The organism is Corallococcus interemptor, from assembly GCF_003668875.1.
Taxonomy (GTDB): Bacteria; Myxococcota; Myxococcia; order Myxococcales; family Myxococcaceae; genus Corallococcus; species Corallococcus interemptor.
In genome coordinates, this window is record NZ_RAWM01000050.1 from 1 (window position 1) to 57,432 (window position 57,432).

General features: G+C 70.2%; 40 protein-coding genes and 1 other RNA gene. 22 read left to right on the top strand and 19 right to left on the bottom strand.

The genetic code is table 11. The annotated features are described in order from the left end of the window. Positions 1-126: 126 nt before the first annotated feature. The 12 genes from infB to purB all read left to right on the top strand — a co-directional run bounded on the left by infB (position 127) and on the right by purB (position 15,733). Positions 127-3,330 (top strand): translation initiation factor IF-2, encoded by a 3,204-nt coding sequence (gene infB / locus D7X96_RS19375; protein ID WP_121770400.1) that lies wholly within the window; start codon positions 127-129, stop codon positions 3,328-3,330. 121 nt (positions 3,331-3,451) lie between these two features. Then, the gene (locus D7X96_RS19380; RefSeq protein ID WP_120549646.1) at positions 3,452-4,060 is read left to right on the top strand and encodes a DUF503 domain-containing protein; all 609 of its coding nucleotides are present in this window, start codon (positions 3,452-3,454) and stop codon (positions 4,058-4,060) included. Then, entirely contained in the window at positions 4,057-4,416 is a 360-nt protein-coding gene (gene rbfA / locus D7X96_RS19385) for a 30S ribosome-binding factor RbfA (protein WP_120523869.1), read from the top strand. The genes D7X96_RS19380 and rbfA overlap by 4 nt, the downstream gene beginning before the upstream one ends. A gap of 10 nt (positions 4,417-4,426) precedes the next feature. Continuing rightward, entirely contained in the window at positions 4,427-5,290 is an 864-nt protein-coding gene (truB, locus tag D7X96_RS19390) for a tRNA pseudouridine(55) synthase TruB (protein ID WP_120549645.1), read from the top strand. Between the two features lies 1 nt (position 5,291). Further along, positions 5,292-5,621, top strand: coding sequence for a MoaD/ThiS family protein (locus D7X96_RS19395; protein WP_120549644.1), 330 nt, complete (start codon positions 5,292-5,294; stop codon positions 5,619-5,621). A gap of 125 nt (positions 5,622-5,746) precedes the next feature. Beyond that, positions 5,747-6,016, top strand: coding sequence for a 30S ribosomal protein S15 (gene rpsO / locus D7X96_RS19400; RefSeq protein ID WP_014398807.1), 270 nt, complete (start codon positions 5,747-5,749; stop codon positions 6,014-6,016). 401 nt (positions 6,017-6,417) lie between these two features. Next, complete coding sequence (gene pnp, locus D7X96_RS19405; protein WP_120549643.1) at positions 6,418-8,571, top strand: polyribonucleotide nucleotidyltransferase; 2,154 nt, start codon at positions 6,418-6,420, stop codon at positions 8,569-8,571. A gap of 220 nt (positions 8,572-8,791) precedes the next feature. Further along, entirely contained in the window at positions 8,792-9,589 is a 798-nt protein-coding gene (locus tag D7X96_RS19410; RefSeq protein WP_121770401.1) for a hypothetical protein, read from the top strand. A gap of 12 nt (positions 9,590-9,601) precedes the next feature. Next, on the top strand, positions 9,602-10,612 hold the full coding sequence (locus D7X96_RS19415; protein ID WP_120549641.1) for a M23 family metallopeptidase: 1,011 nt from the start codon (positions 9,602-9,604) through the stop codon (positions 10,610-10,612). A 76-nt stretch (positions 10,613-10,688) separates the two neighbouring features. Continuing rightward, the gene (dut, locus tag D7X96_RS19420) at positions 10,689-11,144 is read left to right on the top strand and encodes a dUTP diphosphatase (RefSeq protein WP_120549640.1); all 456 of its coding nucleotides are present in this window, start codon (positions 10,689-10,691) and stop codon (positions 11,142-11,144) included. Between the two features lie 123 nt (positions 11,145-11,267). After that, complete coding sequence (locus D7X96_RS19425; RefSeq protein ID WP_121770402.1) at positions 11,268-14,108, top strand: protein kinase domain-containing protein; 2,841 nt, start codon at positions 11,268-11,270, stop codon at positions 14,106-14,108. Between the two features lie 311 nt (positions 14,109-14,419). After that, complete coding sequence (gene purB, locus D7X96_RS19435; protein ID WP_121770403.1) at positions 14,420-15,733, top strand: adenylosuccinate lyase; 1,314 nt, start codon at positions 14,420-14,422, stop codon at positions 15,731-15,733. A 30-nt stretch (positions 15,734-15,763) separates the two neighbouring features. Here purB and D7X96_RS19440 read toward each other — a convergent pair whose 3' ends face one another. Beyond that, positions 15,764-16,720, bottom strand: coding sequence for a phosphoribosylaminoimidazolesuccinocarboxamide synthase (locus D7X96_RS19440; RefSeq protein WP_120549637.1), 957 nt, complete (start codon positions 16,718-16,720; stop codon positions 15,764-15,766). Positions 16,721-16,771: 51 nt separating this feature from the next. Further along, positions 16,772-17,362 (bottom strand): hypothetical protein, encoded by a 591-nt coding sequence (locus D7X96_RS19445; RefSeq protein ID WP_120549636.1) that lies wholly within the window; start codon positions 17,360-17,362, stop codon positions 16,772-16,774. 51 nt (positions 17,363-17,413) lie between these two features. Here D7X96_RS19445 and D7X96_RS19450 point away from each other — a divergent pair, with 51 nt between their 5' ends. Further along, on the top strand, positions 17,414-18,154 hold the full coding sequence (locus D7X96_RS19450; RefSeq protein WP_120549635.1) for an RNA methyltransferase: 741 nt from the start codon (positions 17,414-17,416) through the stop codon (positions 18,152-18,154). Positions 18,155-18,191: 37 nt separating this feature from the next. On the opposite strand, the gene D7X96_RS19455 is transcribed toward D7X96_RS19450, so the two are convergent. The 3 genes from D7X96_RS19455 to D7X96_RS19465 form a co-directional block, all read right to left on the bottom strand. After that, on the bottom strand, positions 18,192-18,464 hold the full coding sequence (locus D7X96_RS19455) for a vegetative protein (protein ID WP_120549634.1): 273 nt from the start codon (positions 18,462-18,464) through the stop codon (positions 18,192-18,194). Between the two features lie 151 nt (positions 18,465-18,615). After that, positions 18,616-19,851 (bottom strand): S1C family serine protease, encoded by a 1,236-nt coding sequence (locus tag D7X96_RS19460; protein ID WP_121770404.1) that lies wholly within the window; start codon positions 19,849-19,851, stop codon positions 18,616-18,618. A 126-nt stretch (positions 19,852-19,977) separates the two neighbouring features. Further along, positions 19,978-20,265: a hypothetical protein gene (locus D7X96_RS19465; RefSeq protein WP_120549632.1), complete on the bottom strand. Its 288-nt coding sequence runs from the start codon at positions 20,263-20,265 to the stop codon at positions 19,978-19,980. Between the two features lie 113 nt (positions 20,266-20,378). On the opposite strand from D7X96_RS19465, the gene D7X96_RS41510 reads away from it, so the two are divergent. Genes D7X96_RS41510 through D7X96_RS19480 form a run of 3 tightly spaced genes read left to right on the top strand, consistent with a single transcriptional unit; the run spans position 20,379 to position 23,858 of the window. Beyond that, positions 20,379-21,443, top strand: a complete 1,065-nt coding sequence (locus D7X96_RS41510; protein WP_121770405.1) for a CFI-box-CTERM domain-containing protein — start codon at positions 20,379-20,381, stop codon at positions 21,441-21,443. Beyond that, positions 21,440-22,021 (top strand): redoxin domain-containing protein, encoded by a 582-nt coding sequence (locus D7X96_RS19475; RefSeq protein ID WP_199747278.1) that lies wholly within the window; start codon positions 21,440-21,442, stop codon positions 22,019-22,021. Before D7X96_RS41510 ends, D7X96_RS19475 begins: the two co-directional genes overlap by 4 nt. A gap of 10 nt (positions 22,022-22,031) precedes the next feature. Continuing rightward, the gene (locus tag D7X96_RS19480) at positions 22,032-23,858 is read left to right on the top strand and encodes a GNAT family N-acetyltransferase (RefSeq protein ID WP_121770406.1); all 1,827 of its coding nucleotides are present in this window, start codon (positions 22,032-22,034) and stop codon (positions 23,856-23,858) included. A 3-nt stretch (positions 23,859-23,861) separates the two neighbouring features. Here the strand turns inward: D7X96_RS19480 and trxA are convergent, their stop codons facing one another. The 3 genes from trxA to D7X96_RS19495 form a co-directional block, all read right to left on the bottom strand. Beyond that, entirely contained in the window at positions 23,862-24,188 is a 327-nt protein-coding gene (gene trxA, locus D7X96_RS19485; protein ID WP_120549629.1) for a thioredoxin, read from the bottom strand. A gap of 106 nt (positions 24,189-24,294) precedes the next feature. Beyond that, positions 24,295-25,209 (bottom strand): LysR family transcriptional regulator, encoded by a 915-nt coding sequence (locus tag D7X96_RS19490; RefSeq protein ID WP_121770407.1) that lies wholly within the window; start codon positions 25,207-25,209, stop codon positions 24,295-24,297. 45 nt (positions 25,210-25,254) lie between these two features. Further along, positions 25,255-26,247: an Ig-like domain-containing protein gene (locus D7X96_RS19495; RefSeq protein WP_147468348.1), complete on the bottom strand. Its 993-nt coding sequence runs from the start codon at positions 26,245-26,247 to the stop codon at positions 25,255-25,257. A gap of 137 nt (positions 26,248-26,384) precedes the next feature. On the opposite strand from D7X96_RS19495, the gene D7X96_RS19500 reads away from it, so the two are divergent. Next, the gene (locus D7X96_RS19500) at positions 26,385-26,855 is read left to right on the top strand and encodes an FBP domain-containing protein (protein ID WP_120551326.1); all 471 of its coding nucleotides are present in this window, start codon (positions 26,385-26,387) and stop codon (positions 26,853-26,855) included. 37 nt (positions 26,856-26,892) lie between these two features. On the opposite strand, the gene D7X96_RS19505 is transcribed toward D7X96_RS19500, so the two are convergent. Together D7X96_RS19505 and D7X96_RS19510 are read right to left on the bottom strand one after the other, a co-directional pair. Continuing rightward, positions 26,893-40,827, bottom strand: coding sequence for a non-ribosomal peptide synthetase (locus D7X96_RS19505; protein ID WP_158626602.1), 13,935 nt, complete (start codon positions 40,825-40,827; stop codon positions 26,893-26,895). A 222-nt stretch (positions 40,828-41,049) separates the two neighbouring features. Next, complete coding sequence (locus D7X96_RS19510; RefSeq protein WP_121723888.1) at positions 41,050-42,903, bottom strand: OmpA family protein; 1,854 nt, start codon at positions 42,901-42,903, stop codon at positions 41,050-41,052. Positions 42,904-43,094: 191 nt separating this feature from the next. Between D7X96_RS19510 and D7X96_RS19515 the strand changes: the two genes are divergently transcribed. Next, entirely contained in the window at positions 43,095-44,108 is a 1,014-nt protein-coding gene (locus tag D7X96_RS19515; protein WP_121770410.1) for a DUF3616 domain-containing protein, read from the top strand. Between the two features lie 22 nt (positions 44,109-44,130). On the opposite strand, the gene D7X96_RS19520 is transcribed toward D7X96_RS19515, so the two are convergent. From D7X96_RS19520 to D7X96_RS19530, 3 genes are all read right to left on the bottom strand, one after another. Next, positions 44,131-45,714: a M16 family metallopeptidase gene (locus D7X96_RS19520; RefSeq protein ID WP_121770411.1), complete on the bottom strand. Its 1,584-nt coding sequence runs from the start codon at positions 45,712-45,714 to the stop codon at positions 44,131-44,133. Beyond that, positions 45,714-47,081: a M16 family metallopeptidase gene (locus D7X96_RS19525; protein WP_120551321.1), complete on the bottom strand. Its 1,368-nt coding sequence runs from the start codon at positions 47,079-47,081 to the stop codon at positions 45,714-45,716. Before D7X96_RS19525 ends, D7X96_RS19520 begins: the two co-directional genes overlap by 1 nt. A 107-nt stretch (positions 47,082-47,188) precedes the next feature. Continuing rightward, positions 47,189-48,196, bottom strand: a complete 1,008-nt coding sequence (locus D7X96_RS19530; protein ID WP_121770412.1) for a zinc-dependent alcohol dehydrogenase family protein — start codon at positions 48,194-48,196, stop codon at positions 47,189-47,191. A 109-nt stretch (positions 48,197-48,305) separates the two neighbouring features. On the opposite strand from D7X96_RS19530, the gene ssrA reads away from it, so the two are divergent. Continuing rightward, positions 48,306-48,669, top strand: a transfer-messenger RNA (tmRNA) gene (gene ssrA, locus D7X96_RS19535). Positions 48,670-48,725: 56 nt separating this feature from the next. On the opposite strand, the gene D7X96_RS19540 is transcribed toward ssrA, so the two are convergent. Together D7X96_RS19540 and D7X96_RS19545 are read right to left on the bottom strand one after the other, a co-directional pair. Continuing rightward, positions 48,726-49,190: a hypothetical protein gene (locus D7X96_RS19540; protein WP_147468349.1), complete on the bottom strand. Its 465-nt coding sequence runs from the start codon at positions 49,188-49,190 to the stop codon at positions 48,726-48,728. 79 nt (positions 49,191-49,269) lie between these two features. Next, positions 49,270-51,081, bottom strand: a complete 1,812-nt coding sequence (locus D7X96_RS19545) for an eCIS core domain-containing protein (RefSeq protein WP_121770414.1) — start codon at positions 51,079-51,081, stop codon at positions 49,270-49,272. Between the two features lie 404 nt (positions 51,082-51,485). Between D7X96_RS19545 and D7X96_RS19550 the strand changes: the two genes are divergently transcribed. Further along, complete coding sequence (locus D7X96_RS19550) at positions 51,486-51,992, top strand: SgcJ/EcaC family oxidoreductase (RefSeq protein WP_121724062.1); 507 nt, start codon at positions 51,486-51,488, stop codon at positions 51,990-51,992. Between the two features lie 89 nt (positions 51,993-52,081). After that, a complete protein-coding gene (locus D7X96_RS19555; RefSeq protein WP_121724061.1) occupies positions 52,082-52,519 on the top strand; it encodes a hypothetical protein in 438 nt (145 codons plus the stop codon). A 650-nt stretch (positions 52,520-53,169) separates the two neighbouring features. Here the strand turns inward: D7X96_RS19555 and D7X96_RS19565 are convergent. Both D7X96_RS19565 and D7X96_RS19570 read right to left on the bottom strand, forming a co-directional pair. After that, the gene (locus D7X96_RS19565) at positions 53,170-54,387 is read right to left on the bottom strand and encodes a tyrosine-type recombinase/integrase (protein ID WP_121770415.1); all 1,218 of its coding nucleotides are present in this window, start codon (positions 54,385-54,387) and stop codon (positions 53,170-53,172) included. Next, positions 54,384-54,617, bottom strand: a complete 234-nt coding sequence (locus tag D7X96_RS19570) for a helix-turn-helix domain-containing protein (protein WP_121770416.1) — start codon at positions 54,615-54,617, stop codon at positions 54,384-54,386. Before D7X96_RS19570 ends, D7X96_RS19565 begins: the two co-directional genes overlap by 4 nt. A gap of 186 nt (positions 54,618-54,803) precedes the next feature. On the opposite strand from D7X96_RS19570, the gene D7X96_RS19575 reads away from it, so the two are divergent. After that, a complete protein-coding gene (locus D7X96_RS19575) occupies positions 54,804-55,364 on the top strand; it encodes a transposase (protein ID WP_121770417.1) in 561 nt (186 codons plus the stop codon). Positions 55,365-55,659: 295 nt separating this feature from the next. Here D7X96_RS19575 and istB read toward each other — a convergent pair whose 3' ends face one another. Further along, on the bottom strand, positions 55,660-56,418 hold the full coding sequence (istB, locus tag D7X96_RS19580; RefSeq protein WP_121770418.1) for an IS21-like element helper ATPase IstB: 759 nt from the start codon (positions 56,416-56,418) through the stop codon (positions 55,660-55,662). A gap of 136 nt (positions 56,419-56,554) precedes the next feature. After that, a complete protein-coding gene (locus D7X96_RS19585) occupies positions 56,555-57,250 on the bottom strand; it encodes a Mu transposase domain-containing protein (protein WP_121770419.1) in 696 nt (231 codons plus the stop codon). Positions 57,251-57,432: the final 182 nt, after the last annotated feature.

Sequence of the window (57,432 nt, forward strand, 5' to 3'; positions counted from 1 at the left end):
GAGTGAGGGCGGGTGGGTGGAGAGGTTGCGGGGAGAGGTGGCTGTTAAGCACCACTCGCACACAATTTCGGCTTTGGACTAGGGTGCTCGGCCTCGTCGTCGGCGGAGCAGAAGGCCAATCAAGGTATGTCGAAGAAGCGCGTTCACGAAATCGCCAAGGAGCTCAAGAGCCACGGGATTGAGCTCGACAACAAGGAGGTCGTGACCGAGCTCGCCGGGCTGGGTTACGACGTCAAGAGCCACTCGTCCTCCCTGGACGATGACCAGGCCACCGCCGCGGTCCAGAAGATCCTGGACAAGCGCAAGCCCAAGCAGGCCGCGGCTCCCGTCGCCGCCAAGGGCTTCGTGGTGCGCCGCAAGGTCGGTCCTCCGGCGGGCACGTCCGCCCAGGAGAGCCAGGACGCCTACGCCCAGTCGGCCGAGCAGGCCTACGAGCAGCCGGAGGCTCCGCCCGAGTCGCAGGCCGCCGGGCCCGAGGCCCCGGAGCTCCCGCAGGCGCCCTCCGCGCCCGTGGAGCCGCCGCCCACCGCCGTGGAGTCGGCCCGCGCTCCGGAGGCCCCGGCCGTAACGGCCACGCCGCCGGAGGCGACCGTCGCCACCATCGCCGCTGCCCCGGAGGCGCCTGCCGCGCCCGAGGCCCCGGCCACCTCGCCTGTTGCCGCATCCGCCACCCCGCCCGTGACGCCGCCCTCCACTCCGCCTCCCGCGGCCGTGGTGGAGACGCCCCGGGCCGCCGAGCCGACCCCGGCCACGGCGACACCGCGCAGTCCTACGCAGGAGAGTCCCCGCTTGCCCAACCCCCCTACGCGCTCGCCGGTCCCGCCTACCGCACGGACGCCTTCTTCCACGTCGACGTCCGCGACGGTCATCTCCCGAGGTCCCGGTTACGTGCAGCGTCCGGGCTCCACGGGTGGGCGCCCTGGTGGGCCGCCGGGCAGCCGTCCGGGGGGGCCGGGTGGTCCCGGGAGCCGTCCGGGTGGTCCGGGTGGGCCTGGCAGCCGTCCTGGCGCGCCCATGCAGGGCCGTCCGGGTGGGCCGCCCATGAACCGTCCGGGTGTGCCTGTCCAGGCGCGTCCGGGCCAGACGGGGCCGGTGCGTCCGTCCTCGCCCCCCACGGCCGCTGGCGGCGCCACGCCGGTGCAGCCGACCGGCCCGACCATCATGGTCGGCGGCGTCCCGCACGCCCAGGTCGCGCCCACGCCGGGCGCCCAGGCGCGCCCCACGGCCACCCAGGCCGTGGTGATTTCGCGTCCGCTCATCCAGGTCCGCCGCGTCACGCCCACCACGACCCAGGCCAAGCAGTACCCCATGGCCCCGGGCCGCACGGCGCTGGGCACGGAGAAGCGCGAGTACAAGGTCGTCCCGGATCACCTGGGCCGCGGCCGCGAGCTGGTGGACGTCTCCAAGAACAAGGAGCGTGGCCAGCGCAAGCGCACGGGTCCTGAGACCACCAGCGTGTCCAAGCAGGAGCTGTCGGACATGGTCTGGGGCCGCATCCAGATCCCCGTCCGCGGCAAGAAGCGCAAGCCCACGAAGAAGGGCGCCAAGACGCAGATCACCCAGATGGCCGAGGAGAAGAAGGTCATCAAGCTCCAGGAGGGCATCAGCGTCTCCGACCTGGGTCAGCGCATGGGTATCCGCACCGCGGAGCTCATCAAGAAGCTGATGGGCATGCAGAAGATGGCCACGGCGAACCAGATTCTGGACGCCGACACCGCGGAGCTCATCGCCACCGAGTACCACTGGAAGGTGGAGCGCGTCGGCTTCGAGGTGGAGGACTACCTGCCGGAGGTCGCGGCCAAGGCCGAGGACGAGCGTCCCCGTCCGCCGGTGGTCACCATCATGGGCCACGTCGACCACGGCAAGACGAGCCTCCTGGACGCCATCCGCCAGGCCAGCGTGGCCTCGGGCGAGGCGGGCGGCATCACCCAGCACATCGGCGCGTACAGCGTGTCCACCGCGCGCGGCGACGTCACGTTCCTGGACACCCCGGGTCACGAGGCCTTCACGTCCATGCGCGCCCGTGGCGCCAACGTGACGGACATCGTGGTGCTGGTGGTGGCCGCGGACGACGGCGTGATGCCCCAGACCATCGAGGCCATCAAGCACGCGAAGCAGGCGGAAGTGCCCATCGTCGTCGCCATCAACAAGATGGACGTCCCGGGCGCCAACCCCGACCGCGTGAAGAAGGACCTCGCGAGCCAGGAGCTGGTGCCGGAAGAGTGGGGCGGCGACACCATCATGGTGCCCGTCTCCGCGAAGACGAAGATGAACCTGGATCTCCTCCTGGAGAACCTGGCGCTGCAGGCGGAAGTCCTCGAGCTGACGGCGAATCCCTCCCGTCCGTCCGTGGGCGCCGTCGTGGAGGCGAAGCTGGAGCGTGGCCGCGGTCCCGTGGCCACGGTGCTGGTGCAGGAGGGCACGCTCAAGCTGGGCGACGCCATCGTCACCGGCACGCACTACGGCCGCGTCCGCGCCATGAACAACAGCCGCGGCGAGGCGGTGAAGGAAGTGAAGCCGGGCTACTGCGCGGAGGTCGTGGGCCTCTCCGGCGTGCCCACCGCGGGTGACGCCATCAACGTCGTCTCCGACGAGAAGGCGGCCAAGCAGATCGCCGACCACCGCGGCATGAAGGAGCGGCAGACCGAGCTCAGCAAGGTCAGCCGCGAGTCCCTGGACCAGCTCTTCGCCAAGACGAAGGCGGGCGGCGGACCCAAGGAACTGCGCGTCATCATCAAGGCGGACGTGCAGGGCTCCGCGGAGGCGGTGCGCCAGGCGGTCGAGAAGCTCACCACGCACAAGGTGCGGGTGGTCATCATCGACGCGGGCGTGGGCGCCATCACGGAGACCGACGTCATGCGCGCCGCCGCTTCCAAGGGCGTCGTGCTGGGCTTCAACGTGAAGCCGGAGTCGGGCTCCGAGGCCGCGGCCAAGGCGCAGCAGGTGACGCTGCAGAGCTACTCCATCATCTACGAACTCATTGATGGGGTTCGCTTGGAGATGGAGAACCTCCTGGAGCCCATCCGCACCGAGCGCAAGCTGGGCCGTGCGGAGGTGCGCAACACCTTCAACGTTCCGAAGCTGGGCACCATCGCCGGCGCGGCCGTCCTGGACGGCGTGATGAAGCGCGGCTCGTTCGTGCGCCTCATGCGCGAGAACAAGCAGCTCTTCTCCGGGAAGATGGCGTCGCTGCGCCGCTTCAAGGACGACGTGAAGGAAGTCGCGCAGGGCTTCGAGTGCGGTATCGGCATCGAGAACTTCAACGACCTCAAGGCCGGCGACATCATCGAGGCCTACGAGATCGAGGAGACCCGGCAGAGCCTCTCGTAGTCCTTGAGAGGCGCACTCGACGGACCCCGGGGAAGGCCCCACCTTTCCCGGGGGATGGACGACGCGGCGGCGCCTGGGCGTGGATGACGCGCCCCGGTGGCCGCTGGCCTGGGGGACCTCTATGTTCGTGGGAGTCGCACGCCTCACCCTCCAGATTCCGGAGAGCGCCTCGCTGAAGTCCAAGCGCCAGGTGCTGCGCCGGGTGACGGACCGGGTGAAGGCCCGCTTCAACGTGGCCGTCGCGGAAGTGGACGACCAGGACCTCTGGCAGAAGGCCTCGCTGGCCCTGGCCGTGGTGGGCAACGAGCGCCCTCACGTGGATGAGCAGCTGGGGAAGATCATCCACTTCATCGAAGAGATGTACGTCGCGCCGCTGATGGCCCGGGAGACGGAGATCGTCGCCTTCGGGGACACGCTCTACTCGGACAAGGGGCCCGTGGCGCATGCCTTCCGCGCCCCGGCGAAGGTGCCGGAGCCGGAGGCCGAGGGCGCCCACCTGTCGCCCGAGGACGCGAACGCGCACTCGGAGGCGGCCATTGCGCGCTTCCTGCGCAGCGACCGTTCACTGGCGGAGGCGGAGGGGCTGGGTTCGTGGGAGCAGCGGCACGAGGGCGCGGGCCCCGGGCCCGGGACTTCCAGGCCCACGGGTGACGGTGGAACGCTGACGCTGGACGACGCTCGGGCCAAGGCCCGGGCGCTGCGCAACCCGCGAGATTGGGAGAAGAAATGACGACGCATGCACGACCCGAGCGCGTGGGGCAGGAGATCCAGGCGGCCATCGGAGCCCTGCTGACACGGGGGGAATTGCGCGACCCGCGCATTGGCTTCATCACCATCACCGGCGTGAAGGTGTCGCCGGACCTGCGGGTGGCGAAGGTCTTCTATTCGATGCTGGGCACGGACCAGGAGAAGGCGGACACGCAGAAGGGGCTGGAGGCGGCCAAGGGCTTCGTGCGCCGCGAGGTGACCTCCGCGGTCAACCTGCGCGTGTCGCCGGAAATCTTCTTCGCCTTCGACGCGTCCGTGGGCGAGGGCGATAAGATCGACCGGCTCCTGCGCGAGGTGCGCGGCAAGGAAGGCTGGTAGGCCCCGCTTCATGGACGGCGTTCTCGTCATCGACAAGCCCCTGGGCCCCACGTCCTTCGACGTGGTCCGCCAGGTGCGCGGCCTGCTGAAGGTGAAGAAGGCGGGCCACACGGGCACGCTGGACCCCATGGCCACCGGCGTGCTGCCGGTGTGCCTGGGCGAGGCCACCAAGGTCGCCGGCGTCATCACGGAAGGCGACAAGGCCTACGACGCCGTGGTGCGGCTGGGCATCGAGACGGACACCCAGGACGCCCAGGGCAAGCCCACGGCACAGGCCCCGGTGCCCCCGCTGACGGCGCCGCTGCTGGAGGCCGTCCTGGCCCGCTTCCGGGGCACGTTCGAGCAGGTGCCGCCCATGTACTCGGCGGTGAAGGTGGCCGGGAAGCGGCTGTACGAGCTGGCGCGTGCCGGGGAAGAGGTGGAGCGGGCCAGCCGCACCGTCACCGTGCACGAGCTGGTGCTGCGCGACTTCTCCGCGGACCGGCTGACCCTGTCCGTGCGGTGCACCAAGGGCTTCTACGTGCGCACGCTGGCGTACGACCTGGGCCGCGCGCTGGGCTGCGGGGCGCACCTGGAGGCGCTGCGGCGCACCATGAGCGGCCCGTTCACCCTGGCGCGTGCGCTGCCCCTGGGGGACCTGGCGTCCCTGTCGCGGGAGGCCGTGGCCGGGCGGCTGGTGTCGCTGGCGGATTCGCTGACGGACCTGCCGGCGGTCCGGGTGAACGCGGACGAAGCCCGGCGGGTCTTGCACGGCGTTCCCGTGGAGGTCGCCCCCGTGCCGGGCCGGGTGCGGGTGCTGGGCCCGGATGACGCGCTGCTCGCCATGGCGGAAGTGGTGGGCGGGCGGCTGCGCTACCAGCGGGTGTTCAACTGAAGTGGCCACCCGGACCCATGACATCTCCGTGAGCGTGGCCCCGGCCCTTCGCGGCGCCTTCGACGGGCGGCGCGAGCTGACCCTGGGCGTGCCCGCGACGGCGGGCATTGGCGACGTGGTGGAGGCCCTGCTGCGGCTGTACCCCCGGACCCGCCAGCTGCTGGCCGGGGACGGCGGCGAGGCCGGGGGGCCGTACCTGCACGTGGCCATGGACGAGGCCTCGGCCCGGGAGCTCTCCCCGGACGGGGGCGGAATGCCCGGCGGCTGCCGGTTGTACGTCTTCGCACTGTCCCGGCCCTCCAAGGGCGGACGGACAGGCGGCGAAGGTTGACCCCCCAGGGGGTGAAGCTTATAAGCGGCCCGCTCGTTAGTAGGACCATGTGGCCGGGTCTGTACCCCTCCGCGGACCCAGGCGGCACGAGCAGTCACCCCGGAGCGGGATTCAGGAAGAAGCCCATGTCGTTGCATCAGGAACGCAAGAGCGAGCTGGTCACGAAGTTCCGCACCCACGAGTCCGACACCGGCTCGCCCGAGGTGCAGGTGGCGCTGCTGTCCGAGCGCATCAACATGCTCACCGAGCACTTCAAGACCCACAAGAAGGACCACCACTCCCGCCGCGGTCTGCTGAAGCTGGTCGGTCAGCGCCGCCGCATGCTGGACTACCTCAAGTCCAAGGACGTGGCCCGCTACAAGAAGCTCATCGAGGGCCTCGGCATCCGCAAGTAGTCCTCGAGCAGCATCCGGGGCGCTGGCACATCACCAGCGCCCCGCGCATTTGGGCAGCACGCAGCACGGTTTCAGAACAGAAGCGCGGACGTGGGCGAAGGAGTGGGCGAGGGAGAGGTGGAGGCGGGCTCTTTTGGTTTCCGTTCAGACCGGCCGACCTGAAGTCACGGGTGGGCGGGTGTGATCAGGGATCAAGAGGTCTGGTCCATCCCTCCGGCGCTCCGCAACGGAGCCCGTTTCCGCAGTACAGGCAGCGTTCGTCTGGCATGTGCCTGCTTCAGGCCCTGGCGATCGCTCAATCCCAGAGGGCCCTTTTCCGGGCGGCTCCTGCCCCACGCACGTGGGCGGGCCGCGGCTGGCAAGGGTCCTCGCACGCGAAGCAGGCACAGAGGCCACACGACATGTTGAAGAAGAGCGTCAAGATTGGTGAGAACGAGCTGAGCATCGAGACGGGCCGCCTGGCCAAGCAGGCCGACGGTTCCGTGGTGGTCCGCTACGGCGACACCATGCTGCTCGTCACCGCGGTGAGCGCGCGGGAGAAGAAGGACATCGACTTCCTGCCCCTCACGGTGGAGTACCAGGAGAAGCTGTACTCGGCGGGCCGCATCCCGGGCAGCTACTTCAAGCGCGAGGGCCGCCTGACGGAGAAGGAGACGCTGGCCTCCCGCGTGGTGGACCGCTCCCTCCGTCCGCTGTTCCCGGAAGGCTACGCCTACGAGACGCAGGTCATCGCGTCCGTCATCTCCGCGGACTCGGAGAACGAGGGTGACATCCACGGCATCACCGGCGCCTCCGCGGCGCTGTGGGTGTCGGACATCCCGTTCAACGGCCCCATCGCGGGCATCCGCGTGGGCCGCGTGGGCGGCCAGTTCGTGGCGAACCCCACCGCCAAGCAGCGCGAGCAGAGCGACCTGGACCTCGTCATGGCGGTGAGCCGCGAGGCCATCGTGATGGTGGAGGGTGGCGCGGAGGAGGTCAGCGAGGCGGACATGGTGGCGGCGCTGGACTTCGGCCGTCAGCAGGCCCAGCCCGTGCTGGACATGCAGGACCAGATGCGCGCGGAGCTGAAGAAGCAGGTCCGTGCGTACGACAAGCCGGCCACCATCGACGAGGGGCTGCGCGCCCAGGTGCGTGAGCTGGCGCTGGAGGGCGTGAAGGCCGGCTACGCCATCAAGGAGAAGGCGGCCCGCTACGAGTCGCTCTCCAAGACGAAGAAGGCGGCGGTGGCGGCGCTCAAGGAGAAGCTGGGCGCGGAGTTCACCCCGCAGGTGGAGAAGCACGCCAAGCAGGTCATCGAGGACCTGAAGTACGACCACATGCGTGAAATCACCGTCAACGGTGGCCGCATCGGTGACCGTGGCCACGACGTGGTGCGCACCATCACCAACGAGGTCGGCGTGCTGCCCCGCACGCACGGCAGCGCGGTGTTCACCCGCGGCGAGACGCAGGCCCTGGTGGTCGTCACGCTGGGCACCAGCGAGGACGAGCAGCGGCTGGAGCTGCTCAGCGGCCAGGCCTTCAAGCGCTTCATGCTGCACTACAACTTCCCGCCGTTCAGCGTGAACGAGACCAAGCCCCTGCGCGGCCCCGGCCGTCGCGAGGTGGGGCACGGCGCCCTGGCGGAGCGCGCGCTGCGCAACATGATTCCGGCCAGCGACTCGTTCCCCTACACGGTGCGTCTGGTGTCGGAGATCCTCGAGTCCAACGGTTCGTCCTCCATGGCGTCCGTGTGCGGTGGCACGCTGGCGCTGATGGACGCGGGCGTGCCCATCAAGGCGCCGGTGGCGGGCATCGCCATGGGCCTGGTGAAGGAGGGCGACAAGATCGCCATCCTGTCCGACATCCTGGGTGACGAGGACCACCTGGGCGACATGGACTTCAAGGTCTGCGGCACGTCCAAGGGCATCACGTCCATCCAGATGGACATCAAGATCACCGGCCTCACCACGGAGATCATGAGCCGCGCGCTGGAGCAGGCGCGTCAGGGCCGCGTGCACATCCTGGCGGAGATGGCGAAGACGCTGAACGCGCCGCGCAAGGAGATCAGCCAGTTCGCGCCGCGCATCACGACCATCCAGATCCGTCCGGAGTTCATCAAGAACGTCATCGGGCCGGGCGGCAAGGTGATCAAGGACATCATCGCCCGCACGGGTGCCGCGATTAACATCGAGGACACCGGCCGCGTGGACATCGCCAGCGCGAACGGCGATGCGGTGAAGGCGGCCATCGCGATGATCCAGGCGCTCACGCGCGAGGCGGAGATCGGGAAGATCTACACCGGCACCGTCCGGAAGATCGCCGAGTTCGGCGCCTTCGTGGAGCTGTTCCCGGGCACCGACGGCCTCATCCACATCTCCGAGCTGTCCGACAAGCGCGTGAAGACCGTGTCGGACGTGCTGAGCGAGGGCGACGAGGTGCTGGTGAAGGTCGTCAGCATCGACAAGACGGGCAAGATCCGTCTGTCGCGCAAGGAGGCCATGGCCGAGCGCGCCACCGCGCAGGGCACGCCCCCCGCGGCCGCCGCCCCGGCGACCACGCCGGACGCGAAGGCCTGAGTCCGGCCTCCGGGTAGCGGCCCTCCGTGAGGAAGGCCGCGACTGGAAACGCCCCGTCTCCTCCCGCCTCCGGGCGCGAAGGGGCGGGGCGTTGTCATTGCGGGGGAGGGGGCTCGGCCCACACCGGCTCGCGGCGGTGTTTTCGTCCTGGGGCGCTCGAGGCTTAAAACCCCGGGAGGGCTTCCCGCGTTGATGGGGGACCGCCCGGAGGAGGCGCTGCATGCCGGTCCACCCATCCAGCTCCTCGGAGCCCTCGAGCAGCTTCCTCACGGACGTGTCCCGCTTCCTGGGGGCGTTCCGCTGGGCGTTCATGCCGCTGGGGTTGCTCGCGCTGGTCGCGGTGGGCGTGCACGCGGCGGCGGACACGCTGGATGACCGGCTGCTCACGGCGGTGGACCGGTTGGACTCCGCGTTCGATGCGTGGGTGGGCCAGTTCCCCGCGCTCGCGTCGATGGTGGATTGGGTCTCCCTGGAGACGCGCACCCGGTTGGCTCGGGGACTGGCTCTGATTTGGGAACTGGCGGCGGACCTGCTCCTGGCGCTGCCCACGCTGGGCTACCGCGAGACCGCTGCCAACCGGCCCGTGGAGCGCTGGCGGCCGGTGACGGCCGCTGCTTCGGAGTCCTCTTCGTGGAGGGCGCTGCTGCGGCGCTGTCTGCGGCGGCCCACGCCGATGCGATGGATTCGGCCCCTGGCGACCGCGGGCGTGGTGCTCGCGGGCGCTTGCACGGTGGCGCGGCTCGTCCAGGGCACGGTGTACCTGTCGTGGCGGCCCCTGTTCGGCGACGTCGCCTCGGACTGGGCGGCCCGGGGACTGGCGGTGGCGGCGCTGGGCGGTGTCAGCGTGTCGCTGGGGTGGCGCGCGGTGCTGCGCAACCTCCAGCACGCGGACGCGGCGTGTGAGGCGGTGGGCTCTCGGCGGGCGTGGACCCGGGGGCTGTTGGGGTGCCTCGTCGTGGCGCCCCTGGGGCTCGCGGCGGCCTGGGACGCGGCACCCGTGCTGTCCTTCTTTCGCTGAGGGCCCTGACGCATGTTCGCTCGCCGCGCTCGGGGACTGCTGGACTTCACCTTCGCGCTCTTGTGCGTGTGGTGCGCGTACCACCACACGCCCGCGGGCGCGCTGCTGCGGCGCGCGGGAGCCTGGGCCTTCCACACGCGCACCACCGCCCGGCCGCTGCTCGCGTACTACGACGGCGTGAGTGGGACCTCGGTGCCGGTTCCGGCCGCGCTGCCCGCCGCGCTGCTCACGCGGGTTCCCACGAGCGCGGAGGCGCTGGCGTGGGGGACGCACTCGGCGCTGATGGTCCTGGACGCGAAGGCCCGCGAGCCCGCGTTCGCGCTGGCGCGTGAGCTGGCCATCGCTCCGGAGGCGCTGGTGGATCCGGTGAAGGGCCCGGCGGCGACGCGGCGGCTGCTGGATTCGCTCGCGAAGGACTTCCCCTCGGAGGAGGCCCGGGTGACGGCGGTGTTCGCCGGGCGGGTGCCCGCGCGCTTCGCGCTGGAGCGGGTGGACGCCGAGGGTGGGGCGCTCAGCCTGGAGCGCCTGGCGAAGCAGCTGCCCCCGGGCTTCGAGGGCTCCTCCGTGGGCGCGGCGCAGGCGCTGGCCCTGTCCACGGCGTTGATGCTCGGGTGGCCGGTGTCGGAGAGCGCTCCGGTGACGAGCCCCTTCGGCATCCGCGTCCACCCCACGCTGCGTACGCGCCGGATGCACACCGGCGTGGACCTGGCGGTGCGCACGGGCACCACCGTGACGGCGGTGGCCGCGGGCGTGGTGCGCCGCTCGAGCGAGGACTCCGTCAACGGCCGCGTGCTGGTGCTGGACCACGGGCGGGGCGTGACGACGGCGTACTGTCACAACTCCGAGCTGCTGGTGAAGGCGGGCACGCGCGTGGAGAAGGGGCAGGCCATCGCGCTGTCGGGCAGCACCGGCCGCTCCACCGGGCCCCACCTGCACTACCAGCTGGAGCTGGCCGCTCGGCCGGTGGACCCGTTCGGCTTCCGCTCCGCCCTGCGCATGGCGGACGGCGCGACCGAGTTGTGAGGCCGCGTGCCACACGACCCGTGACGTCGGGGCCAGGAAGTAGAGGGGCGCCGGGGTGCGTGTTACGGCGGAGGGCATGGACCCCACGCTGACCGTCCCCGTGCGCCGGGTGCGCTCGCATCCGGACCCGCTGCCCCTGCCGCGCTACGAGACGGAGCTCGCCGCCGGGATGGACCTGCGGGCCGACATCGACGGGGAGCAGGTGCTCCAGCCGCTGGAGCGGATGGCGGTCCCCACGGGGCTGGCCTTCGCGCTCCCTCCGGGCTTCGAGGGGCAGGTGCGCCCCCGTTCGGGGCTGGCGCTGCGGCACGGGGTGACGTGCCTCAACTCCCCCGGGACGGTGGACGCGGACTACCGGGGGGAGGTGCAGGTGCTGCTCGTCAACCTGTCCAACACGCCCTTCACGCTGCGTCGGGGCGACCGGGTGGCCCAGCTGGTGGTGGCGCCCGTGACGGCCACGGCCCTGCGCGAGGTGGAGGTGCTGGAGGTGACTTCCCGGGGTGACGGAGGTTTCGGGTCCACGGGGCGTTAGGGCCCATCAGGGCCCGGCGCGCAACGTCGTTCCTCAATGGCTCCGGAGCGGGCAGAATGGAGCCCCCCGGCCGTCCGCCGGGGAGGCCGCCCCCCCGCGGCCCTGTTCCGGAGTTTCACAGCTTTGCTCTGCTACCGCTGCGGCAGCCATGTCCCCGATACGAGTGAAACCTGCGCCACGTGTGGCCAGAAGTTCGACGCGGCCGCGCGTCAGGCGGTGGGGGCGGCGCGCCGGAAGGGAGCCGAGGGCGCGCCGTACAAGCCGGGCGACGTCGTCGCGGACCGCTACGCCATCCAGGAAGTCGTCGGCGCCGGGCCGCTGGGCTTCGTCTTCCGCGCGCAGGACCAGGCCATCGACGTGGAGGTGGCGCTGAAGGTCATCCAGCCCCGGCTGGTGCAGCAGCCCGAGGAGCGCACGCAGTTCGCGCTGTCCATGCGGGTGGGCAAGAAGCTCAACCACCCCAACCTGGTGCGCGTGTACGAGGAGGGCGTGGACGGGGACCGGCCCTTCTTCACGATGCAGCTGCTGGAAGGGCTCACGCTGCGCCGGATGATGGAGCAGCGCGCGGCGAAGGGGCAGCTGTTCTCGCTGAAGGAAGTGGAGCCGCTGCTGGCGCAGATGGCGGCGGCGCTGGACGGGGCGCACCGCTTCGGGCCGCACTCGGACGTGAAGCCGGAGAACGTCTTCGTCCTGCCGGACATGCTGAAGGTGTCGGACTACGGGCTGGGGCTCGCGGTGCCGCACCTGCCCTTCGTGCAGGCGCAGAAGGGCCACCGGGCGGCGGCGTACATCGCTCCCGAGTACGTGAATGGCGCGGAGCTGGACACGCGCATGGACGTGTACTCGCTGGGCGTGTTGATGGGCGAGATGGTGACGGGCCTGCTGCCGGAGGACGGCGGAGTGCCCGAGGTGTCGGTGCGGCATCCGGACCTGCCGCCCGCGTTCGAATCGCTCTACCGCCGCGCGCTCAACCAGAACCCGCTGGCCCGTCCGAAGTCCTGCGGTGAGCTGCACGCGGAGTTCGCGGCGCTGGTGCAGCGCCACCCGGCCGCTGCGTCGAGGCAGCGCGCGATGCCCGCATCGGGAGCGTTGCCTCCGTCCGCAGTGGCCGCGCGCGCGGCGAACAAGCCGCTGCCGCCGGTGCCCACGGGCATGCTGCCGGTGGCGAGCGCGCCCACGCCGGCCGCGCCCGTTCCCGTGGTGGAGGACGATCCGCCTCCGGATGCGACGCAGCCGCTGGACGCGGCGACGCTGGCGGCCATCCTGGGGTCGAACGCGCAGGCGCTGGACTACATCACGGGGCCGGAAGCGCGCTCCGTGTCCGACGCGGCGACGCAGCAGGAGATGCGCGCGGTGGCCCCTGCGGGCCGCAAGGGCGCGGAGCCGGCGTCGCAGGACCCGCGTGCCCTGGGACAGGGCTCCGAGGCGGCGACGCAGCAGGAGCCCCGTGTGGCCCAGGCCAAGGCCGCCGAGCCGGTGATGCGCATCTTCGCCAAGGCGGAGGAGCCGTCGTTCACGGCGGAGCCGCGGTCCTCGGCCCGTGGCGGAGGTGACGCCTCCAGCGATGGGCGCGCGAGCAGCCGTGGCGAGCTGTCGTCGGGCGGCGATGTCCGGTCCAACGGCCGGGGTGAAGCCGCCGTGGGCGAAGGGCGCTCCAGCCGTGGCGAGAGCAGCCGGGGTGAATCCTCCGGACGCGGTGAATCTTCGTCCACTGATGCGCGCGCCAGTGGGCGGGGCGAGTCCTCCAGCGACGGGCGCTCGAACGGGCGCGGTGAAGCCGCACTGAGCGAAGGGCGCTCCGGTCGCGGCGAGGCGTCCTCCGACGGTCGCTCCAGCAATCGCAACGCGGATGCATCCGCAACGGAGTCACGGTCCAGCCGGAGTTCCGACGACGACGAGCCCTCGGAGTCCCGTTCCTCCAGCCGTGGTGGCCGCTCCTCGCGAGCCTCCGGGGTGGCGGCGTCGGTGAACTCTCGCGGCTCGGAGCCGTCCGGTGCTCGCGCGCCTCGGGCTTCAGCGCCCCAGGGCGCGGTCCGCGGCTCCGGCGTCCAAGGTGAGAACTCCTCGGGCGGCCGCTCGCGCAAGGGCGAACCTCCTCCGGATGTGTCGGGTGTCCGCTCCTCGGCGCGCAGGCTGCCGCCGTCGGCCTCGGGCCTGCACACGCTCCCCACGACGCGCGCCACGCAGGCGAAGCCGGCCCGCTCCGGCCTCAGCTCGATGGCGTGGATGATCATCCTCGCGGTGGCGGGCGTCGTGCTGGGCGCGGGCGGTGGCTACCTCTACCTGCGCCTGCGTCAGGCCCAGGCCGCGAAGAACAGCCCCTCGCCCGCCACGACCGGTTCGGCCGCCGCGACGGGCGGCATCATGGCCTCGGACTCGTGTCCGGCCGGCATGAAGCTGGTGAGCGGGGGCAGCTTCAAGAAGGGCTCCTCTCCGGAGGACCTGCAGGCGTCCGGCTCCACCGACGAGATGCGCATGGACAGCGTCATGGTGGACTCGTTCTGCGTCGACGAACACGAGTTCCCCAACCAGCCGGGCCGCAAGCCTCGCGTCTCCGTGACGTGGCTCGACGCGAAGTCCTCGTGCGAAGCCATCGGCAAGCGGCTGTGCTCCGAGGACGAGTGGGAGAAGGCCTGCAAGGGCCCCGGCAACGCGCGCTTCTCCGCCGGCGACGAGCAGGCCCAGACGGCCTGCAACACCGGGACGACGGAAGGCGCCGCGCGCGCCCTGGCCCCCTCCGGTTCCTTCGCGTCGTGCCGCTCCGCCTATGGCGTCATGGACCTGTCCGGCAACGTCGCCGAGTGGACCGCCTCCAACTTCCCCGGCAGCGAGGAGCGGCTCATCAAGGGCGGCGCCTTCGACACGCCCGGCGACACCGCCCGGTGCTCCGCGCGCCGCCGGGGTGCCGCGTCGCTGAAGGTCGCGGACGTGGGCTTCCGCTGCTGCCAGAACGTGCTGCGATGACGCCCGCCCGGCCCCGCGTCGTGGCCGTGAAGTCCTCGAGCCTGGCGCCGGACGCCTCCTTCCTCGCCGGCTTCGCGTCCGAGGCCCGCGCGGACGTCACCGGGCTGACCCTGGAAGAGAGCCCCATGGAGGGCACGGCAGGGAAGGTCGGTGGCCTCTGGAGGGTTGCGGACAGGGCCGCGGGCAACGCTTGCGTCATCCAGGGTCTCGTTCAATCTCACCGTCGCGAAGAAGTCAGGTCCGTCCTGTGACGTCGCGCTGGAAGTGCTCCGGTTCGCGGCGCGCCGGGACTTTGCCGTGAAGGTCTACGAGTGATTCCACGCTACAGCCGTCCCGAAATGGCCTCCCTCTGGTCCGACGTCGCCCGTTACCGCCGCTGGCGCGACGTGGAGCTCGCCGCGCTGGAGGGCATGGTCGCGCAAGGCCTCGCCCCCAAGGAGGCGCTGGCGGACTGCACCGCCCGCGCCGGTGACTTCACGGAAGCGGACGCCGCGCGCATTGAAGAGATTGAGCGCACCACCAAGCACGACGTCATCGCGTTCCTCACGTTCGTGGAGGAGCGCGTGGGCCCCAGCGCCCGCTGGCTGCACCTGGGCATGACGTCCTCGGACGTGCTGGACACGTCGCTGGGGCTCACCCTGCGCGACTCCCTGGACCTGCTCCTGAAGGGCATGGACCGCGTGATGGCCGCGGTGGAGAAGCGCGCCTTCGAGCACAAGCACACGCTGCAGATGGGCCGCAGCCACGGCATCCACGCGGAGCCCATCACCTTCGGGCACAAGCTGGCCATCTGGTACGACGAGCTGCGCCGGGGCCGCACGCGCCTGGTGCACGCGCGCGACACCATCGCCGTGGGGAAGATTTCCGGCGCGGTGGGCACGTTCGCGCACCTGCCGCCGTCGGTGGAGGAGCACGTCTGCCAGAAGCTGGGCCTCACGCCCGCGCCCGCCTCCAGCCAGGTGGTGCAGCGCGACCGGCACGCGGAGTTCTTCACCGCCATCGCCCTGGTGGGCGCGAGCCTGGAGAAGTTCGCCGTGGAAATCCGCCACCTCCAGCGCACGGAGGTGCGCGAGGCGGAGGAGCCCTTCACGCCGGGACAGAAGGGCTCCAGCGCCATGCCGCACAAGCGCAACCCCATCCTGTCGGAGAACCTCACGGGCCTCGCGCGCCTGTTGCGCGGCTACGCGGTGAGCGCCATGGAGGACGTGGCGCTGTGGCATGAGCGGGACATCTCGCACTCGTCCGTGGAGCGCGTGATTGGTCCGGACGCCACCATCCTGCTGGACTTCATGCTCCACCGCTTCGCGGGCCTGGTGGAGAACATGCGCGTCTACCCGGAGCAGATGAAGAAGAACCTGGAGCTGCTGGGCGGCGTGGTGAACTCGCAGCGCCTCTTGCTGGAGCTCGCGCGCAAGGGCATGGACCGGCAGGCCGCGTATGTCGTCGTCCAGCGCAACGCGATGAAGATGTTCGAGGAGGGCGTGGACTTCCGGCAGGCCCTGCTCAACGACGCGGACCTGCTCAAGATGATGACGCCCGAGGAGATCGCCGACTGCTTCTCCCCGGGCTACCACACGCGCCAGATGGACGCGGTGTTCCAGCGCGTCTTCGGCCGCGCCAGCTGAAGCGCGCGGCCTTCCGGCGGGCGGCAGGGCCTAGAGGTAGCCCTTCGCCCGCAGGTGCTCTTCGATGCGCGAGTGCACGTCGCCGGGCGTCAGCGCCAGCGACGTGCCGGTGATGCGCTCGTAGGCGGCCACGTACTTGGTGGCCAGGTCCACGCGCACGTCATCCGGGATGGCGGGCACGGCCCCATGGCCGGAGAAGTTCCGCTCGCGGATGAGCCACTGGCGGATGTTCTCCTTGTCCAACATCTTCTGGTCCTCGCCCTTGGCGAAGCGCGACTCGTACTCGTCCGCCACCCAGTAGCGGCTGGAGTCCGGGGTGTGCATCTCGTCGATGACGTACAGGTCGTCACCGACCTTGCCGAACTCGTACTTCGTATCCACCAGGATGAGGCCGCGCGTGCGCGCCCACTTCTGGCCCTCCTGGAACAGGCCCCGGGCGGCCTCCGTGATGCGGGCCCAGTCGCGCGGCGTGGCCAGCCCGCGGGACAGGATTTCCGCCTCGGAGATGGGCTCGTCGTGCTGGCCGTACTCCGCCTTGGTGGACGGCGTGAGGATGGGGGCTTCGAACGCGCTGTCCTTGCGCAGGCCCTCCGCGAAGGGGACGCCGTAGGCGGTGTGCGTGCCCTTCTGGTAGTCGCGCCACAGGCTGCCCGTGAGGTAGCCGCGCACCACCACCTCCACGGAGTAGGGCTGGCAGGCGCGCGCCACGGTGACGTTCGCGTCCGGCACGTCCAGCACGTGGTTGGGGACGATGTGCTTCGTGCGGTCGAACCAGAAGGCCGCCAGGCGGTTGAGCACCTCGCCCTTGAAGGGGATGGTGGTCAGCACGTGGTCGAACGCGGAGAGGCGGTCGCTCGTCACGAGGATGAGCGTGTCGCCCTTGCGGTACGTGTCGCGAACCTTGCCCTTGTAGGGCGTGCCGAGCGACGGCAGGTCCGTCTGGCGAAGCGTGTGGGTGAGTTGCGCGTGGAGGGCGGTGGTGTTCACGTCGGAAGCGCCTCGAGGCCCGAGCGGGGCCAGCTCATGAGGCGCGCGACTCTACTGGAGGCCCGCCGCCATGGAAGCAGGACCGTAGGCCGTTGCCAGATAGAGGAACGCCGGGTTGATCCGCAGGATGCCGTCCACGTAGGCGACCGCGTACGGCGCGCCCGCGGCCCGGTCCACCCGCACCGCGCCCTCCGGCTGGATGCCCCACAGCGCCAGGAGCGTGCGCGCCACCAGCTCCGCGGCCTCGCGCTCCGACAGGCCCTGCAGGCTCTCCCTGCGGTCTTCCGGCCAACGGTCACCCGTGCGCGCGTCGAAGACGAACTGGAGGCCGCTGCCCGCGTCCGGCGGCTGGAGCAGGTCCGCGCGGGGCTCGAAGCCCGGCGCCGCGACGAACTCGTTGCCCTGGATGATGGGGAAGAGCGCCACGCCCTGCGCGGACTGCCCGGCCTGGAGCTCCGACTGGCGGGCAATCTCCCGGAAGAGCTCCAGGCGGACGGCCGGGGCCTCGAACTCCACCACCTCCGGCGAGCTGCTCAGCGCCTGCCGCGCCGTGAGCGAGGAGCGCACGGGCGCACCCGTGCCGTCGCACGCGGTGGTGAGCAGGGACAGCGACAGGAGCAGGCCAGGGACCCAGCGACGCATCAACGGGAATATACCGATCACGCGGACGCACCACCAGCTAAACTCCGGTGCATGCGTCCTGGCGCGGAGCTGACCGTCGTCCTTCATCAGACCCGTTCACCCGACAACCTGGGTGCTGTCTGCCGGGTCATGGCGAACTTCGGTTTTGAACGGCTCGTCGTCTCGGAACCCTTCGTCGAGGACTTCAGCCTGGCGGAGAAGATGGCCGTGAAGGGCGGCCACATCCTCGCGGGCATGCGCGTGGCACCCACCCTCCAGGAGGCCCTGGAGGACTGCGTGTACGTGGTGGGCACCACGTCTCGCACCCAGGTGGAGAAGCGCACCCCGCTGACGCCGGAGGACGCGGCGCGGCGGCTGGCGGAGGAGAGCACGCGGGGGAGGGTGGCGCTGTTGTTCGGCGGCGAGCAGCGCGGGCTGTCCGACGAGGACCTTACCCACTGCCAGGACCTGCTCGTCATCCCCACGTCGGACGTGCAGCCGTCCATGAACCTGGCGCAGTCCTCCGCGGTGCTCCTGTACCTCTGCCACCGGCAGGGGCTCACGTCAGCGCCCGCGCTGCCTCAGGAGGAGGAGGCCGGCGCTCGGCTGGGGACGCTCAACGCGCTGAGCGGGCGCATGCGCGCGGCGATGCTGGCGGCGGACTTCCTCAACCCGCAGGCGCCGGAGCACGTGCTGCATGAGCTGGAGCGGACGTTGATGCGTGCGCGGCTGACCCAGCGCGAGGCGGAGCTGTGGCTCAACGCCTTCAAGCACCTGGGCCGCGCGGTGGCGCCGGGGACCTCCCGCGGTTGAGGCGGGGGGCCGGCGCCACGCGGACCCGCGGGGCGACTTAAGCCGCCGCGTCCTTCTTGTAGGTCTCGGCGAAGTGCTTCTCGCACAGGCCGGCCTTGGGGCCCACCTTGGCGCGGCACTCCGGCTTGGAGCACACGCGGTAGCGCGTGTGGGGCAGCTCGCCCTGGCGCCACTTCTTGAAGTGGAAGAAGCAGTAGTTCTTGGCGCGGTAGGGGCGCTTGCAGCCCTCCACCGTGCAGGTCTTCTTGCCGCCGCCCTTGGCGGTGCGCGGCCAATGGGTGAGCTTCGTCGTCTGGGTGGCCTCGGCCATGGTACGGACTCTCCTGCGAAACGATGCTTGAGAAACCCGCGGCGTCACCTGTGGGTGGATCCGCCACGATGTGAAGGCGCACGGTGTATCGCCGGGTTTCGCGGAACGCAAGGAGGCTGGAAGCCCGCTTGGGCCCTGGAGGCCCCTTCCGTCAGGGGGCGCCCAGGCCCTCATCCGCCTTGGGAATACCTCCGGACCGGCTGGACTGGGTGCGCGGTACCGGGGAGAGCAGCTCCTCCAGGACGGAGCGGGCCCCGGCCGTCTGCTCGCCTGGCGTCCCACCCGAGGCCAGCGTGGACGGCGGTGACTCCACCGGGGGCAGGTCCTCCAGCTTCACCTTCAGGGTCATGGGGCGGCCCAGCCGGCGCAGGTGGAGCCGGACGCGCTGACCCACGCCGCGCGCGGCCACCTGCCAGCGCAGCGTGTGCGCCCGCTCCACGGACAGCCGGTCCATGTTCAGGATGACGTCCCCGGTGCGCAGGCCCGCGCGGGCCGCCGGGCCGTCCTCCACCACGTCCGTCACCACCACGCCCTTCCCACGGGGGTTCAGGTTGAAGGCCTGCGCCACCTCCGGGGAGAAGTCCTGCACGCTGATGCCCATCCACCCCCGGCGCATGCGGCCGTGCGTCTTCAACTGCGGAATCACCGTCTTCGCGATGTCGATGGGGATGGCGAACCCGATGCCCTGGCCGGACACGTTGACGGCGTTGGCCACCGCCACCACGTCGCCGTGCAAATCCAGCACGGGCCCGCCGGAGTTGCCCGGGTTGATGGAGGCGTCCATCTGCAGGTAGTCGAAGTCGCCGTCGCGGCCGTTGGGCGTCACGTCCGTGCGGCCCACGTAGCTCACCACGCCCACCGTCACGGAGTGCGCCAGCCCGAACGGGTTGCCGATGACGACCACCCAGTCCGCGATGCCCACGTGGGACGCGGACGCGAGCTTGAGCACCGGCAGCTTCCGGGGCGCGTCCACCTTGAGGAGCGCGCAGTCGGTGCGCTCGTCCTCGCCCACGACGGTGGCGGGGAACTCCTCCACGTAGCCGTTGGCGCTGCGGATGGAGATGGTGACCTCCGAGGCCCCGTCCACCACGTGCGCGCTGGTGAGGATGTAGCCGTCCGGATGGATGATGAACCCGGAGCCGATGCCGCGCTGGGGCTCCTCGCCGGGGGCCACCTCCGCGAGGTCCTGGCGCGTGGTGATGGACACCACGGCGGGCATGGCCTTGCGGGCCACTTCACTGATGTTCGAGTGCTGCCGGGAGATGGCGCGGTTCTGCGCCTCCATCCACAGCTTGCTGGGCGTCCGGGCCTCGGCGCTCGCCGCTGTTCCCAGCGCGCACGCCAGCATTGCCCCCGTGATGCCGCCCCCGAACCACTTCCAACCCATGGGCCCCGCCTTCCCACCACCGTCCAACCCAATGCCCCGGCGCAACCTAGGCACGGGGTGGGGCGGGCGGAAGGGGCAGGCCGGCGATCAGCAACCGGCCCCGCGGGCAGCCACCTGACGCGCCGCCTAACGCTTCTTGGAGATGATGTCGTTCACCGCCGCCCGGTCCTCGGCGGTGATGCGCTCGCGCGGGCCCGCCGCGTTGGCGGACTTCTGGGACACGGCGCCCTTCGCGCTGTCCACCACGTCCTCCACGCCGCCCTTCACCTTGTCCAGGGTGGAAGGGTTCACGGTGCGCTTCCAGGTGCGCTCCATGTGGTCCAGCGGGGTCCGGCCGTTCACGTTGCCCCGCGCCAGGAAGACGCCCAGACCCACCGCGCAGGTCGTCCAGACCAGGAACTTCAACACGCCCATGATTCACATCCTCCTACGTCGTCTTACATCGCCCCGGAGCCGATGGCGAGTTTCCTGACTGTCGCTTCCGGAGTCGCTGACAGGGGGCGTTGGGGCCCTTAAGGTCCACGGGCTTGCAGCCCGAAGAACTCATCAGGGCCGCCCAGACGCGGGCGGCGGGATTGGACGTGGGGCGGGGGGACGCGGCGCTGGAGCGCGTGCGGGCCTCCGCCTCGGCGTTGTTCGCGAAACTGCCGGAGCCCCCGGTGTACCGGCGGGCGGAGGACCCGTCCCGCAAGGCGGCCCAGGCCCTCTTGCCGGAGATGGAGCGGGTGCTGGCGGAGGCCTTCGCGGTGGCGCGGGAGCCGGCGGTGTCTCCGCTGGTGGACCGGCTGGTGGCGGCCCTGCGCGCGCACGCGGAGGCGCTGGTGCACACCGCGGACGGCCGGCTGGAGGCGGCGGAGCTGGCGTGGCGCAAGGCCCAGGAGCTGGAGCGCGCCGCGCACCCCACGCGTCAGATGGTGGGGCAGCCCTCGCGGCCGCCGCCGGTGTTCGACAAGGGCACGGGCCTGTCGCGCTACGACCCTCGCAACGCGGCCCAGGCGACGGTGAAGCTCGTGTGCCCCAACACGGGCTGCAAGCGCATGGGGGACTACGCGTTCATCCCGACGCACGCCTACCACCGCTTCGTCTGCCCGGCGTGCCGGGTGCCCTTCCTGGCCTACTTCGGAGAGCTGAAGGGGCTGGAGGTGGAGCACCGGCGCAGCTCCAAGCGCTACCGCTTCACGGTGGACGAAGTGGGCGGCGCCGTCACCACGCGCATCGACTTCGAGGAGGCCGGCGGGCAGGAGTTCCCGGCGGCCCGGCGCGACCTGTTGGCCTTCCTCTACACGGAGCAGCGCGAGCTGAAGGTCGTGGTGAACCTCACCAACGGCAAGCTGATGTGGGTGAGCCCCGCGTCGACGTGCTTCGTGGCGACGGCGGCGTTTGGCGAGGGCGCGCCGGAGCTGGTGGCCTTCCGGGCCTTCCGTGACGACGTGCTCAGGAAGAGCCGGCTCGGTCAGGGGTTCATCGACGGCTACTATCATTGGGGCCCTCCGCTGGCGGCCTGGGTGGTGCGCCGGCCTCGAGTGCGGGCCGGAGTGCGCTGGGCCCTGACGCGGGTGCACGGCCGCCTGACACGGAAGGAACGCGGATGACACAGCAGGCTGCTGGGACGGAAGGGACGCCGCCGCCGGGCGCGCGCGGGGACAAGGCCAAGACGGCGCTGGCGGTGGTGGCGGTGCTGGGGCTGGCCGCGCTGGCGTTCCTGGGCGTGCGCGAGGCGCAGCGGGCGCGGCTGGTGCCTGACGGAGTGTCGCCGCCGACCTTCCAGCTGACGAAGCACGAGGGTGGCTCGCTGGCGCTGTCGGACCTGAAGGGTCGGGTGGTGATGCTCGACTTCTGGGCGACGTGGTGCCCGCCCTGCCGCGAGGAGATGCCCTCCCTGGTGAAGCTGGCCAAGGAGTACGAGTCCCAGGGGCTCGTCTTCGTGGCGGCCAGCCGGGACGACGGCCCGACGGCGCCGCAGGAGGTGGACTACTTCCTCCAGCGCTTCCAGCCGGAGCTGCGCCCCTACGTGGTGTACGCGGACGACGACGTGGCGCGCGCCTTCCAGGTGAATGCGCTGCCCACGCTCTACTTCCTGGATCGGGACGGGAAGGTCATCGACGCGCAGCGCGGCATGCTGTCCGAGGACGGCCTTCGCCGCCGCATCGAGCGCGCGCTCAAGCGTTAGACTGGAGGGCATGACCCTCTACGACGCGGACACGGTCGACGCGTGCTCCTGGCCGGAGACGCCGCAGGCGCGGCTCGCACGCGACTACTTCGTCCCGGTGATGAAGCGCGGCAGCACCGCCTTCCTCTCCGACCGCACCACCCTGCGCCTGGTCGCGATGGACGACCTGCGCATCCCGCTGGCCATCAACGAAGCGGAGTACGGTAACTCGCCGCTGCACTCGCTGTGGGTGCGCTACATCGGCCTGCCGGTGCAGGCGGTGACGGCGGAGGCGTACGGCGCGGCGCGCGCGGTGGTGATGCGCGGGGCCATGCGCACGCTGGGGTCCATGCTGAAGGCGGCGCGCATCGACAAGGCCGTCTACGTGGACCACTGGCTGGTGCTGCGCAACCTGAGCGTGAGCCTGGATGAAGCGCAGGTGGAGCGCCTTACGGCCTTCCTGGTGGAGCGGTTCCCCGGCCACGCCATCGTGTTCCCCGCCATCAACCCGGCGAACGCGTCGCCCCTGCTCAACACGCTGGCCGCGCGGGACTACGGCTTTCTGTACGGCTCTCACACGCGCATGACGTTGCCCACGCAGGACGTCAGCCGGCAGGTGCGTGAGAACCGGCGCCGCGACGGGCGGCTCCTGGAGGCCGCGGGCTACCGCATCGTGGACGGACGGGAGCTGCCGGACTGCGCGCCCCGGCTGCGGGAGCTGTACCGGTCACTCAACGCGGACAAGTACCACTCCACGCTCGACTTCACGGAGGAGTTCTTCGCGTGGACGCTGCGCGAGGGCATCTTCCAGTACTGGCTCGCGGTGAAGGATGGACGCGTGGACGGCTTCTACGCCACGCACGTCAGCGACGACACGGTCTGGTCCCCGCTGTTCGGCTACGACCTGTCGCTGCCGCAGGACCTGGGCCTGTACCGGGGGCTCGTGCACCGGCTGATGCAGGACGCGCTGGAGGTGGGGCTCACCATCGAGCTGGGGCCGGGCGCGGATCCGTTCAAGAGCCTGCGCGGCTCGCAGCCGGTGCCCCGCTGGACGGCCTATTACGTGAAGCACCTGTCCGGCTTCCGGCAGTACGCGTGGCGCACGCTGCAGCGCTACGTGAACGGCGGGGTGCGGCCGGCCGCGAACGCCATGCTGAAGAAGATTGATGGCGACGCCGCCGTCGGCTTCGGTCCGCTGACGCTGCCCTTCACACCGCCCACGGGCCAGACACCGCGCGAAGCGGCCCGGGCAATGCGTGAGCAGGTGGACGCGCTGGAGGCGCAACTGGAGTCCGCGGCCCGGCTGGAGGGTGAGGCCCGGCTGCGCGCGCTGTCGCCGCTGTCGCAGACCCTGCACAACTGGCCGCAGCCCATGCCGCGCGTGGTGGCCCTTCGCGAGCGGCTGACGCGGCTGGAGCGGGAGGCGCGCCGCAAGCCCGAGCAGGCCGTGTCCCCCGAGGTCCAGGCCCGTCAGCTGCTCCAGGACGCGACGCGCTGGGGTTACACGACGCTCATCGCCGCGAACCTGGGCGAGGTCGCGGCCCCTCACCTCAAGGCGCTGGTGGAGGCGCTGCGGCGGGAGCTGGCCGGAATCGTGGGCGTGGTTCTCCTCGCCACGCGCGGCGACAAGGTGGTGCTGGCCACCATCGCGAGCGACGCGCTTCGCAGCGTGGGCATGGACGCGGGCGAACTCATGGCCCAGGCAGCGCCTTGCGTCGAGGGCAAGGGCGGCGGCTCACCGGAGGTGGCGTGGGGCGGCGGCTCGCGCGCGGACGGCATCGAAGCGGCGCTCAGCGCGACCCGGCGCTTCATGGAGTCGCGCCTGGGCAACTGGACGCCGTCCGGTGGCGTGGGCTGAGCGTCAGAGCACCTGGCGCACGGCCTCCTCCAGCTTCGCTCTCGGCACGGCGCCCACGACCTGCTTCACCACCTTCCCACCCTTGAAGAAGAGCAGGGTGGGCATGGCGCGGATGCCGTACTGCTCGGGCGTGGCCGGGTGGTCGTCCACGTTGAGCTTGGCCATCTTCATCCGGCCTTTGTATTCGGTGGCCAGCGCGTCGATGACCGGGGCGATGACCCGGCACGGCGGGCACCAGGTGGCGGTGAAGTCCACCAGCACCGGCTCCTTCGACTCCAGCACCTCGCGTTGGAACTCCGCGTCTCCCAGCTCGATGACGTCGCCAGCCATGGGCCCATCCCCTGTGTGAAGGGCGCGAAGTCCGCGCCTCGTGCCCAGGGGATGTAACCGCGTGCGGCGGCGGGGACGAGCGCCCCGGGCGGGACGCATTGTTCCGTCAGGAGCCCTCTTCCCACGGGAGCGCGGCGCCGCGCGCGGACAGCAGCTGGAGGAAGGTCCGCACCTTGAGGGGCAGCTGCCGGCTGCTGGGGTAGACGGCGTAGATGGGCAGGCCCGGGGGCGTGTCCGCCTCCAGCACGGGGAGGAGCAACCCCGCGCGCACGTCGTCCGCCACCAGCGAGGCCGCGAGCCGCACGATGCCCAGCCCCGCGCGCGCCGCCGCCTGTCCCGCGCGCTCGCTCGGCACGCGCAGGCGGCCCGTCACCGGCACGGTGCGCGCGCTGCGTCCCTCGCCGAAGAACCACACCTCGTCGGTGCCGGACTCGGCCAGGAGGATGCACTCGTGGGCCGTCAGCGCTTCGGGCGTGCGGGGCGTGCCGTGGCGGCTGAGGTAGTGGGGGCTGGCGTAGTAGCCCGTGCGCACGCGCCCCAGCCTGCGCGCCACCAGCGATGAATCCGCGAGCGGCCCGGTGCGCAGCGCCAGGTCGTAGTCCTCCGCGATGAGGTCCACGTGCGTCTGCGCGAGTGACACCTCCACGCGCAGCCGGGGCTCGTGCAAGAGCAGCTCCGCGATGACGGGCGTGAGCAGCTCGCCCAACAGCGACAGGGTGGCGATGCGCAGCGTGCCCTGGGGCGTGCCGCGCGACTCGCTCAGCGCCGCGTTCACCTCGCGGGCCTCGGCGACCAGCCGCGCGCAGTGCGCGTGGTACTCGCGGCCCGCTTCCGTGAGGCGCAAGCGGCGCGTGTTGCGCTCGAGCAGCCGGATGCCCAGGCGCTCCTCCAGGGCGGCCAGCCTGCGGCTCACCGTGGACTTGCGCAGGCCCAGGCGCTCCGCCGCGGAGGTGATGCTGGCGGTCGCCACCACCTCCGCGAAGAGGACCATGTCGTCCAAGAGGGGCGGGTTCGCGGCCACGGACGGGGAGCCTATGCCCCGGCCGGAGCGCGCGCGAGCCCGCCGTCAGTCGTTGGCCGCGCCCGCGAGGATCCACGAGCGGACCAGGACGTTCAGGCCCGGATGCTGGTCGAAATACTCCGGCTTGTCCGCGGGCATCCGGTCCCCACAGTCCTTGCCCTCCATCTTCCGGATGAGCGCCGAGTGGTCCGGGTCTCCGGGAGTGACGCGCTGGAGCGTGCCGCCGCACGCCTTGGCGGTGACGTTGACCAGGCTCGCGTGGCTGGTGGCCGCCGCGAGGCTCAGGTTGCCGGCCTTGCCGTGGCAGCCCGTGCACTGCGCGGAGCTCCACAGGGTCTGGATGTCCGCGCCGTAGCGGGGCACCGACACGGGCAGGGTGAGGGTCCGCACCACGGGCGGGCCCACGCCGTCCGTGACGCTCACGGAGAAGGTGAAGTCGGTCTGCGCGGCCACGGCGGGCGAGTACCACTGCGCGCTCGCGCCATTCGTACCGCCCACCCAGGTGCCCCGGGCGCCGGGAGTGACCTGCGTCCACGCGTAGGTCAGCGGATCCCCGTCCGGGTCGCTCGCGGTGAGGGTGAAGGTGCCCGTCGCTCCGGCCACCAGCGACGTGGGCGCGGAGACGGTCGCGCTCACGATGGGAGGCTGGTTGGTCTTGCGCACGGAGACGTCGATGGCGCCCTCGGCGGTGCCACCCCTGCCGTCACTCACCGTCACCTTCAGCGTGAAGCTCCGGGCGCTGTCCACGTCCGGCGCGGTCCACGAGGGCTGGGACGCGGAGGGGTCGTCGAAGGTGCCCGCTGGGGCGGCGGGCTCCTGCGTCCAGGTGTAGGTGAGTAAATCCCCGTCAGCATCCGAGGCCTCCAACGTCGTCGGAACGGGCGTGCCGGACGTCACACTCGAGGCCTGCACACTGGGGCCCGTGAGGGTGGGCGGCGTGTTGGGGGTGGGAATGGGGGAGGCATCATCGCCACAGGCCATCACTCCAGACCCCAGGCAAAGCAGGGTCATCAGCCGGAGCCGCGGGGGAACGTGCATGGGGGGTCCTCTGAGTTCGAGTGCCCTCCAAGCTGGCATCCGGTGACGATTTCAACCCAGTGTCCGGGGGGGTTGGACAAAATCAGGCTGACGCACGTTCTGGATGGTCTTGAAGGCAGTCCAAGAAAAGAACCGCCATGTTTCGAATCGAGTCAGAGAAAGAGTTGCAGAAGGCCTTCCGCTCCAGGGATCGCAAGTACGTCGAGCTTCCCAGGGGCACCCAGCTCCCGCTCTTCATCCGGGACTACCTGTCGTGGGTGGATCCGTACGGGGTGCGTGTCTTCCTCGTGTTCACCGCCCCCGGGAGCAAGACCCCCACGGGCATCGCCTTCCGGAGGGATCAGCAGGGAGACCCGACCCTGGCGCCCAAGCTGTGTGACTGGTGCATGTCACCCACCGAGGCGGAGGTCGGTCTGCTCACCACGGATGTCGACTCGAAGCGCCGGGTAGGCGTGAACGTGTGCCTGGACCTGCGCTGCGGTGAACGGTTGGAGGCCCTGGCGGACCGGTCCGGCCGCAGCGCCCTGGACGAAAAGGCGCGGCTGATGGAGCGCATGGCGCGCTTCGCGAGCGAGGCGCTGGGCCTGGAGCCGGACTCGGACGCCTGAGGAGGCGGGCCCTCGTGAGGGCCCGCGCTCCTTCGCGCTACGGAAGTGTCCGCAGGTGCTGGAGCAGCGGCTCCGCCACGGTGGAGGCGTGGGGCGCGCTCAGCATGGAGTAGTGCTCCGCCGGCACGTCGTACGAGGTGACGGGCCCCGTGAGCCAGGTGCTCCAGTCCGTCTCCTCGGAGGCAGGCGCTCCCACGGTGGCCCGGAAGAGCAGTGTGGGCCCCGAGTAGCCGCCGGTGGGCACGTAGGTGCGCAGGGCCTCGTAGAACCGCGCGTGGAGGTTGAAGAGGCGCTCGGCGCCCTCCAGGTCCAGGCCCAGGTTGTTCGAGTCGCGGACCTGCTCCAGGACGTACGCAAGACGCTCGCGTCCCTCCATGTTCCGCAGCTGCTCCAGGTCCAGGGACAGGTCCTGCCAGCGCAGGCCGAGCGTCCGCCCGAACAGCGCCAGCAGCCCGAGCGGATCCGCTTCGGGGCGCGGCTGGGGCGTGGGCACGGCGGAGTCGATCATCGTCAGCAACTCCACCCCTTCACCCACGGCCTGGAGCTGCCGCGCCATCTCCAGCGCGACGAGTCCGCCGAAGGACCAACCCCCCAGCAGGTACGGGCCCTGGGGCTGCACGGCGCGCACCTGGGCAAGGTAGTCGCGCGCCAGCGCTTCAATGGACGCGGGAGGAAGTGCGCCGCCCTCCAGGCCCGACGCCGCCAGCCCATGAATGGGCCGGTCGTGGCCCAGCTGGCGGACAAGCTCGGCGTAGCCCAGCACGCCGCCACCGCCGCCGTGGACGAGGAAGAGGGGGCGCTTGCCTTCGGTGCCCGCTTCCAGCCGCACCAGGTTGGTGGGGCGTGGAGGAGCCTCCTGCTGGATCCGCTGCGCCAGTGCCTCGACGGTGCCGTGCTGGAAGAGGGCCGCCATGGGGACCCGGTGCCCGGTGTGCACGCGGATGGCGGCAATCAACTTCAAGGCCAGCAGGGAGTGGCCGCCCAGCTCGAAGAAGTTGTCGGTGATGCTGACGCGAGGCACGCGCAGCACCTCCGCGAAGCACCCGGCCAGCTGTTCTTCCAGGTGCGTGCGGGGCGCGACATGGCTTCCGGCCGCGGAGGCCGCGGAGTCCGGTGCGGGGAGTGCCTTGCGGTCCACCTTGCCGTTGGAGGTGAGGGGCAGGGCATCCAGTCGCATCACGGCGGAGGGCAGCATGTACTCCGGCAGCCGCTGCTTGAGGAACGCGCGCAGCTCGGTCACGTCCACGGGTTCGGCCGCGACGTAGGCCACGATCCGCTTGTCACCGGGCACGTCCTCGCGGACCACGACGACCGCGCCCCGCACCGTGGGATGGGCGAGGAGCGCGGCCTCGATTTCAGGCAGCTCGATGCGGAAGCCACGCACCTTCACCTGGGCATCCGCGCGGCCCAGGAACTCCAGCACTCCATCGTCGCGCCAGCGTCCGAGGTCGCCCGTGCGATAGAGGCGAGCACCGGGAGTGGAGGAGAACGGATCCGGGACGAAGCGCTCCGCGGTGAGCGAGGGCTGGCCCACGTAACCGCGCGCGAGCCCGTCACCCCCGATGAACAGCTCACCCTGGATGCCCGGAGGCACGGGCTGGCCGGAGGCATCCAGCACGTACACCTGCATGTTGGCGTGCGGACGGCCCAGCGGAATGGAAGCACCCACCTGCGAGGCCTGCGTGAAGTGGTGGCTGGTGGCGAAGACCGTGCTCTCCGTGGGGCCGTAGAACGCGGAGACGGGGATGCCCACCTGCTCCAGCACCCGGCGGACGTGAGCCGCGGAGATGACGTCACCTCCGGTGAGCACCCGGCGCACGGCGCGCAGCGCGGGCAGGTGCGTGTCCACCAGCTGGGTGAAGAAGCCAATGGTGATCCACAGCGTCGTCACGCCGTGGCGCACCAGCACCTGCTCCAGTTCATGCGGATCCGTCGGCGGGTGCGCGGGGAAGACCGCCAGCTTCGCGCCGTGGAGCAGCGCGCCCCAGACCTCGAAGGTGGAGGCGTCGAAGGCCAGCGGCGCCATCATCAGCAGCGTCTCGTCGGGCCCGAAGCGGGTGTAGTCGACGCCGAAGAGGGTGCGGAGCACGGCGGCGTGAGGCGTGCCGACACCCTTGGGCCTGCCGGTGGAGCCGGAGGTGAAGTCGATGTACGCGAGGCTCTGGGGCAACGCTGCGCGCGGTGGCGCATGCGTGGGCTGTGCGTCGAGGGACACCTCCTCCAGCACGACGGGAAGCAGTCCCTCCTGAGGCAGCTTCGGCAGCAGCGCACGTGACGTGACGAGGACGCGAGGCCGGGCGTCCTCCACCATCGCGGCCAGCCGCGCGCGAGGATAGGCGGGGTCCAGGGGCACGTAGGCCGCGCCCGCCTTGAGGATGGCGACGAGCGAGACGACCAGCTCCAGCGAGCGCTCCAGGGCCACGGCGACGCGCGAATCCGTGTCCACGCCCAGCGAGCGCAGCTGCCACGCGAGCCGGTTGGAATGCTCATCCAGCTGCCGGTAGGTGAGCCGCGAGTCACCAAACTCCACGGCGACCTTCTCCGGGAAGCGGGCCACCACCTGCGCGAACACGCCCGGCAGCGTGGATTCACGCGGGTACTCGACCGCCGTCGCGTTCCACTCCACCAGCACGCGCTGGCGCTCTGTCTGCGTCAGCAGCGACACGGAGTCGAGCGGCGCCTCGGGCTCGGCCACGAGGGCTTCCGCCAGCGTGCGCAGGTGCTCCGCCATGCGCGCGGCCGTGCGCGGCTCGAACAGGGCGGTGTTGTAGAGCAGCGCTCCCGAGATGCCCTCGGGTGACTCCACGAGGCTCAGCTCCAGGTCGACCTTGGCCGCGGCCTCCTCCAACTCCAGAGGACGCAGCGTCAGCGCCTCACTCCCAGGCGCGGGCGGAGCGCTGTCCCGCGTGCTGAAGAGCACCTGTAACAGCGGCGCGCGGCTCGGATCCCGCGCGGGCCTCAGCGCCTCCACCAGCCGTTCGAAGGGCAGGTCCTGGTGGGCATAGGCCCCCAGCGCCCCTTCCTTCACCCGGCGCAGCAGCTGGCGGAACGAACCCCGGCGGTCCACCCGCGCCCGCATCGCCAGCGTGTTGACGAAGAAGCCGACCAGTCCCTCCAGCTCTCCCTGCTCACGGCCCGCGATGGGCGAGCCGATGACGAAGTCCTCCTGGCCGGAGTAGACGGCCAGCAGGACCTGCCAGAGGGCGAGCAGGGCCATGAACGGCGTGGCGACCTCCTGCTGGCAGAGTGCCTTGATTCCCCTCGCGACCGTCTGGGGCAGGCTCACGGGGACCTGCGCGCCACGGTAGGTCTGCACGGCCGGACGCGGCTTGTCCGTGGGCAGCTCCAGCGCATGCGGCACGCCGTCGAGCTGCTGCCTCCACCACCCCAGCTGCTGCTCCAACACCTCGCCCTGGAGCCAGCGCCGCTGCCACGTCGCGTAGTCCGCGTACTGGAGCGTCAGCGGAGGCAGGGGCGAAGGCTCGCCGCGCGAGAACGCCGCATGAAGCGCGGTCAGCTCCGCGACGAGGATGCGGTTGGTCCAGCCATCCGAGACGATGTGGTGCAGCGTGACGAGCAGCACGTGCCGGCGCTCGGACAGGCGCAGCAGGGTGGCCCGCATCAGCGGCGCGCGGGTGAGGTCGAACGGGATGAGCGCTTCCGCCAGGGCCCGCCGCTTTGCCTCCGCCTCCTGCTCCACCTCCGGCAGGTGGCTCAGGTCCACCTGCGCCAGGGGCAGCTCCGCGTGCGGGTGCGGCTGCTGGAAGGGCTCGCCGTCCTCGCGTGCGTGGAACGACGTGCGCAGCGCCTCATGGCGGTGGACGAGTTCCTGGAGCCCTCGCGCCAGCGCCCCGGTGTCCAGCGGACCGTCGAGCCGCAAGGCCGCGGGGACGTTGTAGTGGACGCTCCCCGGTTCCAGCCGGTCGAGGAACCACAGCCGCTGCTGCGCGAACGACAGCGGCAGCGGTCCTCCGCGCGGCACGGGCACCAGCGGCGGACGCCCCGAGCCCTGAGGCCCCCGAGCGCTGGCCTCGATGCGCGAGGCCAAGGCCTCCACGGTGGAGGCTTCGAACAGCGTGCGCAGCGGCAGCTCCGCGCCCGTCTCCGCGCGCACCCGCGACACCACCTGCGTCGCGAGCAGCGAGTGGCCCCCCAGCGCGAAGAAGTCGTCCTTCACGCCCACGCGAGGCACCCGCAGCACCTGTGCCCAGATGGCAGCGAGCTTCGCCTCCAGCTCCGTGCGAGGCGCTTCGTACGTGGCGCTGGAGGCCCGCGCCTCCGGCTCCGGCAGCGCCTTGCGGTCCACCTTGCCGTTGACGTTGAGCGGCAGCGCGTCCAGCACCACCCACACGGCGGGCACCATGGCCTCCGTCAGCCGCTGACGCAGCTGGGCCTTCAACGCGTCCGGCTCCAGCACCGCGCCGGCCTTTGGCGCCACGTACGCGACCAGCTGCTTCTCCGTGCCCTCTCCCTTCGCCACCACGACGGCTTCCTTCACCGTCTCCAGCTGGCGCAGCGCGGCCTCGATTTCACCCAGCTCGATGCGGAAGCCGCGCACCTTCACCTGGAAATCGAAGCGGCCCAGGAAGTCGAGCGTGCCGTCCTCCAACCAGCGAGCCTTGTCGCCCGTGCGGTAGAGGCGCTCTCCCGGCGTGGACGCGAAGGGATGCGGGACGAAGCGCTCCGCCGTCAGCTCAGGGCGGTTCAGGTAGCCCCAGGCCAGGCCCTTGCCGCCGACGAACACCTCACCCGCGACGCCCACCGGCACCGGCTGGAGGTGCGCATCGAGCACGTAGGTGGTGGCGTTCGGGATGGACCGGCCAATGGACACCGGGCCCTCCACGCGAGAGTTCCGATTCAGCGGCAGCGTGGTGGAGAAGGTCGTGTTCTCCGTCGGGCCATAGGCATGGATGACGGTCGCGCCTTCGGGGATGCGCGCGAGGTGGTCGCGCATGCGAGGCCAGGGCATCACCTCTCCGCCCGCGAGGACCTGTCTCACGCCCGCGAGCACATCACCCTGGTGCAGGACCATCTGCTCGAAGAGCGCGGTCGTCATGAACAGCGCCGTCACATGGTAGCGGCGCATCTGGTCGGCCAGCTCCTCCAGCGACAGGGCCTGCGGCGGCGCGAGGACGACCTTCGCGCCGTGCAGCAGCGCGCCCCAGATTTCGAGCGTCGAAGCGTCGAAGGCGATGGGGGCGAACTGGAGCCAGACCTCCTCCGGTCCGAAGCGCATGAAGTCGCTGCCCAGCACCAGGCGCGTGATGCCCCGGTGGGGCACGCAGACGCCCTTGGGCCGGCCGGTGCTGCCGGAGGTGAACATGACGTAGGCCAGCGCCTCGCCGTCCACGCGAGCCTCCGGCGCGTGCGTGGGCATCGCCGCGATGGCGTCCCACTGCGCATCCAGCCAGACGCGGGCACCGGTGGCGGGCAGCAGGTGCGCGAAGGGCTGGTGCGTGAGCGTCACGCTGACGTCGGCATCGTCGAGCAGCGCCGTGATGCGCTCCACCGGGGCGTTGCGGTCCACGGGGACGTAGGCGGCGCCCACCTTGAGGATGGCGAGGAGGGCCGTGACCATCTCGAACGAACGCTCGAGCGCGAGCCCGACGCGCGCGCCCGGGACGATGCCCAGCGCGCGCAGGTGATGGGCCAGCTGGTTCGCGCGGGAGTCCAGCCGCGCATACGTCAGTGATTCCGCCCCCTGCACCAGGGCCACCGCGTCCGGCGTGCGCCGGGCCTGCTCCGCGAAGTGCACGTGGACGGGCACGTCCGTGGGGCTGGTGACGGCGGTGTCATTCCAGTCCACGAGGAGGCGCTGGCGCTCGTCGCGCGAGAGCAGCGCCAGCCGGCTCACGGGCTGGCCGGGGTTCGCGACCGCGGCCTCCAGCAGCGTGCGCAGGTGGTCCATCATCCGGAGCGCGGTGGACGGATTGAACAGGTCCGCGCGGTAGCTCATGGCGCCTCGCAGCCCCTGGGGCGTCCGGACCAGCGACAGCGTGAGGTCGAACGGGGTCGTCTGCTCCGCCTGCTCCATCGGCACCAGCCGGAGCGTGGAGCCGTCACGGCCCGCTGGCACCGACTGGGGCTGCGGCGGCGCGTCCCGCAGCGCGAGCACGACCTGGAAGAGGGGCGAGTGGCTCAGGCTGCGCTGGGGATGCAGCTCCTCCACCAGCTTCTCGAAGGGCGCGTCCTGGTGCTCATAGGCCGCGAGCGTGGTGGCGCGCACCTGGCCCAGCAGCTCACGGAAGGAGGCCTTCGGATCGACGCGCGCGCGCAGCACCAGCGTGTTCACGAAGAAGCCGATGAGCCCTTCCGTGTCCCCGTGCGTGCGCCCGGCGATGGGTGAACCGACGGTGATGTCCTCCTGGCCCGCGTAGCGCGAGAGCAGCGCCTGCCAGACCGCCATCAGGCCCATGAAGAGCGTGGCGCCCTCGCGCTGGCACAGCGCCTGGAGGGCCTGCGACAGCGACTCCGGCAACTGCACGGGCACCTGCGCGCCCACGGGGGACAGGACGCGGGGACGCGGCCTGTCCGTGGGCAGCTCCAGGAGCGGCGGTGCCCCGGCGAGCTGACGGCGCCAGTAGACCAGGTGGTGCTCCATCACCTCGTCCTTTAGCCACGCGCGCTGCCACGACGCGAAGTCCACGTACTGCACGGGGAGCGGCGGCAGCGACGCTGGCCGGCCCATGACATGGGCGCCATAGAGCGCGGTCAGCTCCCGCACGAGCACGCCCATGGACCACCCGTCGGAGACGATGTGGTGCATGTTCAGCCACAGCACGTGCGTGCTGGCGTCCAGGCGCAGCAGCGCGGTGCGCAGCAGGGGCCCGCGCTCCAGGTCGAACGGGCGCAGGGCCTCCTCCCGCAGCCGCTGCGTGACGGCTTCCTCGGAGACGGCGCCCACGTCCACCGTCTCCAGTGTGAAGGGCACCGTGGGGAGGATGACCTGGACGGGCTGGCCCTCCTGCGCGACGAAGACCGTGCGCAGGGCTTCATGCCGGGCGATGAGCGAGGCGAAGGCCTGCTCCAGCGCGCGCACGTCCAGCGCGCCTTCCACGCGCAGGGCCATGAAGAGGTTGTAGGCGGCGCTGCCCGGTTCGAGCTGATCCACGAGCCACAGCCGCTGCTGCGCGAAGGACAGGGGCAGCGGGCCCGTGCGGGAGACCGGAACGAGGGGCGGCGGAGGCGGCAGCGCGACCACGCCCCGTCCCCGCAGGGTGCGAAGGACCTCGCGTGCCCGCCGGTGTGCTTCCGCCCAGGTCAGCGTGTGGCCCTCGTGTTCGAAGGCGGCGGTGTCGGGGTGGAGCCGGGCCTGTGCCTCCAGGAGCCCGTGCAGGGACGCGTCCTCGGCCGTGGCGGCGCCGGGCTCGCTCCAGGTGTGCACCAGCAGCGCGCGCTCCTCGAGCGTGAGCATGGGCAATGCAGAGAGCCGGCGCTCCGGTGCGTTCATCGCTCCGGCCAGCAGCGCGCGCAGGTGGCCCACCATGCGGCTGGCGGTCGAGGCGTCGAAGAGGTCGGTGTTGTATTCGAGCAGGCCCTTCAGCCCGCCGGCGGTGTCGTTCAGGGCCAGGGTGAGGTCGAACTTCGCGGTGCCGCCCCGGGGCTCCAGCGGCTGGAGCCGCAGGCCGGTGCTCAGCGTCTCCGGCATGGGCGCGTTCTGGTACGCGAGCATCACCTGGAAGAGCGGCGCGCGGCGCGGGTCACGCTCCGGACGCACCGCCTCCACCAGCTTGTCGAAGGGCACGTCCTGGTGCGCGTACGCGCCCAGCGCCACGTCGCGTACGCGAGCGAGCAGTTCGCGGAAGCTCGGGTCGCCGTCCAGCTTCGTGCGCAGCACCAGCGTGTTGACGAAGAAGCCGATGAGCCCCTCCAGCTCCGCGTGGTGGCGGCCCGCGATGGGCGAGCCGACGACGATGTCCTCCTGCCCGCTGTAGCGCGACAGCAGCACCTGGAGCGCGGCCAGCACGACCATGGAGGGCGTGACGCCTTCGGCGCGGCAGACCGCGTGCATCGCGTCCGACAGCTCGCGAGGGAACTGGAAGGGCACCACCGCGCCACGGAAGGTCTGCGCCGCGGGGCGGGGCCGGTCCGTGGGCAGCTCCAGGGCCTTGGGTGCGCCGTCGAGTTGCTGACGCCACCAGCCGAGCTGCGCCTCCAGTGCCCCGTCGCGCAGCCAGCCGCGCTGCCAGACGGAGTAATCCGCGTACTGCACGGGCAGCGGCTTCAGCGCCGGAGCGCGGCCTTCCGCGTGCGCGGCGTACAGCGTGGTCAGCTCCTGGAGGAGCACGCCCATGGACCAGGCGTCGGAGATGACGTGGTGCATGGTCAGCAGCAGCAGGTGGTGCTGCTCGCTCATGCGCACGAGGAGCACGCGCCAGAGCGGACCGGTCTCCAGGTTGAAAACCTGCCGTGCCTCGTCGTCGAGGATGGCATCGAGCGCGCGTTCGGCATCGGGCAGGGCGCTCAGGTCCATCCAGCCCGCGGGCAGCGAAGGCTGGGCCACGATGACCTGAACGGGGCCGGACGCCTCTTCACGGAAGGTGGTGCGCAGGGATTCGTGGCGCTGGACCAGGTCGCGCAGGCCGCGTGTGAGCGCGGGCACGTCGAGGGCGCCTTCGAGCCGCATGCCGAAGGGGAGGTTGTACGCGGTGCTGGAGGGCTCCAGCTTCGCGAAGAACCACAGCCGCTGCTGGGCGAAGGACAGGGGCAGGCCCCCGTCGCGCGGCACCGGCATGAGCACGGGAGTCGCGACCGCCTGCACCGGGCCCTGGGACTCCAGGCGGTGGGCGATGGCTTCCACGGTGGGGGCGGCGAAGAAGGCCGCGATGGACAGCTCCGCCTGGAACGCGCGCCGGATGCGCGAGAGGATCTGCGTGGCGCTGAGCGAGTTGCCGCCCAGGTCGAAGAAGTTGTCCTCGGCACCGACCGAACCCGTTTGCAGGACCTCTTCCCAGAGCGTGGCGATCCGCCGCTCGGTGTCGGTGCGAGGCGGACGCGTCCGGGGACCGGTCTGGAAGGTGGAGGGCGCGGGGAGGGCCTTGCGGTCCACCTTGCCATTGGAGGTGAGGGGCAGGGCGTCCAGGCGGCCCAAGGCGGCGGGCAGCATGTAGTCCGGCAGCCGCTGCTTGAGGAACGCGCGCAGTCCGGCGACGTCCAGGGACTTGGGAGCGACGACGTACGCGACCAGTCGCTTGTCGCCGGTCACGTCCTCGCGGACGACGACGATGGCCTCGCGCACCTCGGGATGGGAGCGCAGCGAGGCCTCGATTTCGGGCAGCTCGATGCGGAAGCCACGCACCTTCACCTGCGCATCGGCGCGGCCCAGGAACTCCAGCACACCGTCGTCACGCCAGCGGCCAAGGTCGCCGGTGCCGTAGAGGCGAGCACCGGGAGTGGAGGAGAACGGATCCGGGACGAAGCGCTCCGCGGTGAGCGAGGGCTGGCCCACGTAGCCGCGAGCAAGGCCCTGACCGCCGATGTAGACCTCACCCTGGATGCCCGGAGGAACGGGCTGGCCGGAGGCATCCAGCACGTACACCTGCGTGTTGCCCAGGGGGCGGCCCAGCGGGATGGAAGCACCCACCTGCGAGGCCTGCGTGAAGCGGTGGCTGGTGGCGAAGACCGTGGTCTCCGTGGGGCCGTACATCGCGGTGACCGGGACGCCCAGTTGCTCCAGCACCCGGCGCACGTGGGACGCGGAGATGACGTCACCGCCGGTAAGCACCTGGCGCAGCGAGCGCAGCGCGGGCAGATGTGCATCCACCACCTGTGTGAAGAGGCCCACGGTGAGCCACAGCGTCGTCACGCCATGGCGAACCAGCACCCGCTCCAGTTCGTGCGGATCCGTCGGAGGATGCGCGGGGAAGACGGCCAGCTTCGCGCCGTGGAGCAGTGCGCCCCAGACTTCGAAGGTGGAGGCGTCGAAGGCCAGCGGGGCCATCATCAACAGCGTCTCGTTGGGCCCGAAGCGAGCGTAGTCAACGCCGAAGAGCGTGCGGAGCACTGCGGCGTGAGGCGTGCCGACGCCCTTGGGCCTGCCGGTGGAGCCGGAGGTGAAGTCGATATACGCGAGGCTCTGGGGCAGGGCAGCGCGCGGTGGCGCACGCGTAGGCAGTGCGTCGAAGGACACCTCTTCCAGCACGACCGGCAGCATCTCCTCCTGAGGCAGGTTCGGCAGAAGCGCGCGGGAGGTGAGCAGGACGTGAGGCCGAGCGTCCTCCACCATCGCGGCCAGACGCGCGCGAGGATAGGCCGGATCCAGCGGCACGTAGGCCGCGCCCGCCTTGAGGATGGCGACGAGCGAGACGACCAGCTCCAGCGAGCGCTCCAGGGCCACGGCGACGCGCGAATCCGTGTCCACGCCCAGCGAGCGCAGCTGCCACGCAAGCCGGTTGGCGCGCTCATCCAGCTGCCGGTAGGTGAGCCGCGAGTCACCAAACTCAACGGCGACCTTCTCGGGGAATCGGGCCACCACCTGCGCGAACACGTCCGGCAGCGTGGATTCACGCGGGTACTCAACCGCCGTCGCGTTCCACTCCACCAGCACCCGCTGGCGCAGCTCCGCCGTCAGGGGGGCACGCGGCTGAGCAGTGGCGACGGCATCCCGAGCCTCGGCCGCCGTCGCGTTCGACTCCTGTGCCCACAGGTGCGGTGCTGCTGTGGAGGCCGTCGTGGTTTCGCGTGTCCGCGCGGCACGGGCCGCCCATTCACGCGCCACGTCCTCTAGCGGAACGGTAGGCACAGGCCGCACGCGAACCTCGTGCGCTTTCCGTGGTGCCGGAGCCGGCTGTCCCTTCCCCGCGAGCGCTTCGTCGATGAGCCGGGCCACGGCGTCCAGCGTGGGCGTTTCGAACAGGCGCCGGAGCGGAAGCTCCACGGAGAACGTCTGACGGATCCGGCTGAGCGCCTGCGTGGCCAGCAGCGAGTGTCCGCCCAAGTCGAAGAAATGATCCGTCGCCCCGACACGGCTCACACCCAGCAACTCCTGCCACAGCCCCGCCAGGCGCTGCTCGGTGTCCGTGCGCGGCGCGACGTACTCCCGAGGATCACCCCCCGCCAGGTCTGGAGCAGGCAACGCCTTGCGGTCCACCTTGCCGTTGGTCGTGAGCGGGAGCGCGGCCAGCACCACCACCGCTGACGGCACCATGTACTCGGGCAGGGCCTCCTTGAGGGCGGCCCTCAGTCCAGAGCCATTGGCCTCGACGCCGTCGCGAAGCACGACGTAGCCCACCAGCCGCTTGCCACCGGGCCCATCCTCCCGCGCCACCACCACCGCGTCGCGCACCGGAGGCAGCTTCGCCAGCGCGGCCTCCACCTCACCTGGTTCGATGCGGAAGCCACGCACCTTCACCTGCGCGTCCGCACGGCCCACGAACTCCAGCGTGCCGTCCTCGCGCCAGCGCACCACGTCGCCCGTGCGGTACAGCCGGGCCCCCGCCTCGCCAGAGAATGCATCCGGCACGAAGCGCTCGGCCGTCAGCGAGGGCCGGCCCGCGTAGCCACGCGCCACGCCCACGCCACCCAGGTGCAGCTCACCCTTCACGCCCACGGGCACGAGCCCACCCCGGGCATCCAGCACGTACGCGCGCACGTTGGCCAGCGGCCGGCCAATCGAAGGCACACGCCCATCCGCCGAGCACTCCGTGAGCGTGGCCATGACCGTCGCTTCCGTGGGGCCATACGTGTTGAGGAACGTGCGGCCCGGCGCCCACCGCGCCACCACCTCCGGGGGCAGCGCCTCACCGCCCGAGATGACGGTCCGCAGCGCGGGCAGGTCCTCCGGAGCCGTGGCCGCGAGCGTCGCGGGCGTGAGGCTGATGACCGTCAGCGCCTCGTCGCGCAGCAGCTTGCGCAACGGCTCACCGGGCATCAGGTCCTCCAGCGGCGCCAGCACCAGCGTGGCCCCGCTGCACAGCGTGGTGAAGATCTCCTCCACCGACAGGTCGAACGAAAGGCTGGCGAACTGGAGCACGCGGCTGCCCGGCCCGATGCCGTACGCCGTGGCCTCGTGCACGACCAGGTTGCACACGCCCCGGTGCTCGATGGCGGTCCCCTTGGGCAGGCCCGTGCTGCCGGACGTGTAGAGCACATACGCCAGGTTCCGCGCCCCCACGCCGGAGACAGGAGCCGCCACGCACTCACCCGCGAGCGCGTCCCGCTCCACATCCAGGCACAGCGCACGCGCGCGATGCCCCTCCGGAAAGCGCTCCAGCAGCGGAGCCTGCGTCACCAGCACGGACGCGCCGCTGTCCTCCAACATGAACGCCAACCGCTCCCGAGGCAGCAGCGGATCCACGGGCACCCACGCGCCGCCCGCCTTGAGGATGCCCAGCAACCCCACTGCGACGTCCAGCGAGCGCTCCACGCTCAAGGCCACCCGAGCCTCCGGCCCCACACCCCGCCGGCGCAGCGCATGCGCGAGCTGGTTGGCGCGCGCATCCAGCTGTGCGTACGTGAGCGTCTGCCCCTGGAACCGGACCGCCACGGCCTCGGGTGTCCGCCGCGCCTGCGCCTCGAAGAGCGAGTGCAGGCAGCACTCCTCCGGGAAAGGCGCCGCGCTCCCGGCCCACTCCCGCTGGATCCGAACCACCTCGGCAGGATCCATCAACGGCAGCTCGGACACTCGCCGGCCCGGCTGTGAGACCGCGCCCTCCAGCAGCGTGCGCAGGTGCGCGAGCAGCCGGTGGATGGAGCCCGGGTCGAAGAGGTCCGTGTTGTACTCCGCAGTGAGGCGCATGCCCTCCGGCACCTCCATGGCGATGAGCGACAGGTCCGTCTTGCTGGTGCGGTTGTCCACCGGCTGCGCGTCCAGCACGAGCCCCGGCAACCGCAGCGGCGGCAGGGGCGCGTTCTGCAGCGTCAGCGCGACCTGGAAGAGGGGATTGACGCTCAGTTGGCGCTCCGGCTTCAGCGCGTCCACCAGCTTCTCGAAGGGCACGTCCTGGTGCGCGTAGGACTCCAGCGTCGTCTCGCGCACGCGGCCCAACAGCTCCCGGAAGGACGGCTGTCCGGACAGGTCCGTGCGGAACGCCAGGTAGTTGGTGAACAGGCCGATGAGCCCTTCCAGCTCCGCGCGGCCACGGCCCGCCACGGAGGTGCCCACCACCACGTCCTCTTGGCCGCTGTAGCGCGACAGCAGCACCTGGAAGCCCGCGAGCAGCACGCCAAAGAGCGTGTTGCCCTCCGCCAGCGCGAGCGCCTTGATGGACTCCACGAGCGCGGGGGGCAGCACCGCGTTGATGCGAGCCCCGCGCCCGGAGAGCACCGCGGGGCGCGGCCGGTCCGTGGGCAGCTCCAGCACCGCGTCCGGATCCAACCGCTGACGCCAGAAGCCCAGGTGCTGCTCCAGCACCTCGCCGCGCAGGTACTCGCGCTGCCACGCGGCATAGTCCGCGTACTGCATGGGCAGCGCGGCCAGCGGTGACGGCTTGCCCTCCGCGAGCGCCGGATACAGCGCGCTCAGCTCCCGCACCAGCACGCCCATGGACCAGCCGTCCGTGATGATGTGGTGCAGCTTGAGCAGCAGCACGTGCTCCAGCGCATCCAGCCGGTACAGCACGGTGCGCAGCAGCGGGCCCTTCTCCAGGTCGAACGGCTGGCGGGCCTCGCCGGTGATCAGCCGCAGGGCCTCCGCCTCACGCTGCGCGGCGGGCAGCGACTGGAGGTCCACCACGGGCAGCGCCAGCTCCAGCGCCGGCGCGATGTGCTGCAGCGGCCGTCCGTCCTGCTCGATGAAGGTGGTGCGCAGCGGCGCGTGACGCCGCACCAGGGTCTGGAGGCTCGCGTGCAGCACGGCCACGTCGAGCGCGCCGGAGAACCGCACGCGGACCGGGATGTTGAACGCGGCGCTGCCCGGGCTCAGCCGGTCCTGGAACCACATCCGTTCCTGGCTGAAGGACACGGGCGCCTGCGTGGGGCGGACCTTCGTGCGCAGCAGCTCCGCCAGACGCGCGCGCTTCTGCTCCGGCGTCATTCCGGCGCCGTTACCTTCCGTTTCAAATGTACTCATGTTTCGAGAATAACCGGTCAGCGAGGGGTACTGGGTGAAAGCGACCCTCGGCGTTATTCCCGGTTGTTTTCGACGGAGACGGGGCCTCGAAGCGGGGCATTTTGCCCCGGCACTCCAGTCATCCGGCAAAAGAACAAAGTCAGCGATTGGGGACGGCCCGGAGGCCGGGCCGTCCCAACGACCGCGTTACTTCTTGTTGGGAGGCGGCGCGCCCGGACCGGGCACCGGCTCGGTGCCAGGAGGCGGCGGCTCGCCGTGGGGCACCACCGTCTCCTTCGGGCCGGTTTCGATCTCCGACTTCACCAGCTTGAAGTCCACGCGCCGGTTCTTCGCGCGGCCCAGGGCCGTGTCGTTGGTGGCGATGGGCCGGTCGAACCCGAAGCCCTGGGACGTGAGGCGCTTGCGGTCGATGCCCTTCTTCACCAGGTAGTCGAGCACCGACTTCGCGCGCCGGTTGGACAGGTCCATGTTGAGCGCGCGCGTGCCCTTGTTGTCCGTGTGCCCTTCAATCTGCACCGGCCCCAGCGTCGGGTTCTTGTTGAGCACCGTCGCCACCTCGTCCAGCAGCGGGTACGACTGCTTCTGGATGACCGCGGAGCCGGTCTCGAAGAGGATGTTGCCCTTGATGCGGATGCGGTCGGACTCCACCACCACGTAGGGCGGAGCGTCGTACGGGCAGCCGTTGTTCTCCGGCGGGCCGGCCACGTCGGGGCAGTCGTCCTCGCCGTCCGGAATCTCGTCGAAGTCCGTGTCCGGGCAGCCGTCGAAGTCCTTCAGGCCGGGCACCAGCGGGCACTTGTCCAGGGGGTCGACGACGCCGTCGCCGTCGGTGTCCTTGTCCGGCTCCACCGGGCAGCCCTTGTTCTCCTTCGGGCCGGGCTTGTTGGGGCACATGTCGTCGCCGTCCGCCACGCCGTCGCCGTCGTTGTCCGGATCCGGGCAGCCGTCCTCGTCGCCGAAGTCGTCCTTGTCCTCGGGCTGCGTGGGGCAGCGGTCGCGCACGTCGGGCACGCCGTCGCCGTCGGAGTCCGGGCCCTCGTCCTTGAAGGTCTTGTCGTAGCGCACGGCGAACATGACGCGCAGGGCCTCGCGGCCGTAGCCGGTGGTGACGTTGAGGCCGCGGCCCACGTCCAGCTCCACGCCCCAGTCGCCCCACACCTTCGCGCGAGCGCCCACCAGCAGCTCCCACGGCGACTTGAGCGAATCCGCCTGGTCGAAGTTGAAGGGGCGCGCCAGCGGCGTGCGCAGGTGCATTTCAGCGGTGGCCTTCACCTCGCGCAGCCGGCGGATGTCCGGCAGGTCCACGATGCCGCCCGCGCCCAGCGTCAGCTCGTCGTCCACGCGCAGGTTGAGGTACTGCGCCGCGGGGCGGATGAGCACGCCCGCGTTGCCCAGCACGCGCACGGGGCCCAGCTTCTTCTCCAGCGCCAGGCGCGGCGCCACCACCACGCCGCGCTCACCCGTGAAGCTCCGCGCGCTGCCGGTGGGCAGCCGCACCTCCGCCACCAGCGCGAGCCCCAGCGGGAAGCGGTCCGGGTTGAGCAGGCTCACGCGCGGCAGCACGCGGATGTCGCCCAGCGTGGTGCTGCTGACGCCCGCGGCGCCGGGGAAGCCCGGCTGGTTCAGCGCTTCGCCCAACAGCGCGAAGTTGTCGCCCTGCACCAGGGTGACGGGCAGGTCCACGCCCAGCTCCAACCGCTCCAGCAGCTGGTAGGAGAACAGCAGGTGCGCATCCAGCCGGTACGGCAGCAGGTTGCCCAGCTTCTCGTCACCCAGCTTGAGGGAGAGGATGCGCCAGTTGAAGTCCAGGAGCAGCGCGCCCCGGTAGCTGCCCACCGGTTCCACGGTGGCGCCTTCCAGGCCGATGCCGCTGGACTGCGCGGCCGTCGGTTTCACCGGGACGGCGTCGAAGCCTCGGGAGAAGGGGTCGGGTTGGGCGTGGGCCGCTGCCGTGGTGAGCAGCAGGCCCAGGACCGCGAGTCGCAGGGCCGCGCCGCACGCGGACCGGCTCCTCGAAGGTTGGGAGTCGGGGCATTGCATCCTGAGGCTCTTAGCACCCACCTCCCCCCGCCGGAAGAAAACCCCCACCCTTGGCGTGCGAGCTACAGCCCCATGCCATTTCTACAAATGCCGGACGCGGGGAGGCGCCGCATGTCCTGTTGTTTACGACACAGTTCGCGCGCGGGCCATGCGGGTTCAGGTGCGTGAGAGCCCGTGCGAGAAGCAGGGCCATGAACCGGTGGCTCCTGTGGGGATGTGTCCTGGTGGCGGGCTGTGGCTCCCGCGAGGCGAACGTGCGGCGCGACGCGCTGCCCGCCGCGTCCGCGAACACGGTCGTCTTCGAAGGAAGCTGTGACGCGTCCGGCGCGGTGGAGCTGGGCGGGGGCCTCTTCGTCGTGGCGGACGACGAGGACAACATCCTGCGCGTCTACGATGCACGCGCGGGCGGCCGGCCGCTGCGGACGGTGGACCTGACGCCGTCGCTGGATTTGCCGGTGAAGAAGAAGCCGCCGGAGACGGACATCGAAGCGGGCTCGCGGCTGGGCAACCTGGCCTTCTGGCTCACGTCGCACGGCCGCAACAGCTCCGGCAAGAAGCAGCCCGCGCGCCTGCGCTTCTTCGCCACCAGCGTGGAGGATCCGGAGCACGTCCAGCTCGTCGGCCAGCCGTACACGCAGCTGTTGGAGGACCTGCTCGCGGATCCGCGGCTCGCGCCCTACGGCCTGGCGCAGGCGGAGCCGCTGCCGCCCAAGGAGCCTGGCGGGCTCAACATCGAAGGCCTGACGGCGATGCTGGACGCGCCCGGGATGTGGATTGGCTTTCGCAGTCCGCTGACGCAGGGCAAGGCGCTGGTGGTGCCGCTGCTGAACCCGGAGGCGGTGGTGCGCGACGGCGCGGCCGCGCGCTTCGGGGAGCCCCGGTTGCTGGAGCTGGGCGGGCTGGGCATCCGCTCGCTGTCGTCATGGCGGGGGCGCTACCTCATCATGGCGGGGGCCACGGCCTCCGAGGCGAAGTCGCGGCTGTTCACCTGGAAGGGCGGGGACGACACGCCGGTGCCGGTGACGTCGGTGGACCTGTCGGGCGTGAACCCGGAGGCGTTCTTCACGCCCGACACGTCCGAGGACGTCCTGCTGCTCAGCGACGACGGCACCGTGCAGGTGGACGGCGTCGAGTGCAAGCGCCAGAAGGATCCGGCGCTCAAGCGCTTCCGCGGCGTGTGGACGGCGTTGCCGGAAAGCCCCTGAGCGCCGGAGGGGAGCGCGGACCTCAGCGCTCCATGAAGCCGGACGCCGGGACAATCTGGACGGCGTCCGGGCGCACCGGCAGCTTCTGCTGGATGATGCGCTCATCCACCTTGAGCACCTCCGGCGGCTTGGGCGACGCGTAGGTGATGGGCGACGGCTCGCCGGACTTCAGCTTCTGCGCCAGCCCCTGCGCGTCCTCCGTGACGAACACGAACGCCAGCTTCTCCGGTGAGAGCTGCCGGCGCACGGCGGCCTGCACGGACTCCGGCGTCATCGTCTTCAGCGCGTCTCTGTATCGGTCCAGGAAGTCCGGCGTGCCGTAGTAGAGCGAGTCGATGGCTTGGCCCAGCCGCCGCTGGTCGGTCTGCTCCCACAGGCGCGTGTAGCCCTGGAGGAAGCCGCGCACCAGGTCGAAGCGCTCCGGGCTGAGCGGCTCGTTCGACATCCGCTCCAGGAAGTACACCGCGCCGCGCGTGGCGAACACGGCGTTGGCGGGCACCACGGGCCGCAGCCAGATGGACACGTCCTGCTGGGTGCGCACCAGGTTGGTGCGGTTGAAGGTGCCGTTGCCCCGGTCCTCGATGAAGTGCTCGGCGTAGGCGTAGTCGCCGTAGTTGAGGCCGCGCTTCTCGCGCAGTTCGTTGAAGAGCACGCCGATGAACTGACGGTGCTCGCCCAGGTTGGACAGCGCGAACGCCACCGGGAAGAAGTCCGGGTCCCCGCGGCGCATCGGCGTGACGAAGCCCATGCTCACGGCGGTGGAGAGCGTGGGCTTCTGGAGGATGAGCGCACGCCCCGCGGATGACTTCACCGTGGGCAGCGCCACCCGGGGCGCGCCCTTGGCGGGCAGCCCGCTCAGGCGCGACGTCATGGTCTGCTGGAGGTTCGCGTCCACCGGGCCGGCCAGCCCGATGACCAGCCGGTCCTGCGTGAAGACGCGGCGCGCGTGCGCCTTCACGTCCTCCAGCGTGAGGGACTGGAGCCCCTGCACGGTGCCGCCGGTGTAGTGGGCGTACGGGTGCCCCGCGTAGATGAGCGCGTCCAGGCCCACCTTGCCCAGCGTCTCGTCGTCCTCGCTGCGCAGGCCGTTGCGCACGGCATTGAGCGCGTTGGCGCGCAGGCGCTCGAACTCCGCGGGGTCGAAGCGCGGCTGGAGCAGCGTGTCCGTGAAGAGGATGAGGAACGCGGGCAGGAAGTCCTGGTGGACGCGGCCGGAGAGGGTGGTCATCTCCTTGTCGGTGACGACCTTGAGCTCGGCGGCCATGGGGTAGAGCGCTTCCAAGAGCTGCGCGGCGGAAAGCCGCTGCGTGCCGCCCTCCGCCATCAGCTTCGCGGTGAGGGCGGTGAGGCCCTCCTTGCCCTTCGGGTCGTCGATGGAGCCCGTGTGGAACACGAGCCGCAGGCTGACGATGGGCGTGTCCGCCCGGGCCTGCACCACCAGGTGCATCGGCGGCGGCTCGTTCAGCGGCACCGCGGGCACGTCGCCCGTTTCGGTGGGGGGCGGAGGCGGCGGGGGCGGAGGCTCCCCGTGAGGCGGCTTGTGGGCGCAGGCCGCGAGTGACAGCGCGGCGGCCAGGATGAGCGGCACGGTGGCGCGGGTCTTCATCACGGCGTCCCTCCGGCGGCGACGGCCTTGGGGGTGAGGGTGAGGACGGTGAGGTTGGAGTCCTTGAAGTACTTCCTCGCGAACAGGGTGAGCTGCTGGGGCGTCACGCTGCCCAGCTGCTTCAGGTAGCTGGCGAGCGCATCCGGGCGGCCCATCACGCCCGCGTAGAGCGCCAGGTCGATGGCCACGTCGCGCGGCGTCTCCAGGTCCATCAGCAGGCCGTAGCGCAGGTGGTCCTGGATGGCCCTGAGGCGCACGGGGTCCACCGGGGCGCCCGTCACCGCCGTCACCTCGCGGCGCAGCACGGCGTCCACGGCGGCGCGGTGCTGTTCGTCCTGCAGGGTGACGTCGATGGGGAAGAGGTACGGGTCGCGGTGGGGCGTGGTGTAGACGTTGATGGACTCCGCGTACTGCTTCTCCAGCACCAGCTCCTTGTAGGCGGGGCTGGTGTCGCCCGCGAGGTACTCGGCGAGGATGGACTGGATGGCGGCGTCCGGCGTGTCCGCGCGCGCGGCGGGTGTGTGCCACGCGAGCACGTGGCGCGGCTGCGTGGGCTGCGGCCAGTCCACGTGGACGGAGCGCGGTGACGTCTGCTCGGGCTCCGTGGGGATGATGACGCTGGTGGGCTTGCGCTGCCAGCCGCCGTAGGCCTGGGTCACCTGGGCGAGGACCTGCGCGTCGTTGAAGTCACCGACGATGAAGAGGGTCGTGTTGGAGGGCGTGTACCAGCGCTCGAAGAACGCGCGGCTGTACGCGTACGCCTTGGGCATGGCCTGGATGTCTTCGTAGAAGCCCAGCGTGGTGTGCTGGTACGTGTGGCGGGTGAAGGCCGTCTTCACCAGGGACTCCTCCAGCTTGAGGTCCGGGCCGGCGGCGTTCTTGTGGTACTCGCCCAGGACGGCGAGCGCCTCCGTCTGGAAGGCGGGCTCGGAGTACTCCAGGTTCTGGAAGCGGTCCGCCTCCAGCGCGATGAGCTTCTCCAGGCCTGCGGAGGGGCCGTACACCTGGTACACGGTGATGTCGTCGGTGGTGAACGCGTTGTCGTCGAAGCCGAAGCCGCCGAGGATGCGCTCGCGCTGGCCCTCCGGGTTCGCCTTCGTCCCCTTGAACATCATGTGTTCGAAGAAGTGGGCGAAGCCGGTGCGGCCGGGCTCCACCTCGTTGCGCGAGCCCACGCGCACGGCCGTCACGTACGCGACGATGCCGGGCGAGTTGAACGGCACGCGCACCACGGTGAGCCCGTTGGGCAGCTGCGTGGTTTTCAGCGCGTACGGGAAGAAGCGGGAGGCGTCTGGAGGCGGCTGCTGTGCGAGTGCCGGCAGCGCCGGCATCAGCATCAGCAGCAGGAGGGGCAACAGGCGGCGCATGCGCGGACCCTTTCGGTGCTGGGGACGCGCGGGACGTTACGCCGGAGACAGGGCGGGGGTGGGCGGCTTTCTGACGGCGCCTGTCACCTGCGCGCCAGAGCCCGGCCTCACAGGGTGATGACGATCTTCCCGAAGTGGCCGCCGGACTCCATGTACTGGAGCGCCTCGCGAGCCTGGGCGAAGGGGAACACGCGGTCGATGACGGGCCGGGTCTTCTCCTGCGACATGGCCTTGAGCATGTCCTCGAACATCTCGCGGCTGCCCACGTAGGTGCTGATGACGCGCAGGCGCCGGGTGCTGGTGGCGGTGGTGTCCGGCTTGCCGGGGGCGCCGGTGAGCAGACCGATGAGCGCGATGTGGCCGCCCTCCCGGGTGGCCGCGACGGAGCGGGGCAGGGTGCCCGCGCCGCCCACCTCCAGCACGTGGTCCACGCCCTGGTTGCCGGTGAGGGTGAGGACCTCCTGTTCCCAGTCCGGCGTCTGGCGGTAGTTGATGAGCCCCTGCGCGCCCAGCTGCTTCGCGCGCTGGAGCTTGTCGTCCTGGCTGGAGGTGATGAGGACGCGGGCCCCGAGGAGGCGGGCGAACTGGAGGGCGAAGATGGACACGCCGCCGGTGCCCTGCGCGAGCACGGACTGGCCGCGCTTGAGGCCGCCCTGGGGGACGAGCGCGTTCCACGCGGTGACGGCGGCGCAGGGGAGGGTGGAGCCCTCCTCGTAGGAGAGCCAGTCCGGCAGGTGCACGAGCCCTTCGGCGTCCACGCAGACGTATTCGGCGAGCACGCCGGGGACGCTGCCGCCGAGCGCATGGGCGACGCGCTCCGGGGTGCGCTCGCCGTCGGTCCAGACCTGGAAGAAGGTGGGGGCGACGCGGTCCCCGGGCTTCACGCGGGACACGCCGGAGCCCACGGCGACGACCTCCCCGGCGCCGTCGGAGCAGGGGATGAGGGGGAGCTTGAGGCCCGGGTAGGTGCCGCGGGCGATGATGAGGTCGCGGTAGTTGAGGGAGACGGCGTGGATGCGCACGAGCGCCTGACCGGGGCCCGGTTGGGGCTGGGGCCTCTCCACGAGGGACCAGCTGGAGGCGCCGGTGGGGTGCTGGAGCTCGTACGCCTGCATGGGGGGACTCCGGGCGGAAGGGGCCTGACTGGGGGATTGACGGAGGGCGTTCAACGGTTAATGTAGGTCGAGTGCGGAGCAGATGGGGCCGCATGACGTACAGCGAACCGGGGGCGACCTGGCTTCGACGGGGGCAATGACGTTCGAGACGCGTGCCGAGCTTGTTGGGTGCTCGTAAAACTGCCGACAACAACACAAAAGCCAACGACAACGTTGAGCTCGCGCTGGCTGCCTAACTAGCAGTCTCTAGTGCGCGGTCCCCCTGCTCTCGGTCCGTGGGGTAGGGATGGGCCGTCATAATGCGGACTGGCTGCCAAGGGTGCCTGGGCCCGAGGCGGCGAGATCTTTCCAGGACCGGCATCAGGTATCCCGTCCGTGGGAGCCCTGGTGACGTAGCAAACCGCGGACTACGCACGTAGGGTCGAAGAGCCGACGGCTTTCGGACGAGGGTTCGATTCCCTCCGCCTCCACAGTGAAAGAGCCTGGCAATCCAGTACGGGTTGCCAGGCTTTTTCTTTGGTGCGGGTGGTCACCTGGGCTTTCCCAGGGCTTCGTGAGCGATCTCCAGTTCCCGGGCAACATCGGGACTCCAATCCCCCCGTGCCCGGAATGCGTCAAGCGCCTCACGTGACTCCGGGCCTCCCACGCAACCCAGCGTGGAGACCAGCTTGATCAGCTCCGGCACCTCCAGGGTGGGGTGTCGAAGCTGGGACTTCGCGAGCGCGGCAACTGTGTGTGCCGCCGCCGGGTCCGCCAGCAGCGCCAGCGCATCCAGGAGCACGCCCCAGAGCCTGGGCCGTGCGAATTGCTGGCAGAGGTGGTCGACGACGCCGGGGTTCTCTCCCAACTCCACCAAGAGGTCAGCCGCGGTGCCCTCGAAGTCCTCACGAGAGAGGTTCACTGGCAGCTCGGGGCGAGCCTCCACCGCATCCAGGATGGCGGAGGCGGCGGTCCGCGGCTCGCCCTCCAGCAACTCGTCTCGCAGCCTGCTCAACACGTCATCCGTTCCCTGTGGGCCACGCGGACCCGCAAGGGACATCAATCGTCGTGCGACGTCGGGGGTTCTCAACCCATCACCCTTGGATCTGCCCGCGGTGGTGGACCACGAGGCGGTAGATGTAGCGGGTGGTGGAGGATCCGACCCAGTAACCGATGCCGCCGCTCACGAGCATGCCCACTCCATGCCCGGCCCATGCCCAGGGCCCGGCGACGTCCGCGGGTGTCCAGAACGCGGAGAAGGCCGCTGACGCGGCGGCGGCACCAGCCCAGCCTGAGAGGCTGACGAGGGCCGCTTCGAGGTGGTCCTCCGCGATGATGATCTCCAAAGCATCGACTGCGATTGCTACGACGATGAGAATCTTTCCTCCAACGCGGAACACCTGCCGGACGCGGCCCGCCAGACGCAGGCTGCGCGCCAGTTCCTCGGCGGATTGCTCCAGGGCTGGAACGACTGTTGCCTGTGCCGAGGAACGGAGGGCCTTCAGCAGGGGCTTCAATCCATCACGGAGCCGAATCTTCGCGGCCTGGGCAATGACCGTGAATCGGCCTGGACTGGCTGAGAAGCGGCCTCCCTCCACGAGGTTGACCTCACCAACGCCGGACTTGGAGGCTCGCACTTGCGCGGCAACCCGTTCCCACATGCTGCGCTCGGCCAGCCCACGAAGCTGGCGGGCGACACGCTCGGCGAGCGTCTTGCTGAGCTGGGGGGGAGCGTCACGTCCTGTGCGAACCCGGAAGCGCTCGCGGACTTGTGCCTCGACCTCCGGACGCGCACGCGCTTCTTCCTCGGCGAAGATCAGATCAAGCTGTGCCTGCTCGAAGCGAATGGCCCCCTCGGTATTGACGAGTTCTGCCTGGACGGGGATGGAGTTCGCCGAGCCCACGCCGGTATGTGGACTGCCCTCCGTCACGAACCATGAGCAGCCGCCCACGCCCAGCTCCGGTCGGAATGGAGGCTGGCCACGGGTGACGTTCTCCAGGATGGCCACCGCCACCTCGGGAGTGACCAGGGCATTTCCGCCAACTCCTCGGGGAATGGCGAATGGCAGGCCTATGCCAAAGCTGTAGTCGGAGTCTCGGTCCCGAATCTGGGCGAGCAACTCGGCGTATCGCCGAGTGTCTCCGGCCTGTTGCGCGCTCTCCAAGGCAGGACCCAGCTCGTCATCTCGTAGCTCGGCGACGGGCGCGTTCCGTTGACGCGTCTCGGACAATTCCTCCGCCGTGGGGGGAACGCCTCCAGGAAGCGACTCTCCAGCGTCAAAGACCCCCGCATCCGCCATCTCCGCGTCATGCACATCCTGCGCGTAGAGGCCCTCCGAAGCAGCAACGCGGATGTCTGGCGCGACACTTCCATGCGCCAAGGCCCTGACGACCTGGTTCGCCTCCTGCTCCGCCGGAGCTCCACTGGGGCTCAAGCGGGTGCGTTCTGTCGAGGGCGCACGACCTTGTTGCTGCACGACATGGGTGAGCTCGTGCGCGAGAAGATGGCGCCCGGAGGTTGTGTTGGGGGCATACCGGCCTTCACCGAAGACAATGTCGTATCCGGATGTAAAAGCCTTGGCATGGAGGGCACGAGCGGCGAAGTGAGCGTCAGGGCCGGTGTGAATGCGGACCCTGGAGAAGTCGCTGCCCAGGCGCTCCTCGAAGTAGGCACGCACCGGAGCGGACAGGGGCACGCCGGCTCCTGCTGAAGCCCGAGGCGTAGCGGCAGGAGGAAACAGGGGGATGCGGCTGAAATCGAAGCCCGAGGGGAGGCTTGACGGTGGCGCCTGTTCCTCCGGTGCTTTCGATGAAGCGGTGGAGAACGTGCGGCGCCGAAAGAAGCCGTCGACCGCCTTCCGCTCATCCCGAACAGGAAGATCGCCACGCCGGACGCGCTCATGCATGTTCTTCCCCCCTCGCAGTGGGTCCTTCCGCTGCGATTGTCGTTCAGGTTCAGTTGGTTGGGCAATCTTGCCCCCCGGACTGAGGGCATGGCGAGCTTCGTTGACGTCAAGGTGCAAGCATTCGAAAGCGCTGCCTCCGCAGCAGCTTCGGCGCGGGATGGCATGGGGTATCGCCCGGAATCCCGGTCCTACAGTTGAAGTTTGAACCGCGCCTTTCGGGCGAGGGTTCGATTCCCTCCGCCTCCACAGTGGAAGAGCCTGGCAATCCAGTACGGGTTGCCAGGCTTTTTCTTTGGGAGAGAGCCCTCGTGAGCTTCGTGAACGTCTGGAGCCGTGAAGGTGGATACAGCCGTGCACGGCTATCGGGGTCCTCCCACCCGCGTCCCTTATGGCAGAGTGCGGCCATGACCCGCTCTTCTTCTTTCGCAGTCTTCGCGGCGCTGAGTCTGGTGTTGGTGTCCACGGCGTGCACGGCCCCGGATCACGCCCAGGACGAGCAGCACCTCCGCCAGTTGGTGAAGGCGCAGACCGAGGCATGGAACGTCCACGACGCGACGGCATGGACACGGGACTTCACGGACGACGCTGAGTTCATCAACATCGTCGGCACGGTGTTCCAGGGCCGCTCGGAAATCGAGACGCGCCACGCCGCCATCTTCGCGAGCATCTTCAAGACCAGCCACGCCGAGGTCACCGTGCGAAAGATCCACTTCCCCAGCGATGACATCGCCGTGGTGGACACGATGCACGAGGTCACCGGCCACACGGGCCTCCCCCCGGGCGTGCAGAACACCGAGGAGGGGCTGCTGCGTACGCAGATGAGGTATGTGCTGAAGCGCACCCAGAAGCAGTGGCGCATCGTCTCTGGCCAGAATACCGACGTGAAGCCGGCCCCCAGGCCTGTGCCGTAGACGGCCGATGCAGGGCTTCTGCTCGCCCAGGGTGCACGCGGACGAGACGCACGGGCTCCTCTTGGAGAGGGGGCCAGGGACGAACAGGTATGACTGACGGCACACGACCCATTCTCATTGAGGGCTACACAGCCGCGGAGGTGCTCCGCATGGCGGATCAGGAGCTTTCATCCTTCGCGCTGACGGGCGAGCCCGTTGTCATCCGCATCGGGTCCGCGGAGCTGCTCGGCTGCTTCCGGCTTCAGTCCGACACGCTCATTGTGGAGCTGGCTCACATCGAGAGTGGAGGGGAAGGTGTCCTCCCCACCTTCTGGAACCTGGTGCGCCGGCTCGCCAGAGCAAGGGGCGTCGGCAGCATCGAATGGGTCGTCCATGCGGTGAGGTGCGCCCGCCCCAACCTCAAGCTACGGCGAGTCCTCGAAAGACGCGGCTTCGTCGTCCGGATACTGCCCGGCATCGGCGAGGCCTACTTCCTTCTCGACGTGCTCCCGGCCCTCAGTACCACTGACTCACAGGCCCAACGGTAGGCGCTCACCCGCCTCGAACTCCTCGACCAACGCCAGAGCCACTTGGGCGCCCAGAGCGCAGCCGCCATGTTGAGTCCGAATGTCCTTGAATGTTGCTTGCCATTTATTGGAGGGTCTTGAAGAATGGCAATTGTCTCGGAGCCATCTTCCAAGGAATGACATTCAATGATTAGGCAATTCGTCTTCGCGGCCCTCTCGGGTCTCTGCCTCACGGCCTGTGGCGGCGCCATGGATGAGCAGGCGGAGCTGTCGGCCCAGAAGGCGGCCGTCCTCTCCTCGACGGATCCGTTGGTGGGGAAGTGGTGCCACGCGACCTGGCCTGGCTGCTTCACCATCAACACCAGTGGCTCCGCATTCATGTCGAACAACGGAGACGGCTGCTGGCTGGAGGGGGATGAGGTGTTCTCGGGACTGGCCCCTGGCTCCACTCCCGGGACCTACACTGGGACGCGCATTCACCGCGGGAGGGGAGTCTGCGCAAGTCCTCCGCCGTATCCGCTGCCGACTTCTACGACCATCACGATGACGGGGTCCAATTCCTTCTCGGAAGTCTCCGGGAGCTTCACGGCGAGCTGGGTCCGCTCGCCCTGAGCCTCAACGAGGCTTGATGCGGGTTCGATTCCCTCCGCCTCCACAGTTTCACCTTGTAGTTACGGGTGGTTAGACGCTTCAACCGCCCGTGTTGCACGTATGTCGCACGCGGGAACAGAGGGGCGGTCGAGAACAGAGACCGCCTCTCTCCGCGTGTCGGGGCTCAGGTGGGCATAGCGCATCGTCATTTCGATGGTCGCGTGTCCCATCAGCTCCTGAACCACCTTCAACGGAACGGCCCTCATGGCGAGGTGGCTTCCGTAGGTGTGCCGCAGGTCGTGCCAGCCGATTTGCCCCTGCTCGCGGGTGATGCCCGCCGCCTGGAGCGCACGACGAAGCGGCGCCTTCATCTTGCCCGGGGTGAGTGGCTGTCCGTCTTCTTGGCAAAAGACGAAGCGGCCCCGAAGGTGCCGGTGTGCCTTGAGGGCATCCACCACGGACGCGGGCAAATCGACCGTTCGCTCGCGCCCGCCCTTCGGCAAGCCCTCTATCCCGCGCCAGATTGTCCGTCGGACGTGGAGCAAGCCCTGCGGCAGGCTGAGATCGTTCCACTGGAGCCCGATTAGCTCCCCCTGCCGCAGCCCCGACTTGAGGGCGACGAGCAGCACGAGACGCCATTCCGGTTCAGCGGCAGCGACGAGCCGCTCGGCTTCGTCGAAGCTCAGGAAGTCGAAGGCGGGCTTCGCGATCTTCCCGAAGAGCCTCACGCGTGGCGCCTGTGAGATGACCCGCTGCTCTTCCGCGAGCGACAGCAGCTTGTGAAGCACGGTCAGAACGTTGTTGATCGTCTTCAAGCTTAGGGGCTTGGCATCCGCGTTCTGTCGCTTCCGGATCGCAGCCTTTGTGGGGGCTTCCTTCCGGGCGCGTGCGGCTGACCTCTTGCTTCGCATTAAGGCTTTGAAGTCTTCGATTTCGGCGGGGCCGATCTCAGACAAAGCCATTTCCCCGAAAAAGGGCGTGATGTGGTGCTTCAGAATCTGGCGCTTGCTGAAGACGCTAGAGTTCTTGTTGTTGTTCTCGCTGAAGGTGAGGAATCGCTGCGTAAACGTTGCCAGCGTGATCAGCTCCTCGCTCTTCTGCTCCTTTCCGAAAGTACCGTTGAGCAGGGCGTTACGCAGGTCGCGTTCGTATTGCTCAGCGCCGCGACGGGTCTGCACGGGCGAGAACTTCACGACCCGTTGCTTCCGCCCGTCCGTGTGCTGAAAAACGAAGTCCACTTGCCACGCCTCCTCAACCTTCCCTGCCTTGTTCTTCCACTGCCGTAACCTGACGCTCATCGTCGCTTCCTGTCGTCAGAATCACGGCCCTTACCCGAGGAAGACCCTACCAGGGCAGCACGGCGGATCCGCAGTGATTTCCCCACGCGAATAACCCCCGGCACCTGCCCCAGTCGGATCGACTCATAGAGCGTTTTCCGGTTCACGCGCAGGAGACCTGCGGCTTCGTCCACGGTCAGGAACTCGGGCGGATTCGCCGGCTCGGTTGGCGTCGAAGTGGGTTCAGTCATGCCTCTTCCCCCGCCTTTCTGGGCCAACCGGCGACTGGAGCCGCGCCCTTGATCCGGTCGTCCGTTCCGAGCGAGTCGATTTGCAGCTCGCGGAGAATCATCAGGCACCCCCAGTGTCAGCGTAGTTGTCGCCTCGGCTGAGCAGCCGAGGTGACCACCTTGAGCGGGGCGAGCAGGAAAACGACGGTGCCGTACACGGACGCATTCAAGAGTCAGATGGTGAAGCGGATGCTGGGGCCCCCGGCGATGACGGCGACAGAGCTGTCGAAGCAGGTGGGCGTGACGCAACCGACCCTCTCGATGTGGCTACGGGAGGCGCGTAGGGTGGCGGCCGCCATGCCCGACGAGAAGCCCGTCCCCGCCGCCCCGAAGAAGTGGACTGCCCAGCAGAAGCTGCGCGTGGTGGCCGCGGCCCACGGCCTTGAGGACGAGGCCCTGGGCGCGCTGCTGCGGCGCGAGGGGCTGCATGAAGGCGAGCTGCGTGCATGGCGGGACGCCGCCGCTGGAGCGCTGGAGCCAGGCGCGGAGGCAGCTGCCTCGGGGCCTCTCACGGCGGGCCAGCGCAGGCGCCTGGCCGCGAGCGAGAAGCGGGTGAAGGAGCTGGAGCGGGAGCTGCACCGCAAGGAGAAGGCCCTGGCGGAGGCTGGGGCGCTGCTCTTCCTCGAAAAAAAACTTCAGGCGATGGGCTGGGACGAGGGCCGCCGGGGCGGCGAGGACGACGCACCGGACGAGCCGAGCGAGAAGTGACGCTGGCCCTGGTGGACGAGGCCATGAGGCGGGGCGCGACGCTGGAGGCCGCCTGCGAGCGGCTGGGACTGGTGCCGCGCACGGTGCAACGCTGGAGGCGTCCCGCGACGGCGCAGGACAGGCGCTGCGGACCTCGGACGTCTCCGGGCAACCGACTCACGCAGGCCGAGCGCCAGCGCATCCTCGCGCTCGCCAATTGCGCATTCCGGCGATGTGGGGCACCTGTTCCGGGCCAAGCGGGTCGGCTGTTCCGAGCCATGCGGGGCAGTCGGAGCGTCAGCGACGCTGGTGCCGTTCACTTCGCTGGCTTCTTGGTCCTCGTCAAATTCGCATCCACCTTCCGGACGGAGTCGCCGACCAGCTTGAGGCGGTGGGCGTTGTGGACCAGCCGGTCGAGGATGGCGTCGGCCAGCGTCGCGTCGCCGATGACCGCGTGCCAGTCCTTGGGTTCCAGCTGGCTGGTCACCACGGTGCTGGAGAGCCGATACCGGTCCTCCAAGACTTCGAGCAGCTCCTTGCGCTCCGCTGCGCCCAGCGGTTCCAGGCCGAAGTCGTCGAGGATGAGCACCTGGGCCTTTGCCAGCCGCTTGAGCACGTGCGGGTGCGTGCCGTCCGCGCGAGCCTGGGCCAGCTCGTCGAAGAGGCGTGAGGCGCGGCGGTACACCACGCTGTAGCCGTCGCGGCACGCCTTCTGCCCCAGCGCGCAGGCCAGGAAGCTCTTGCCCACGCCGGTGGGCCCGGTCAGCAGCACGTTCTGCTTGTCGGCCACCCACTTCGAGGTGGACAGCTCCAGCACCTGGGACTTCGTCAGCCCTCGGGCGTGGGCGTAATCGATGTCCTCCAGGCACGCCGGCTGGCGCAGCTTCGCGTGCTGCAGGCGCGAGGTGAGCTTCTTGTTCTCCCGGTACATCCACTCCGCGTCCGCCAGCAGGCCCACCAGGTCCGTGGCACTCAGGTTCTTGTCCGCCGGCTTCTCCAGCCAGCTACGCAGGTAGTTGGCCATGCCGTGCAGCTTCATCGCGTTGAGCTTCTCCAGCGTCTGGTCCACGAGCATTTCTTCTTCTCCATCGGTCTCGTCGTCCGGCCGGAGCGCGCCCACTTGGGCGCGCGCAGGCCACCGTCGATGCTGGGAGACTCGGGCCAGCACCGACGGGAGATGTCCGCGCACGGCCATCAAGCCGCGCGGGCTGTCAGTGGTAGTAGTGGGCGCCGCGCACGTTCTCGTGCTCGGGCAGCGGCCCCTTGTCGGCCGCCGTTTCGTCGGTGTCCTCGAGGTGGTGCTGGAGGATGGCGACGACGGACTTGTAGCCCACGGCGCGGTGGCGCAACGCGCGGGCGCATGCCTTCTCCACGCGCTGCTTGCCGTAGCGCCTCTCCTCGGCCAGGCGCAGCACGCCCAGCGCCGAGCGGAAGCCCTGCTGCGGGTGGGGCCGCTTCGTCATGAGTTCCTCTACCAGCTTCGCGCACGAGGGCCCCACGCCTTCGGCCCAGCGGATGAGGCGCGAGGGCGTCCACTCGGCGTGCTGCCGGTGGGAGGCGGGCATGTGCTCGGGTTGGGTGGTGAAGCGCCCCTTCTCCAGGCTGCGCACGTGGCTGGCCATGCGGCGGCCTGCGAGGAAGACTTCGACGCACGCTTCGGTGTGACGCACGTCCACCGACTTGCCCACCAGCGTGTACGGCACGCTGTACCAGTGGCCCTCCAGCTCCACGTGGTAGTCGATGTTCACCCGTGCCTTCTTCCAGAAGGCCAGCTGGTAGGGCCGCGCCGGCAGGGCCCGCAACGTGGCCTTCTCCACCTGCTCGAAGAGTTCCCGGCGACTCTTGCCCAGCTTGCGCATGGGCCGGGCGTTGAGCTTCTCCAGCAGGGGCCGGACGGCCTCATGCACCTCGGCCAGCGAGGTGTGGGCTTGCCCCGATTTCGTGGACAGGTTCGTTAAGCTGCCCTCTCTGCCAAGGTGAGTGAGACAGTCCGTACCCAGCAGTTTAGTGTGCAGGGCGACCCAGGCAGGGACGATGAATCCGGTGGTGGAAGAGGCTCGGGTCAGGGAGACCGAGGTGGTGGAGAAGG

Excerpts from the sequence above, each read along its gene's own strand:
- infB (WP_121770400.1), top strand. The coding sequence starts at position 127 with ATGTCGAAGAAGCGCGTTCACGAAATCGCCAAGGAGCTCAAGAGCCAC.
- D7X96_RS19380 (WP_120549646.1), top strand. The coding sequence starts at position 3,452 with ATGTTCGTGGGAGTCGCACGCCTCACCCTCCAGATTCCGGAGAGCGCC.
- rbfA (WP_120523869.1), top strand. The coding sequence starts at position 4,057 with ATGACGACGCATGCACGACCCGAGCGCGTGGGGCAGGAGATCCAGGCG.
- truB (WP_120549645.1), top strand. The coding sequence starts at position 4,427 with ATGGACGGCGTTCTCGTCATCGACAAGCCCCTGGGCCCCACGTCCTTC.
- rpsO (WP_014398807.1), top strand. The coding sequence starts at position 5,747 with ATGTCGTTGCATCAGGAACGCAAGAGCGAGCTGGTCACGAAGTTCCGC.
- pnp (WP_120549643.1), top strand. The coding sequence starts at position 6,418 with ATGTTGAAGAAGAGCGTCAAGATTGGTGAGAACGAGCTGAGCATCGAG.
- D7X96_RS19410 (WP_121770401.1), top strand. The coding sequence starts at position 8,792 with ATGCCGGTCCACCCATCCAGCTCCTCGGAGCCCTCGAGCAGCTTCCTC.
- D7X96_RS19415 (WP_120549641.1), top strand. The coding sequence starts at position 9,602 with ATGTTCGCTCGCCGCGCTCGGGGACTGCTGGACTTCACCTTCGCGCTC.
- dut (WP_120549640.1), top strand. The coding sequence starts at position 10,689 with ATGGACCCCACGCTGACCGTCCCCGTGCGCCGGGTGCGCTCGCATCCG.
- D7X96_RS19445 (WP_120549636.1), bottom strand. The coding sequence starts at position 17,362 with ATGCGTCGCTGGGTCCCTGGCCTGCTCCTGTCGCTGTCCCTGCTCACC.
- D7X96_RS19450 (WP_120549635.1), top strand. The coding sequence starts at position 17,414 with ATGCGTCCTGGCGCGGAGCTGACCGTCGTCCTTCATCAGACCCGTTCA.
- D7X96_RS19455 (WP_120549634.1), bottom strand. The coding sequence starts at position 18,464 with ATGGCCGAGGCCACCCAGACGACGAAGCTCACCCATTGGCCGCGCACC.
- D7X96_RS19460 (WP_121770404.1), bottom strand. The coding sequence starts at position 19,851 with ATGGGTTGGAAGTGGTTCGGGGGCGGCATCACGGGGGCAATGCTGGCG.
- D7X96_RS19465 (WP_120549632.1), bottom strand. The coding sequence starts at position 20,265 with ATGGGCGTGTTGAAGTTCCTGGTCTGGACGACCTGCGCGGTGGGTCTG.
- D7X96_RS19475 (WP_199747278.1), top strand. The coding sequence starts at position 21,440 with ATGACACAGCAGGCTGCTGGGACGGAAGGGACGCCGCCGCCGGGCGCG.
- D7X96_RS19480 (WP_121770406.1), top strand. The coding sequence starts at position 22,032 with ATGACCCTCTACGACGCGGACACGGTCGACGCGTGCTCCTGGCCGGAG.
- trxA (WP_120549629.1), bottom strand. The coding sequence starts at position 24,188 with ATGGCTGGCGACGTCATCGAGCTGGGAGACGCGGAGTTCCAACGCGAG.
- D7X96_RS19495 (WP_147468348.1), bottom strand. The coding sequence starts at position 26,247 with ATGCACGTTCCCCCGCGGCTCCGGCTGATGACCCTGCTTTGCCTGGGG.
- D7X96_RS19500 (WP_120551326.1), top strand. The coding sequence starts at position 26,385 with ATGTTTCGAATCGAGTCAGAGAAAGAGTTGCAGAAGGCCTTCCGCTCC.
- D7X96_RS19505 (WP_158626602.1), bottom strand. The coding sequence starts at position 40,827 with ATGACGCCGGAGCAGAAGCGCGCGCGTCTGGCGGAGCTGCTGCGCACG.
- D7X96_RS19510 (WP_121723888.1), bottom strand. The coding sequence starts at position 42,903 with ATGCAATGCCCCGACTCCCAACCTTCGAGGAGCCGGTCCGCGTGCGGC.
- D7X96_RS19515 (WP_121770410.1), top strand. The coding sequence starts at position 43,095 with ATGAACCGGTGGCTCCTGTGGGGATGTGTCCTGGTGGCGGGCTGTGGC.
- D7X96_RS19520 (WP_121770411.1), bottom strand. The coding sequence starts at position 45,714 with ATGAAGACCCGCGCCACCGTGCCGCTCATCCTGGCCGCCGCGCTGTCA.
- D7X96_RS19525 (WP_120551321.1), bottom strand. The coding sequence starts at position 47,081 with ATGCGCCGCCTGTTGCCCCTCCTGCTGCTGATGCTGATGCCGGCGCTG.
- D7X96_RS19530 (WP_121770412.1), bottom strand. The coding sequence starts at position 48,196 with ATGCAGGCGTACGAGCTCCAGCACCCCACCGGCGCCTCCAGCTGGTCC.
- D7X96_RS19545 (WP_121770414.1), bottom strand. The coding sequence starts at position 51,081 with ATGCATGAGCGCGTCCGGCGTGGCGATCTTCCTGTTCGGGATGAGCGG.
- D7X96_RS19550 (WP_121724062.1), top strand. The coding sequence starts at position 51,486 with ATGACCCGCTCTTCTTCTTTCGCAGTCTTCGCGGCGCTGAGTCTGGTG.
- D7X96_RS19555 (WP_121724061.1), top strand. The coding sequence starts at position 52,082 with ATGACTGACGGCACACGACCCATTCTCATTGAGGGCTACACAGCCGCG.
- D7X96_RS19565 (WP_121770415.1), bottom strand. The coding sequence starts at position 54,387 with ATGAGCGTCAGGTTACGGCAGTGGAAGAACAAGGCAGGGAAGGTTGAG.
- D7X96_RS19570 (WP_121770416.1), bottom strand. The coding sequence starts at position 54,617 with ATGACTGAACCCACTTCGACGCCAACCGAGCCGGCGAATCCGCCCGAG.
- istB (WP_121770418.1), bottom strand. The coding sequence starts at position 56,418 with ATGCTCGTGGACCAGACGCTGGAGAAGCTCAACGCGATGAAGCTGCAC.